General features: G+C 63.3%; 47 protein-coding genes (2 of these 47 running past the window's edge). 33 read left to right on the forward strand and 14 right to left on the reverse strand.

The annotated features are described in order from the left end of the window. The 5 genes from NKI21_RS15835 to NKI21_RS15855 all read left to right on the forward strand — a co-directional run. Positions 1 to 107, forward strand: the end of a protein-coding gene (locus NKI21_RS15835; RefSeq protein ID WP_023813236.1) for a sugar ABC transporter substrate-binding protein. 1,021 nt of this gene lie to the left of the window's left edge; only the last 107 of its 1,128 coding nucleotides appear in the window; its start codon lies off the left edge, out of view; its stop codon occupies positions 105 to 107. A gap of 79 nt (positions 108 to 186) precedes the next feature. After that, positions 187 to 1,734 (forward strand): sugar ABC transporter ATP-binding protein, encoded by a 1,548-nt coding sequence (locus NKI21_RS15840; RefSeq protein ID WP_023813235.1) that lies wholly within the window; start codon positions 187 to 189, stop codon positions 1,732 to 1,734. Further along, positions 1,731 to 2,711, forward strand: a complete 981-nt coding sequence (locus tag NKI21_RS15845) for an ABC transporter permease (protein ID WP_127295462.1) — start codon at positions 1,731 to 1,733, stop codon at positions 2,709 to 2,711. Before NKI21_RS15840 ends, NKI21_RS15845 begins: the two co-directional genes overlap by 4 nt. Further along, positions 2,708 to 3,694: an ABC transporter permease gene (locus tag NKI21_RS15850; protein ID WP_127295464.1), complete on the forward strand. Its 987-nt coding sequence runs from the start codon at positions 2,708 to 2,710 to the stop codon at positions 3,692 to 3,694. The genes NKI21_RS15845 and NKI21_RS15850 overlap by 4 nt, the downstream gene beginning before the upstream one ends. A 2-nt stretch (positions 3,695 to 3,696) precedes the next feature. After that, the gene (locus tag NKI21_RS15855; RefSeq protein ID WP_352866233.1) at positions 3,697 to 4,245 is read left to right on the forward strand and encodes a gluconokinase; all 549 of its coding nucleotides are present in this window, start codon (positions 3,697 to 3,699) and stop codon (positions 4,243 to 4,245) included. Here the strand turns inward: NKI21_RS15855 and NKI21_RS15860 are convergent. Further along, positions 4,240 to 4,470: a hypothetical protein gene (locus NKI21_RS15860; RefSeq protein WP_023813231.1), complete on the reverse strand. Its 231-nt coding sequence runs from the start codon at positions 4,468 to 4,470 to the stop codon at positions 4,240 to 4,242. The two genes, NKI21_RS15855 and NKI21_RS15860, sit on opposite strands and share 6 nt — an antisense overlap. Before the next feature lie 113 nt (positions 4,471 to 4,583). Continuing rightward, a complete protein-coding gene (locus NKI21_RS15865) occupies positions 4,584 to 5,489 on the reverse strand; it encodes a LysR family transcriptional regulator (RefSeq protein ID WP_352441166.1) in 906 nt (301 codons plus the stop codon). 118 nt (positions 5,490 to 5,607) lie between these two features. Here NKI21_RS15865 and NKI21_RS15870 point away from each other — a divergent pair, with 118 nt between their 5' ends. Together NKI21_RS15870 and NKI21_RS15875 are read left to right on the forward strand one after the other, a co-directional pair. Then, a complete protein-coding gene (locus NKI21_RS15870) occupies positions 5,608 to 6,030 on the forward strand; it encodes a DoxX family protein (RefSeq protein WP_127295470.1) in 423 nt (140 codons plus the stop codon). A gap of 73 nt (positions 6,031 to 6,103) precedes the next feature. Then, positions 6,104 to 6,841, forward strand: coding sequence for an NmrA family NAD(P)-binding protein (locus NKI21_RS15875; RefSeq protein WP_352441165.1), 738 nt, complete (start codon positions 6,104 to 6,106; stop codon positions 6,839 to 6,841). 221 nt (positions 6,842 to 7,062) lie between these two features. Here NKI21_RS15875 and NKI21_RS15880 read toward each other — a convergent pair whose 3' ends face one another. Further along, the gene (locus NKI21_RS15880; RefSeq protein ID WP_023813227.1) at positions 7,063 to 7,512 is read right to left on the reverse strand and encodes an RrF2 family transcriptional regulator; all 450 of its coding nucleotides are present in this window, start codon (positions 7,510 to 7,512) and stop codon (positions 7,063 to 7,065) included. 256 nt (positions 7,513 to 7,768) lie between these two features. Next, positions 7,769 to 8,755, reverse strand: a complete 987-nt coding sequence (locus NKI21_RS15885; protein WP_023813226.1) for a sulfate ABC transporter substrate-binding protein — start codon at positions 8,753 to 8,755, stop codon at positions 7,769 to 7,771. Positions 8,756 to 9,008: 253 nt separating this feature from the next. Between NKI21_RS15885 and NKI21_RS15890 the strand changes: the two genes are divergently transcribed. The 4 genes from NKI21_RS15890 (at position 9,009) to NKI21_RS15905 (ending at position 10,602) form a co-directional block, all read left to right on the forward strand. Continuing rightward, positions 9,009 to 9,290, forward strand: coding sequence for a type II toxin-antitoxin system TacA family antitoxin (locus NKI21_RS15890; protein ID WP_352441164.1), 282 nt, complete (start codon positions 9,009 to 9,011; stop codon positions 9,288 to 9,290). Then, positions 9,290 to 9,775 carry a GNAT family N-acetyltransferase gene (locus NKI21_RS15895; protein ID WP_128303536.1) on the forward strand — a complete coding sequence of 162 codons (486 nt, stop codon included), beginning with the start codon at positions 9,290 to 9,292 and terminating at the stop codon, positions 9,773 to 9,775. Before NKI21_RS15890 ends, NKI21_RS15895 begins: the two co-directional genes overlap by 1 nt. Before the next feature lie 155 nt (positions 9,776 to 9,930). Then, positions 9,931 to 10,203: an AbrB/MazE/SpoVT family DNA-binding domain-containing protein gene (locus tag NKI21_RS15900; protein WP_023813223.1), complete on the forward strand. Its 273-nt coding sequence runs from the start codon at positions 9,931 to 9,933 to the stop codon at positions 10,201 to 10,203. Continuing rightward, entirely contained in the window at positions 10,204 to 10,602 is a 399-nt protein-coding gene (locus tag NKI21_RS15905; protein WP_023813222.1) for a type II toxin-antitoxin system VapC family toxin, read from the forward strand. It begins immediately after the preceding gene. Between the two features lie 15 nt (positions 10,603 to 10,617). On the opposite strand, the gene NKI21_RS15910 is transcribed toward NKI21_RS15905, so the two are convergent. The 7 genes from NKI21_RS15910 to NKI21_RS15940 all read right to left on the reverse strand — a co-directional run bounded on the left by NKI21_RS15910 (position 10,618) and on the right by NKI21_RS15940 (position 23,387). Beyond that, the gene (locus tag NKI21_RS15910) at positions 10,618 to 11,658 is read right to left on the reverse strand and encodes a sulfate/molybdate ABC transporter ATP-binding protein (RefSeq protein ID WP_023813221.1); all 1,041 of its coding nucleotides are present in this window, start codon (positions 11,656 to 11,658) and stop codon (positions 10,618 to 10,620) included. Positions 11,659 to 11,671: 13 nt separating this feature from the next. Then, positions 11,672 to 12,556 carry a sulfate ABC transporter permease subunit CysW gene (cysW, locus tag NKI21_RS15915; RefSeq protein ID WP_127270916.1) on the reverse strand — a complete coding sequence of 295 codons (885 nt, stop codon included), beginning with the start codon at positions 12,554 to 12,556 and terminating at the stop codon, positions 11,672 to 11,674. Further along, a complete protein-coding gene (gene cysT / locus NKI21_RS15920; RefSeq protein WP_013530875.1) occupies positions 12,549 to 13,400 on the reverse strand; it encodes a sulfate ABC transporter permease subunit CysT in 852 nt (283 codons plus the stop codon). Before cysT ends, cysW begins: the two co-directional genes overlap by 8 nt. A gap of 21 nt (positions 13,401 to 13,421) precedes the next feature. Further along, the gene (locus tag NKI21_RS15925; protein WP_127271865.1) at positions 13,422 to 14,447 is read right to left on the reverse strand and encodes a sulfate ABC transporter substrate-binding protein; all 1,026 of its coding nucleotides are present in this window, start codon (positions 14,445 to 14,447) and stop codon (positions 13,422 to 13,424) included. A gap of 220 nt (positions 14,448 to 14,667) precedes the next feature. Next, positions 14,668 to 15,324 (reverse strand): M15 family metallopeptidase, encoded by a 657-nt coding sequence (locus NKI21_RS15930; RefSeq protein ID WP_502895930.1) that lies wholly within the window; start codon positions 15,322 to 15,324, stop codon positions 14,668 to 14,670. A 308-nt stretch (positions 15,325 to 15,632) separates the two neighbouring features. Beyond that, on the reverse strand, positions 15,633 to 17,714 hold the full coding sequence (pbpC, locus tag NKI21_RS15935) for a penicillin-binding protein 1C (protein WP_352441163.1): 2,082 nt from the start codon (positions 17,712 to 17,714) through the stop codon (positions 15,633 to 15,635). A gap of 174 nt (positions 17,715 to 17,888) precedes the next feature. Continuing rightward, complete coding sequence (locus NKI21_RS15940) at positions 17,889 to 23,387, reverse strand: alpha-2-macroglobulin family protein (RefSeq protein WP_352441162.1); 5,499 nt, start codon at positions 23,385 to 23,387, stop codon at positions 17,889 to 17,891. 272 nt (positions 23,388 to 23,659) lie between these two features. Here NKI21_RS15940 and NKI21_RS15945 point away from each other — a divergent pair, with 272 nt between their 5' ends. The 8 genes from NKI21_RS15945 to NKI21_RS15980 all read left to right on the forward strand — a co-directional run bounded on the left by NKI21_RS15945 (position 23,660) and on the right by NKI21_RS15980 (position 39,193). Continuing rightward, a complete protein-coding gene (locus NKI21_RS15945) occupies positions 23,660 to 25,588 on the forward strand; it encodes an autotransporter assembly complex protein TamA (RefSeq protein WP_352776006.1) in 1,929 nt (642 codons plus the stop codon). A gap of 3 nt (positions 25,589 to 25,591) precedes the next feature. Further along, positions 25,592 to 31,645, forward strand: a complete 6,054-nt coding sequence (locus tag NKI21_RS15950) for a translocation/assembly module TamB domain-containing protein (protein WP_352441160.1) — start codon at positions 25,592 to 25,594, stop codon at positions 31,643 to 31,645. A 266-nt stretch (positions 31,646 to 31,911) separates the two neighbouring features. Beyond that, positions 31,912 to 33,564 carry an ABC transporter substrate-binding protein gene (locus tag NKI21_RS15955; RefSeq protein WP_352441159.1) on the forward strand — a complete coding sequence of 551 codons (1,653 nt, stop codon included), beginning with the start codon at positions 31,912 to 31,914 and terminating at the stop codon, positions 33,562 to 33,564. A 228-nt stretch (positions 33,565 to 33,792) separates the two neighbouring features. Beyond that, the gene (locus NKI21_RS15960; protein WP_027035014.1) at positions 33,793 to 34,827 is read left to right on the forward strand and encodes an ABC transporter permease; all 1,035 of its coding nucleotides are present in this window, start codon (positions 33,793 to 33,795) and stop codon (positions 34,825 to 34,827) included. Between the two features lie 12 nt (positions 34,828 to 34,839). Further along, on the forward strand, positions 34,840 to 35,997 hold the full coding sequence (locus NKI21_RS15965; protein WP_023813215.1) for an ABC transporter permease: 1,158 nt from the start codon (positions 34,840 to 34,842) through the stop codon (positions 35,995 to 35,997). A 67-nt stretch (positions 35,998 to 36,064) separates the two neighbouring features. Next, positions 36,065 to 38,413, forward strand: coding sequence for a dipeptide ABC transporter ATP-binding protein (locus NKI21_RS15970; RefSeq protein WP_128303439.1), 2,349 nt, complete (start codon positions 36,065 to 36,067; stop codon positions 38,411 to 38,413). A 118-nt stretch (positions 38,414 to 38,531) separates the two neighbouring features. Then, a complete protein-coding gene (locus NKI21_RS15975) occupies positions 38,532 to 38,759 on the forward strand; it encodes a ribbon-helix-helix domain-containing protein (RefSeq protein ID WP_023813213.1) in 228 nt (75 codons plus the stop codon). Further along, positions 38,756 to 39,193 (forward strand): TA system VapC family ribonuclease toxin, encoded by a 438-nt coding sequence (locus NKI21_RS15980; RefSeq protein ID WP_023813212.1) that lies wholly within the window; start codon positions 38,756 to 38,758, stop codon positions 39,191 to 39,193. Before NKI21_RS15975 ends, NKI21_RS15980 begins: the two co-directional genes overlap by 4 nt. Before the next feature lie 87 nt (positions 39,194 to 39,280). On the opposite strand, the gene NKI21_RS15985 is transcribed toward NKI21_RS15980, so the two are convergent. Continuing rightward, positions 39,281 to 39,871, reverse strand: coding sequence for a transglycosylase SLT domain-containing protein (locus NKI21_RS15985; RefSeq protein ID WP_352441157.1), 591 nt, complete (start codon positions 39,869 to 39,871; stop codon positions 39,281 to 39,283). 215 nt (positions 39,872 to 40,086) lie between these two features. On the opposite strand from NKI21_RS15985, the gene NKI21_RS15990 reads away from it, so the two are divergent. Continuing rightward, a complete protein-coding gene (locus NKI21_RS15990; protein ID WP_352441156.1) occupies positions 40,087 to 41,625 on the forward strand; it encodes a trimethylamine methyltransferase family protein in 1,539 nt (512 codons plus the stop codon). Positions 41,626 to 41,682: 57 nt separating this feature from the next. Continuing rightward, a complete protein-coding gene (locus NKI21_RS15995) occupies positions 41,683 to 44,109 on the forward strand; it encodes a GcvT family protein (protein ID WP_352441155.1) in 2,427 nt (808 codons plus the stop codon). 112 nt (positions 44,110 to 44,221) lie between these two features. Here NKI21_RS15995 and NKI21_RS16000 read toward each other — a convergent pair whose 3' ends face one another. Next, positions 44,222 to 44,614 carry a DoxX family protein gene (locus tag NKI21_RS16000; RefSeq protein WP_352441154.1) on the reverse strand — a complete coding sequence of 131 codons (393 nt, stop codon included), beginning with the start codon at positions 44,612 to 44,614 and terminating at the stop codon, positions 44,222 to 44,224. 199 nt (positions 44,615 to 44,813) lie between these two features. Here NKI21_RS16000 and NKI21_RS16005 point away from each other — a divergent pair, with 199 nt between their 5' ends. After that, positions 44,814 to 45,302, forward strand: coding sequence for a hypothetical protein (locus NKI21_RS16005; RefSeq protein WP_023813207.1), 489 nt, complete (start codon positions 44,814 to 44,816; stop codon positions 45,300 to 45,302). 81 nt (positions 45,303 to 45,383) lie between these two features. On the opposite strand, the gene NKI21_RS16010 is transcribed toward NKI21_RS16005, so the two are convergent. Then, positions 45,384 to 46,160, reverse strand: coding sequence for a VOC family protein (locus tag NKI21_RS16010; protein ID WP_352441153.1), 777 nt, complete (start codon positions 46,158 to 46,160; stop codon positions 45,384 to 45,386). Positions 46,161 to 46,325: 165 nt separating this feature from the next. On the opposite strand from NKI21_RS16010, the gene NKI21_RS16015 reads away from it, so the two are divergent. The 11 genes from NKI21_RS16015 to NKI21_RS16065 all read left to right on the forward strand — a co-directional run. Further along, on the forward strand, positions 46,326 to 47,042 hold the full coding sequence (locus NKI21_RS16015) for a gamma-glutamylcyclotransferase (RefSeq protein ID WP_023813205.1): 717 nt from the start codon (positions 46,326 to 46,328) through the stop codon (positions 47,040 to 47,042). A gap of 142 nt (positions 47,043 to 47,184) precedes the next feature. Then, on the forward strand, positions 47,185 to 48,549 hold the full coding sequence (locus tag NKI21_RS16020) for an NAD(P)-dependent oxidoreductase (RefSeq protein ID WP_352866243.1): 1,365 nt from the start codon (positions 47,185 to 47,187) through the stop codon (positions 48,547 to 48,549). A gap of 2 nt (positions 48,550 to 48,551) precedes the next feature. Beyond that, positions 48,552 to 49,865: an NAD-dependent dihydropyrimidine dehydrogenase subunit PreA gene (gene preA, locus NKI21_RS16025; RefSeq protein ID WP_027035003.1), complete on the forward strand. Its 1,314-nt coding sequence runs from the start codon at positions 48,552 to 48,554 to the stop codon at positions 49,863 to 49,865. A gap of 110 nt (positions 49,866 to 49,975) precedes the next feature. Further along, positions 49,976 to 50,479 (forward strand): RrF2 family transcriptional regulator, encoded by a 504-nt coding sequence (locus NKI21_RS16030; RefSeq protein ID WP_023813203.1) that lies wholly within the window; start codon positions 49,976 to 49,978, stop codon positions 50,477 to 50,479. Between the two features lie 43 nt (positions 50,480 to 50,522). Continuing rightward, complete coding sequence (locus NKI21_RS16035; RefSeq protein ID WP_023813202.1) at positions 50,523 to 50,981, forward strand: carboxymuconolactone decarboxylase family protein; 459 nt, start codon at positions 50,523 to 50,525, stop codon at positions 50,979 to 50,981. Positions 50,982 to 51,043: 62 nt separating this feature from the next. After that, positions 51,044 to 51,421: a DoxX family protein gene (locus tag NKI21_RS16040; RefSeq protein WP_352443091.1), complete on the forward strand. Its 378-nt coding sequence runs from the start codon at positions 51,044 to 51,046 to the stop codon at positions 51,419 to 51,421. A 114-nt stretch (positions 51,422 to 51,535) separates the two neighbouring features. Continuing rightward, a complete protein-coding gene (locus NKI21_RS16045) occupies positions 51,536 to 52,597 on the forward strand; it encodes a glycosyltransferase family 4 protein (protein WP_352443090.1) in 1,062 nt (353 codons plus the stop codon). Between the two features lie 50 nt (positions 52,598 to 52,647). Next, complete coding sequence (locus NKI21_RS16050) at positions 52,648 to 54,810, forward strand: amylo-alpha-1,6-glucosidase (protein ID WP_352443089.1); 2,163 nt, start codon at positions 52,648 to 52,650, stop codon at positions 54,808 to 54,810. A gap of 141 nt (positions 54,811 to 54,951) precedes the next feature. Next, positions 54,952 to 56,730 (forward strand): alpha,alpha-trehalose-phosphate synthase (UDP-forming), encoded by a 1,779-nt coding sequence (locus NKI21_RS16055; RefSeq protein WP_352866247.1) that lies wholly within the window; start codon positions 54,952 to 54,954, stop codon positions 56,728 to 56,730. 17 nt (positions 56,731 to 56,747) lie between these two features. Beyond that, positions 56,748 to 57,509, forward strand: coding sequence for a trehalose-phosphatase (gene otsB, locus NKI21_RS16060; RefSeq protein WP_502895270.1), 762 nt, complete (start codon positions 56,748 to 56,750; stop codon positions 57,507 to 57,509). 59 nt (positions 57,510 to 57,568) lie between these two features. Further along, positions 57,569 to 57,671 carry the start of a hypothetical protein gene (locus NKI21_RS16065; protein ID WP_128303451.1) on the forward strand. It continues 146 nt past the right edge of the window, so the window shows 103 of its 249 coding nt (coding positions 1–103); the start codon lies at positions 57,569 to 57,571; the stop codon falls past the right edge of the window.

Raw genomic sequence — 57,671 nt, forward strand, 5'->3', positions numbered from 1 at the left:
ATTTCCCCAAGGAATCCGATAATTTCTTCGTCGGCAATTCCTTCCCGACCTGCGGCATCAATTTCAGCGCCCAGGAAATCATGGGTCAGACCAAGGAAAACCAGTAAATCATCGCTGGCTGTCACCTGGCGCCGCGGCTTTAGCCGCGGCGCTTGTCTCAATCCCACAATCGCCCTGGGAGGGCCGATGGACGGTGCGGCTCCGCTCTTTCGTATGGAAGGCATATCCAAGCGCTATGGCGGCGTACGGGCGCTGGAGAAGGCCGAGCTTGTCGTCGAAGCCGGCAGCATCCACGCCATTCTCGGTGAAAACGGCGCCGGCAAATCGACGCTGATCAAGGTTATGGCAGGTGTCGTGGCGCCCGATGAGGGCCGCATGACGCTGGACGGGCGCGAGGCGACCTTCGCTTCTCCGGGGGCCGCCAACAAGGCCGGCATCGTCTGCATCTTCCAGGAACTGTCGCTGGTCCCTGAGCTCAGCGTGGCCGACAACATCGTCATTTCCGATCCGCCCAAACGCTTCGGCATGATCGACCGCAAGGCGCAGCGCCGCATCGCCGAAGAAGCACTTGCTCGCGCCGGCGCCGCCGACATCCACCCGCTGGCGCTGGTCAAGGACCTGCCATTGTCGCGCCGCCAGATGGTCGAGATCGCCAAGGCATTGGCACGCAAGCCGCGCATCCTCATCCTCGACGAAGCCACCTCCGCGCTGACCGCCGCGGATGTCTCGAAGATCTTCGCGGTGCTCAAGCGGCTGCGCTCGGAAGGGCTGGCGCTGCTTTACATCTCGCACCGCATGAACGAGATCGCCGAACTGGCGGATCAGTGCACGGTGTTCCGCAACGGCCGCAATGTCGCCAGCTATGCAGCCGGCTCGAAGAGCGACAATGAGGTGGTCGAACTGATGATCGGCCGCGAATACAGCCATATCTTTCCGCCCAAGCCGGCGGCCGTGCCTGCCACCGCGGCCCCCAGGCTCGAGGCCCGCAAGCTCTCATGGGCCGACCGGCTGCACGATATCTCGCTGACCGTCAGGGCAGGTGAGGTGGTCGGCCTTGGCGGCCTCGACGGCCAGGGCCAGCGCGAATTGCTGCTCGCCTTCTTCGGCGTGCTGCGGGGCCTCAGCGGCCAGATCCTGATCGACGGCAAGTCTGTCTCGATCACCAGTCCATCCGTTGCGCGCGACGACGGCATCGGCATGGCGCTCATTCCCGAGGACCGCAAGACCGAAGGGCTGATGCTGCCGATGACGGTGCGCGAGAACCTGTCGTTCGCGGCGCTCGACCGGCTGTCGAAAGCCGGCATCATCGATCGCGCCGCCGAGCAGCGGCTGATCGACGACATGGTCGGCCTCTTGGCGATCAAGACGGCGGGCCTCGACATTCCGGTCGGCGCGCTTTCGGGCGGCAACCAGCAGAAAGTGGTCATCGCCAAATGGCTGATGCGCCAGCCGCGCATCATCCTGCTCAACGATCCGACGCGTGGCATCGACGTCGGCACCAAGCAGGAGTTGTACCAGCTGATGCGCAAATTGGCCGACGCGGGTGCGGCGATCCTGTTCTACTCGACCGATTATGACGAACTGATCGGCTGCTGCGACCGCGTGCTGGTGCTCTATGACGGGGCGGTCAAGCGCGAGTTGGTCGGTGCCGAGATCACCGAACGGGCGCTGATATCAAGCGCGCTCAACATCCATGGCGAGGAGAGCCCAGTGGGCCTGGGAGCAAGCGCGTGAAAGATTGGCGCTACTGGCTGGCCGAGCAGCGCGGAACGCTGCTGGCGTTCGGCATCTTCATCGTCATGTTCGTCATCTACACCTCGAACCATCCGGCGGGCTTCACCGCCAATGTCGTGCAGACGGCGTCGAACAAGGGTGTGCTGCTCGCCTTTGTCGCCATGGCGCAGACGCTGGTGGTGATCACCGCCGGCATCGACCTGTCCGTCGGCATGATCTTCCTTTTGACCAACTGCCTGGCCTCCTGGCTGGTGGTCGGCACGCCGATGCAGACGACGCTCGGTGTCATCGCCGTGCTGGCGGTAGGGCTGCTGTGCGGCGCGATCAACGGCGCCATCGTCATCTATGGCCGATTGCAGCCGATCGTCGCCACCATTGCCACGGGGGCCGTCTATTACGGCATCGGCCTTTTGCTGCGGCCATTCCCGGGCGGCTCGGTCAATGAGGATCTGGCCGATGCGCTGACCGGCCGTGTGTTTGGCGTGGTGCCGGCGAGCCTGGTCGTCCTGCTGGCCGTCGTGCTGGTGATCTGGGTGCCGTTCAGCCGCTCGGTGCTCGGCCGCGCCGCCTACGCGGCAGGCTCATCGGAGACGGCGGCCTACATGTCGGGTGTGCCGATCCGGCGCGGCAAGTTCGCCGCCTACACGCTGGCCGGCCTGCTGGCGGCGATCGGCGGACTGTTCCTGACCTTCTTCACCTATACGGGTGAAGCGGCCTATGCCAGCGGCAACTCCTACACGCTGTTTTCGATCGCCGCCGTGGTGCTCGGCGGCGTTTCGCTGTTCGGCGGCAAGGGCAGCGCGATCGGCGCCATCTTCGGCGCACTGGCCTTCCGCACCATCGGCGACCTGTTGTTCGTCTTCGATTTCGATCCGCTCTGGCAGCCGCTGTTCCAGGGCGTTATCCTGCTGGTCGCCGTCAGCCTCGGCGCCTTCGCCCTGTTTCGGGTCCGCAACCGGCTGGAGTGGTTCCTGTGAGCGAAACGACGCTTGGCGGCATTGCCGGCCGCATGCCCAGATTCATCCGCCGTGCCGATCCGGCGGTGCTGACGGCCTTTGCCTGCATCGTTCTCTTGCTGTTCCTGGGCAGCCTCTATTCCAGAAGCTTCCTGTCGCCTGAATATCTTCTGCAGCAGCTCAAGGTGGCTTCATTCCTCGGCGTCATCGCCACCGGGATGATGCTGGTCATCCTGCTCGGTCAGATCGACCTGTCGGTGCCGTGGGCGGTGGCGGCGGGCGCCATGATGGCCTGCGCTGCGGCGGCGTACGGCCCGGTCGGCGTGGCGCTGGCCATTCCGTTCGGTATTTTCTGCGGCATGCTGATCGGCGTCGTCAACGGCATCGGCGTCGCCTATCTGCGCATCCCCTCGATGATCATCACATTGGCCACCAACGCCGTCGCGCAAGGGCTGATGGTGGTCTACACCGGCGGCTTCTCGCCGCAGGATTCGGCGACGGGCGCGATGCGCTACCTGGCGACCGGCTTCGCCATTCCGGGCGTGCCCAACGCGGTCATCATCTGGGCGCTGATCGGAGCCGCGATGGTGTTCGTGCTGACCCGTACCAGCTTCGGCCGCACCGTCTACGGCATCGGCAACCGCGAGCGCGCGGCCTATCTCTCCGGCATCGATACGCGGCGCGTGGTGATGATCGCCTTCGCCGTCTCCGGCGGGCTCTCGGCTTTCGGCGGCGTGCTTCTGGCGGGCTATGCCTCCAAGGCGGCGCAGTCGATGGGCGACGCTTATCTGCTGCCGTCGATCGCCGCGGTGGTGCTTGGCGGCACCTCGATCCTGGGCGGACGCGGCTCTTATCTCGGCACTGTCGCCGGTGTCATCCTGATCACGCTGCTGCAGTCCATCCTCTCCGTCATGCAGATGCCGGAGGCGGGGCGGCAGATCATCTATGGCGTCGTCATTGTCGCCATGCTGTTGCTCTACGGCCGCGCGCCGGCAAGCCGCTGACAGTGGACGAAAAGGCAGCACAGGCGCCAGCGGGCGCTCCCGGCTCGGTGCCTCCGGCCATCGTGGTGATGGGCGTCGCCGGCTGCGGCAAGTCGGCCGTCGGTATTGCGCTGGCGGCCGCGCTGGGCGTTACCTTCATCGAGGGCGACAGGCTGCACCCGCCGGAAAACGTCGCACGCATGGCAAGCGGCGAACCGCTTACCGATCAACTGCGCGAAGGCTGGCTCAACGCGATCGGCGAGCGCATCGCGGAGTCGGTGGGCGGCGGACAGGGCGTGGTTGCCGCCTGCTCGGCACTGAAGCGCAGCTACCGCGAACGGTTGAGCGGCTTCTGCCCGGAAATCGTCTTCCTCTATCTGGAGATCGACCCTGCCACGGCCAGGCAGCGTGTCGGCAACCGCAAGGGCCATTTCATGCCGGCAAGCCTGGTCGACAGCCAGTTCGCCATCCTCGAGCCGCCGGCAGTGGAGGAGCGGGCCCTGACGCTCGATGCGACGCGCCCGGTCGGTGAGCTCGTCGCTGCCGCGGTCCGACTGATACGCCGGTCATGAACTTTCATCGTCAGTGCCGATGCCGGTGCTGTCCTGGGCCTCGGTCAGCCGCTGCCGGCGGGACCACGTCAGCATCTGCTCGGGGTAGAGCCTCAGCGCCTCCAGCAGGCGGTCACGCTTGAGCAGGATGTAGTGAGCCTGCACGGCCATGTTCTTGGCGCCATCCCTGGCGGTGTCCGTTGCCGGGGTGACAGACGCCTCCGGCGCCAGCGCGGGGCTGAGCACGGCCCGGTACTCATGTCCGTGCTTGAGCCGGCGCCCGCGACGCCGGACCGCCGATCGGCAGACACAACTTCAGAAATGTTGATTTCGAGGGTCGGACGAAGATATTCGTGTCGCTATTCCATATATGGCGTCAGCACATCTTCGATCCATTTCATGAATGCGCGGACTCGGCGCGACAGATTGCTCCGATGCGCAACGACGAGGGACACGGCGAGCGCCCGGCGACGAAAATCGGGTATGATCTCGACAAGCGCTCCACTCTCCAAGTATCGGCCAATGCCCAAGAGTGGCGCCTGAATCACACCAAGGCCGGCGAGGGCGGCGGCTTCGTAGGTCTGCGCGCTGTTGACGTGTAGCCCACCTGGCAACTGAAGCGTCGCGTAGCTGTCGCCGTCCGGATATTCCCATCCATAGGGTCTCGCGCCCAGCACCGTCGAAAAGTGAATTGTCCTATGTTCCTGACGCTGGAGATCTTCCAGCGACCGAGGGACGCCATGGCGCGCCAGATAGGCGGGGCTGGCAGCGTTGGCCATGCGCAACAGGCCCAGTGGGCGGGCAATCAGCGTCTCGTCCCGAATGGGTCCAAGCCGCAATACACAATCGAACCCCTCTTGAACCAGATCGACTTGCCGATCCGTACTCGACACCTCCAGCTCCAACTCGGGGTGCGCCGCCATGAAATCCGGCAAGGCCGGCACGATCGTTGTGCGCGCCACTTCGGTTGGAAGGTCGACCCGCAAACGCCCGCGAAGTGCCACGCGATCGCCGGCGAACATCGAGTGCAGATCATCGACTTCAGCAAGCAGATCGCGGGCACGGGCATGAAATGCGCGTCCGTCTTCCGTCAACCGCACGCTGCGCGTCGTCCGGTGCAGGAGCCTGACACCGAGATCTTCTTCCAGCTTCCGGACCGCCGTTGAGGCTCTCCCCTTTTGGATGCCCAGGCTGTCGGCTGCGCGGGTGAAGCTCCCCATTTCCGCTACCGTTATGAAAATGAGGATGGGTTCGAGATTTTGCATTTTCGTGCCCCGGTATTGTTTCCCGAAAAGAGAACAGTCGGTTCATTTCCTCGGTGTTTATCACGTCTTGGGGCACAGTAAGCTTGGAACATGGGATCTTCCCAATGGAGAATGACAAGTGTCGGAAACCGTGAACCTGCATCAGACACCTGAAACTATGACCTTGCATCGCGCCCTGTGGGCCGGCCGGATAATGAGCGCGTTTGTCGTTATCGCTTTGATGGCAGACGGCACTGTTCAGCTTTTCGCGCCGGCACGGATCGCGAGCATGTTGCAGGAAACCGGGTTCGCGATGGACCTGACCCGTGTCGTGGGTCCGATCATACTCGCCTGCGCCATCCTCTATGCCATCCCGGTCACCGCCGTCCTCGGCGCGATCCTGGTGACTGGCTTTCTGGGAGGTGCCATCTGCGCCCATCTCCGCATCGGTGAGTTGGGGTCGCCGCCGGAAATCATTTCCCTGCTTCTGGGCGCGATGACCTGGGGCGGCCTCTATCTGCGCGATCCCCGTATCCGGGCCATTCTGCCGCTCATCCATTGAACCAACAGGGGCAGCTCTGTCCCTAAACATCAGGAGAAAACACATGTTCTTAGTAATGGGAATCACGGGAAACGTGGGCGGCGCGACGGCAAGGCATTTGCTAGCGCAAGGCAAGAAGGTGCGCGCGCTGGTTCGCGACCGCGAGAAGGCGTTGAGCTGGGCGAACCGGGGCGTGGAGCTCGTTGACGGCGATTGGAACGATTCGGCAGCCATCGAGCGAGCGCTCGAAGGCGTCGAAGGCGCGTTCGTCATGCTGCCCCCTGTCTGGGCGCCTTCGCCCGATTACAAGGAAGCAAAGGGCGTGATTGCAAGCTATGTCGAGGCGCTCACCAAGACAGCGCCGCCGCGAGTGGTTGCGCTTTCGTCTATGGGGGCGAACAGAACCAGCGGGCACGGGGTAATCGCGGCCTTGTCCCTTCTGGAGCAAGGTTTTCGCGACCTGACATCGCCAGTTGCTTTTGTGCGCGCAGGCGGATTCTTCGAGAATTTTCTTTTCGGGTTGCAGGTCGCGCAGGGCGGAACGCTGCCGGCTTTCTACAATCCGACAAACCGGAAATCGACAATGGTCGCGACGAACGACATCGGCGCGGAATTCGCAACGCTTTTGACCGGGCCAATGTGGTCAGGGCAGCGCATCGTCGAGCTTGGTTCGATGGTCAGCGCGGACGACGTCGCCGAGCAATTGGGCGAAGTCCTGAATCTCGACGTGAAAGCCTTTGCAATCCCGCGTGCGGGTGGGCGGAAGCGCTCGAGCAATTCGGCATCCCGAAGGGCCACAGCGGACCTGCCGAAGAAATGTACGAGGCCGTGAATGCGGGATGGATGGACCTCGGTGTGGCGGGTACGGAGCACGTGGCGGGTACGACGTCCGCACGCGATGTATTCGAGGCTGCGTCCAATTTGAACGGGTAGGCCAAACTGTATGGGGTTCTCCTGTGATTTCAGGTCTTCGCAACCCGGGATTTGGAGAACTCCCTCTTCAATGGAAGAATCTCATGTCTGTCTGAGCGCGGTCAGCTTGCAGTCGGTGGTTTAGATCTGCGACGTCAGCTCGACCGGAAAATCGTCATTGTCCGCATCGCGCATGGCGGCGAGGCTGCGATTGTCCAGCACCTCGGCGATAGCCTGCCGCACCTCCAGCATCATGTGGCGGACCTGGCAGGTCGCCTCGTCGCAATCCTCGCAGCGCTGATACTGCGTGCGGCTGGCGCAAGGGATCGGCGCCAGCGGCCCGTCAAGCACGCGCACGACATGGCCGATCTTGATTTCGGAGGCCAACCGGGCAAGGCGGTAGCCGCCTTCCTTGCCTTTGCGGCTCTGGACGAAGCCGGCATTGCGCAACTCGCCCAGGATGGCATCGAGGAATTTCTTCGGGATATTGTTGGCCACAGCGATGTCATTGACGAAGGCCAATTGGCCGGCCGGCAGGCCAGACAGATGCACGAGGGCCTTGAGGCCGTATTTGCCTTTTTTTGTCAGCATGCCCAGATCAACCCATAAAAGCCCCAACCACTCGCATCTGCCGACTGTTTGTGTGCAAATAATGACGTCTTCGCCCTGCGATGATGTTTCGCAAACAGCCACCAAATTGCACGTTAGGCATAAACGCGTTGATTCTTTGTAACGTTTTGCACTGAGAAGGCGGATATTCTGCTGATAACCAGGTTTTCGGCGTTCAAAAACGAAAAAAGCCGGCAGGGCGCCGGCTTTTCCGTCTACTCCGCAGATATCGCGGCCTTCAGCGGCTGCCGTAGGTCTGGTCGAGCAGGCCGCCAGCGGCGAAATGCTCTTTCTGTACTTTGTCCCAGCCGCCGAAGACGTCTTCCACCGTCAGCAGCCGGATATCGGGGAAATCGGCCTTGTATTTTGCCGCCACAGCGGCGTCGCGGGCTCTGAGGCCGTTGCGGGCGGCGATGTCCTGGCCCTCCGGCGTGTAGAGGAAGTCGAGATAGGTCTTGGCCAGATCGCGCGTGCCGTGCTCGTCGGCAACCTTGTCGACGATCGCGACGGGGAATTCGGCCAGCAGGCTGACCGAAGGCGTGACCTGCTCGAACTTGCCGTCGCCATACTCCTTGCGAATACCGCGCGTCTCCGACTCGAAGGTGATCAGCACATCACCGATCTCGCGCTGCACGAAGGTGGTGGTCGCGGCGCGGCCGCCGGTGTCGAAAATCGGCACGTTGTTGAACAGCTTGGTGATGAACTCCTTCACCTTGGCGTCGTCGCCCTTGAAGGCCTCCTTGGCGTAGGCGGTGGCCGCCAGATAGGTGTAGCGCGCATTGCCGGAGGTTTTCGGATTGGGGAAGATCACCTGCACGTCGTCGCGCACGAGATCGTTCCAGTCCTTGATATGCTTGGGGTTGCCGGCGCGTACCAGGAAGGACGGCAGCGAATAGAAGGGCGAGGCGTTGTCGGGAAAGTTCTTCTGCCAGTCTGCCGACACGAGGTCCTTCTTGACCAGGAAGTCGATGTCGGTGACCTGGTTGAAGGTAACGACATCGGCGCCAAGGCCCTCGGCGATGGCGCGCGCCTGCGCCGAAGTGCCGGCATGCGACTGGTCGACGGTGACGCCCGGATGCTGAGCGATGAAAGCCTTGTTGACCTGCACGAACAGTTCGCGGCCGACATCATAGGATGCGTTGAGCAGTTTGTCAGCCGACCAGGCCGGGGAGGATGCGAGGAACAGGCCGGCGACGGTGGCAAGCCCGAGGAAAAATCGCTTCATGAAAACAGGCTCCGATGCAATGTGTTTATGGTCGGACCATAGCCGGGGTGCGTGGTGTGCGACGAGGCATGGGTCCGGGGATCAATGCATCGCTTCTAGAAAACCTATCCCCGGAATAGAAGGTTCGTAGTTTTTTCTTTCAAGTGCGACTTCGCCTCGGTGGACGCCGATCGTTCCAATTCGTTTGACTGTTCCGAAAAAAGATACACATTGTGTATGCAGGTGTGCTACGGGAGCGACAAGGAGCGCTGCCATGACAAAGACCACACCCGAGACCCACGCCAAGCCTGTCAATCTGCGCATCCGAGAGGATGTGCGCATATTGATCGACCGTGCTGCGAAAATACGCGGGAAGACCCGCTCCGACTTTATGGTCGATGCTGCATATCGTGCGGCCGAGGACACGCTGCTCGACCAGGCACTGATCAAGATGGATCCCGAGAGCTATCGGCACTATCTCGACATCCTCGATGAGACGCCAAGCGGTGAAGGTTTTGCACGCCTTATGAACGTGCCCAGGCCGTGGCAGGGATGATACTATCGGCGCCCGCGCCTCTGGCCGAAAATCACGATCTCGACCTTTTTCGAAGCGGGACGGAAAGTCTCGACCAATGGCTTCGCCTGAGGGCGCGAGCCAACCAGGTCAGCGGCGCGTCGCGTACCTATGTGGTGGCGGAAGACGCGCGCGTTGTCGGTTATTCCTGCCTCTCTTCGGGCGGGCTTGATCTCGCGCAGGCACCCGGCGCCATTCGTCGCAACATGCCTGATCCCATTCCGATGGTCGTGCTCGGGCGTCTTGCCGTCGACGCGGGCTGGCAAGGCAAGGGGCTGGGTGCCGCGCTGCTGCAAGACGCCGTTTTACGGGCAGGTCGCGCCGCGACGATCCTCGGGATTCGCGGGATATTTGTTCATGCCATATCGGATGAGGCGAAAGCCTTTTACGAACACTACGGTTTTGCGGCTTCGCCGAAAAACCCAATGACCTTGGTGCTGTCGCTGAAAGGCGTGACGAAAGGATAGTCGTGTCGCTCGAAGCATGAATTAAGCCGACCGCCATCAGACCGAAACGTTCCGGGGTGCGATGGCAGGCGATGTCTCCTGTGCCGAGTTTTCCCGGGCCTTGCACCGTGGCGCTGTTTGGCATATACAAATGGCATATACAAAAGAGCTGCAACATGCCCCAGAACCGTCATTCAACAACGCCGCCCAAGGAGGCGAAGCTGTTTCGCAACAACCGCAGCCAGGCGGTGCGCATTCCTGTCGAGTTCGAGCTTCCCGGCGAAAAAGTCCTGATCAGCCGGGAAGGCGATCGTCTTGTCATCGAGCCGGTTCGCAAACCTGGCCTCACCGCGTTGCTCGCCCAGTGGGCGAAAGAGCCGCCGCTCGATCCTGAAGACGACTTCCCCGAGATCGACGACACGCCAGTCAAATCCGAGGACATTTTCTAGATGCGGTTCATGCTGGATACGAACATCATCAGCGACATGATCCGAAACCCGGCTGGCAAGGCCGCGAGGGCAATGTCGCGCGAGGGAGATGACGCGGTTTGCACCAGCATCGTGGTCGCCTCGGAATTGCGATATGGCTGCGCCAGGAAGGGATCGGCCAAGCTGCTCAAGAAGGTTGAAGACTTGCTGGCCGAGATTCCTGTCTTGCCGCTCGATGTGCCGGTGGATGCCGAGTATGGCGGACTTCGCGCCGAGCTTGAAGCGGCAGGCCAGACCATTGGCCACAACGATCTTTTTATTGCCGCTCATGCCTGTGCATTGGGCGCCACGCTGGTGACCGCCAACACGGGCGAGTTCAACCGGATCAAAGGCCTGAAGGTCGAGAACTGGCTGGCGTAGCCCTCGACCAGAGGATCAAGCCGCCGGAAAAAGTTTCCAGCGTCCGGGGCGAAACGCCACCCGGCTTTTCTGCGCCGCGGGGTGGTCGACGGGCAGTTCGATTTCGACCCGCTGGCGCTCTCCGCCGATCTCAAGCTCGACCCGGCGCGTGCCGGCGACGCGGCGGCTGGCGGCGACCGTGCCGGCGATACAGCCGCTGCAGCCGTCCAGCAGTTCGACATCATGCGGGCGGAAATAGAGCGTCGCATCGCCCGAGGGCTCGTTGGGCGCGGCAATCCCGATCGGACGGTCGGCGAGCCAGATCTCGCCATTCTCGACCTTGACGGGAAGCGAGCTTGATTCACCGATGAAGCCATAGACGAAGGGCGAGTTCGGCGTGTCGTAGATATCGTCGGCGGTGCCGACCTGCTCGATGCGGCCCTGGCTCATCACCACGACGCGGTCGGCAAGCTCCAGCGCCTCTTCCTGGTCGTGGGTGACGAAGACGGTGGTATGGCCGGTGGCGTCATGGATTTCGCGCAGCCAGCGGCGCAATTCCCGGCGCACCTGCGCGTCAAGCGCGCCGAACGGCTCGTCGAGCAGCAGCACCTTGGGCTCGATCGCCATGGCGCGCGCCAGCGCCACGCGCTGCCTCTGGCCGCCGGAGAGCTGCGCCGGATAGCGCTTTTCGAGCCCTGAAAGCTGGACGAGGTCCAGAAGCTCGGAGGCGCGACGGCGGATCTCCTGCGCCGGCGGGCGCGACGGTCCGTGCCGGACCTTCAGGCCGAAGCCGATATTGTCCGCCACCGTCATATGCCGGAACAGCGCATAGTGCTGGAAGACAAAGCCGACATTGCGCTCCTGGATCGACTTGTGCGAGGCGTCCTCGTCGCCGAAGAATATCTTTCCCCGTGTCGGCCGCTCCAGCCCGGCAATCAGCCTGAGCAGCGTCGTCTTGCCGGAACCGGACGGTCCCAGCAACGCGATCAGTTCGCCCGACTTGATGTCGAGCGAGACGTCGTGAAGCGCCGGAAACCGGTCAAACTCCTTGCGCACGTTGGCAACGCGAACTTCCATAGTGGTCCCTTTGTCAGTGCCCGCGTGTTGCGGCGATCTCGGCGCCGTAGCGCATCTCGAGAAGTGTTTTCAAGACCAGCGTGACGAGCGCCAGGCCCGCAAGCAATGAAGCGACGGCGAAGGCACCGACGGCGTTGTACTCGTTGTAGAGGATTTCGACATGCAGCGGCATGGTGTTGGTCAGGCCGCGTATGTGACCCGACACCACCGATACCGCGCCGAACTCGCCCATGGCACGCGCATTGCACAGGAGCACGCCGTAGAGCAGCCCCCATTTGACGTTGGGCAAGGTCACGTACCAGAAGGTCTGCCAGCCATTGGCGCCGAGCGAAAGCGCTGCCTCCTCGTCGCCATTGCCTTGTTCCTGCATCAGCGGGATCAACTCGCGGGCGACGAAGGGGAAGGTGACGAAGATTGTGGCCAGCACGATGCCCGGCACGGCAAACAGGATGACGATGCCATGCGCTTTCAGCCAGGTGCCGAGCAGCCCTTGGGCGCCGAACAGAAGCACATAAACGAGGCCCGATATGACCGGCGAGACCGAGAAGGGGAGGTCGATCAGCGTGGTCAGGAAGGCCTTGCCCTTGAACTCGAACTTGGCGATCGCCCAGGCGGCGGAGATGCCGAAGACGATGTTGAGCGGCACCGAGATCGCCGCCACCAGCAGCGTCAGCCGGATCGCCGAGCGGGTGTCGGCACTGCCGAGCGCTTCGGTGTAGGCACCGATGCCCTTGGCGAAGGCTTCGTTGAAGACGATGATCAGCGGCAAGAGCAGGAAAATGCCGAGGAAGGCGAAGGCGACGGCCATCAGAGCCAGGCGCGCAGGGCGGCTTTCCGTGACCGCCGCCGACTGGCTTTCATGATGCGGTTCGTAGGATTTGATCTCCGGGTCAGCCATAGCGCTTGCGGCTCCATGACTGTGCGAGGTTGACGACCAAAAGCATGATGAACGACAAAGCGAGCATGATCGCCGCGATCGCGGTTGCCGCCGGATAATTGTATTCCTCCAACCGAATAACGATCAGCAGCGGTGCGATTTCTGATTTGTAGGGCAAGTTGCCGGCGATGAAGATGACCGAGCCATATTCGCCGACGCCACGCGCGAAGGCGAGCGCGAAGCCGGTGACGATGGCCGGCGCCAGGCCCGGAAACAGGATGCGGGTGATGATCTGGAAGCGATTGGCGCCAAGCGTGGCGGCGGCTTCCTCCACTTCCTTGTCGATCTCCTCCATGATCGGCTGCACGGTGCGCACGACGAAGGGCAGGCCAATGAAGATCAGCGCGATGACGATACCGAGCGGCGTATAGGCTACCTTGATGCCGAGCGGCATCAGCAATTTGCCGATCCAGCCGTTCGGCGCGTAGAGCGTGGTCAGCGCGATGCCGGCCACAGCCGTCGGCAGGGCGAAGGGCAGGTCGACCATGGCATCGACGATGCGGCGGCCGGGGAAGCGGTAGCGCACCAGCACCCATGCGACCAGCGTGCCGAAGACGACGTTGACCGCAGCTGCGACGAAGGCGGTGCCGAAGCTGATTCTCAGCGCATTGATGGTGCGGCGATCGGTGGCGATCGCCCAGAATTCAGGCCAGCCAAGGGCGGCCGAGCGCCAGAGCAGCCCGGATAGCGGGATGAGGATAATGAGGGTGAGGTAGGCAAGCGAGAAGCCGAGCGTCAATCCGAAACCCGGAATTACGCTCGGCTGCCTGAATCGCCACCCCGCCTGGGCGGGTGCTGTGGTCATGTCGTCCTGAATATCGACTGCTTACTGGGGCTTGTAGATCTGGTCGAATATACCACCATCGCCGAAATGATAAGGCTGTGCTTTTTTCCAGCCACCAAACTGTGGATCGTCGATGGTTACGAGCTTGATCGGCGGCAGCTTGGCGAGGTCTTCGGCCGGCACCAGATCGGGCTTGGCAGGACGATAATGGTTCTTGGCGATGATCGTCTGCGCTTCTTTGGAATAGAGCCAGCTCAGATAGGCTTCGGCGACCTTGCGCGTGCCCTTGGCATCGACATTGGCGTCGACCACCGCCACCGGCGGTTCTGCCAGGATCGAGGTCGGCGGGTAGACGATGTCGAAATTGTCGGCACCGAACTCGTCGAGCGCCAGATAGGCCTCGTTTTCCCAGGCGATAAGCACATCGCCCAAGCCCTTTTGCGCGAAGGTCACGGTCGAGCCGCGCGCGCCGGTGTCGAGCACCGGGGCATTGGCGTAGAGCTTGCCGACGAACTCCTTGGTCTTGGCCTCGTCGCCGCCGTCATTGGCGTTAGCGTAGGCCCAGGCGGCGAGATAGTTCCAGCGCGCGCCGCCGGAGGTTTTAGGATTAGGCGTAATCACCTGGACACCGTCCTTGACGAGGTCGCTCCAGTCGTGAATGCCTTTGGGATTGCCCTTGCGAACGAGGAAGATGATGGTCGAGGTGTAAGGCGCTGAATTGTTTTCGAATTTGGTGCGCCAGTCCGGATTGATCTTCTTCGCCTTCGAGACGATGGCATTGATGTCGCCTTCAAGTGCCAGCGTCACCACATCGGCGTCGAGGCCATCGATCACGGCGCGGGCCTGGGCGCCCGATCCGCCATGCGACTGCTGGACGGTGACCGTCTCTCCGGTCTCGGCCTTCCAATGCGCGACGAAAGCTTCGTCATAGGCCTTGTAGAGCTCGCGTGTCGGATCGTAGGACACGTTGAGAATGGTGGTATCGGCAAACGCGAAACCGAGCGTGCCGAACTGGACAGATGTGGCGACCAGTGCGCCGAGCAGTTTCCTGAAATGAGGTTTGGTCATTTCTGCCTCCGTTGAACCCGCGCCAAATCTACCGAATTGGTAGAAATTAGATGCATTCAATGTTGCCTTTTTTGCCCCTCTTGAGAAAATGTTCGACGCCATTTCGCCGTTAGGAGAAATATTTTCCTCTTGCGGCCAAAGGAAGAATCCATGGCCCGGCCACTCAGCCTATCTAGCAAGGGGCGGTGCCGAGGCAAGGTGTGGAATTTGGTCCGGTGCATCAATCGGCGGTGATGGGAAAGTCGAAACGCTGTCTGGCGAACGGTTCGCTTTTCAGCGTGAAGTGCCACCATTCCCTTGCATAGTTCTTGAAGCCGCCAGCGCGCATGGCGTCGACAAGCATCTTGCGGTTTGCCGCCGCTTCACTGGCAAGGCCGCGGTGGGCGGTTTCGCTCATCGGATCAAAGCAGTCGAAGCCGGTGCCGAAATCGAGCGTGTCGGCATCAACCGCGCCACAGGCCGGGTTGGGGCTGGACCTGCGGTCCGTCCGGGCGATGGCGACGTCGACGGTCGAGCCTCGTGAATGGGTCGACAGCTCTCCGACATAGCCGTTGGCGATCAGGTCGCTGCGCCTGACCTTCGGATACCATTGCGGATCGGGCGGCCCGCCCTCGCGCGTCCATTCATTCATGTCGGCGACGGCGCGGGCAGGGCGGTAGCAATCGAACAACACCAGGGTCAAGCCTTTGGCGGCGATCGCTTTCTGGACGGCGGACAGTGCCTTTGCCGCCTGCCCAGTGAGGATGCAGGCCGGGGCGTCATAGCCGTCCACCTTGCGATGCAGAAAATTATCCGATCCGGCGTAGCGTATGTCCTGGCGGATCGAGGGATCGACATCGGCGAGCCGGACAAAGCCGGCGGGCAGGGCATCGGCCAAAGCGGGGAGTGTGGTTGCCGCGATAAGGATTGTTGCTGCCAGTGCTGAGGCTGCTGACGATAGAAGATGGCGCGAGGCACCCCCCTCTGCCCTGCCGGGCATCTCCCCCGCAAGGGGGGAGATTGGCAGCTTTGCCGTTGCGTATTGTCTTTGACAGTTGGCGAAAGCGGAAAGGACATCCGATCTCCCTCCTTGCGGGGGAGATGGCCGGCAGGCCAGAGGGGGGTGCCTCGGAACAGGCATGGGGTGAGTATCCTGCTATCCGCTGAGCCTGTGGAAAGCCAATTCCATGAATCGCTTGGCGCGATCTATTCGACAAACACCTTCACACTCGCCGCACGCCCCGCGGCGTCGATGACGGTCAGTGTCGAATAGCCGGCGCCGTCGGGCTGCCAGGTCGCGGTGCGGCGACGGTCGATGCCAGTGAGCGGCTTGCCGTTGGCCAGCCAGCGGAACGGCGCGCGGCCGCCTTGCAGCTTCAGCACAAGCGGCGAGGCGTCGGCAGAGCTGGTGCCGAGATCGACGCGGGCGCCGTCGGGCGGGAAGATGATGGTCGGTGCGGGTTCGGTCACTGTCGCCTGCACCAGTCCGTCCGACCCGGCGCCGAAGCGGGCGAGCGTCACCGGGAGGTCCTCGCGCCTGGGGCTGAACATGCCGGGCGGTTTGCCCGGCAAGGGGACGGTGGCGATGCCCGAGCGGACAAAACCCTCGAACAGGATGGGAGCGGCCGAGACATAGCCGGAAAGGCCGGGCACCGCGCCGGCATCGGGGCGGCCGACCCAGACGCCCAGCACATAGCGGCCGTCGAAGCCGATCGACCAGGCGTCGCGGTATCCGTAGGACGTGCCGGTCTTGTAGGCGATGCCGCGCTGCAAGGCACCCTCGGGCGGCTTGACGCCCGACAATATGTCGATGATCTGCCAGTTGGCCTGACCGTCGAGGATGGTGGCGCTGGTGCGCTCGGCATTGGCAGGCTCGGTGCCATCATGCAGCGTGTGCGTCTTGCCGCCATTGGCGAGCCCTGTGTAGAGCTGGACGAGGTCGCGCAATGTCACCCCGACGCCGCCAAGACCGATGGCCAGGCCCGGGGCTTCGTTGACCGGCAGTATGGGGCTGACGCCGGCCTGGCGGAAGCGCGCCATCAGCCGCGTTGGCCCGACCGCGTCGAGCACGCGGATCGCCGGCACATTGAGCGACAATTGCAGCGCTTGCCGGATGCTGACATCGCCCTGGTAGCCCATATCGAAATTCTTCGGTCGGTAGCCGGAGAAATCGACGGGGCTGTCGTCGATCAGCGTTTCCTGCGCCACCAGGCCCTGTTCGAAGGCCAGACCGTAGATGAAGGGCTTCAGCGTCGAGCCGGGCGAGCGGACGATCTTTGTCATGTCGATCCAGCCGGAGCGGCTGGCGTCGAAGAAATTGGCCGAGCCGACTTCGCCAAGGATGTCGCCGGTGCGGGAGTCGGCCAGCACCATAGCGACCGACAGGCGAGGGCCGAGCTTGGTGGCCGCGTCCCTCGCCACCTGTTCCAGCCCCTCCTGGACGCTCTTGCGGATCGTCAGCTGCAAGGGCTGGCCGGGGACGGCCTTGGGCAACATCGCATAGGCGGCGTGCGCGGCGAGCGCCGGCAGCGTGCGGCGCAGGTCCGAGACATCGTCGAGGGCGGCCCGTGCGGCCTCGCGCTCGCCGAGCAGGCGGGAGGAGACCATTCGGGTCAGCACCCGGTCGCGGGTGGCGTGGGCGATCTTCAAATTGCGGTCGGGCCGGCGCTTTTCCGGCAGTTGCGGCAGAGCGACGAGCAGGGCGGATTCGGAAACGGTGAGCCGTTTCGGCTCCTTGCCGAAATAGGCGAGCGAGGCGGCGCGCACGCCTTCCAGATTGCCGCCATAAGGCGCCAGCGTCAGGTAGCGTTCGAGGATTTCGCGTTTCGACAATCGCCGCTCGATCTGGATGGCGCGCAGCATCTGCCTGACCTTGGAGCCGAGGCTGCGGCTTTCGCGCGGCTCGATCAGCCGGGCAAGCTGCATCGAAAGCGTCGAGCCGCCGGAGACGATGTGGCCGCTGGTGGCGAACTGGCCGGCGGCGCGGGCCAGCGCCAGCACGTCGACACCTCCATGGTCCCAGAAACGCTTGTCTTCATAGGTGACCAGCATGTCGACGAACTGCTTGTCGACCTGGTCGAGGCGGGTTTCGAGCCGCCAGTACCCGTCCGGCGTGGCAAAGGCGCGCAACAATTCGCCGTCGCGATCCTGGACTTCGGTGGAGACCGTGAGTTCGGCTGGAAGCGGGGGTGGGAAAGCACGGTCGAGTTCCCAGAGGCTGGCTGCGGAGAGCGCCAAAAGGCAGGCGCCCCCTGCGGCTCCAATAGCGAGTTTGCGAAGTATCTTCATGGCTGGAAAGACGCCCCCTCATCCGGCCGCTTCGCGGCCACCTTCTCCCCGATGGGGAGAAGAGACTGGCGCCGGCGCTGGTCGTCTCCTCTCCCCTCGGGGAGAGGTCGACCGAGCGAAGAGGAGGGCGGGTGAGGGGGCACTTTGCTTATCGCGTCCATCACCATCGGAGCCTTACGGCGCCTTGACCTCCATCATGCCGGTGGCGGTGCGGGCCGAATATTGCGGCCGGTACATGTCCTCCACCGTTGCCGCCGGGTGCGCATAGGTACCCGGCGTCACCGCGCGCACGACATAGGCGAGTGTCAGATTGTGGTCATGATCGCCATCGGCCGGGTTGAACGCCGCGACGAAACGGTCGTCGCGGAATTCGAGATGGGCCGCATCGGTCTGCGCCAGCCAGGAGAAGTTCGTCAGCTGGGCGCTGGAGACCAGGCCGGGATTGTCGATCTCGAAGCCGGCCGGCAACAGGTCGGTGACCAGCAGGCGCGACGGCCATTTGTTCTGCTCGTTGACCTTGAGCACGACGACATAGCGTTCGTTCTGCGTCGCCTCGGTGACATTGGCCTCGGTGCCGTCGAGCTTGTAGTAGGTGCGGCTGATGGTGAAGCCGTCGCCGCCGGCCGGCAAGGGCTGGACCGGCGACGCCACGGTGGTAACGACTGCCTGCAGCGGGGTCTTGCCGGTGTTGGCGATGGTCAGCGGGCTGTCGGCCAGGTCAGAGCCTTCCACCTGGTTGGAGTAGCCGCCGGAATGCGCCGCGCCATTGACGGCCAGCGTGATCGAATCATTGCCTTCCTTCAGCGCGCGGGCCGCAAGCAGCATCCAGGATTCGTCCTGGGTGCTGGTCCAGCGGGCTTCGGCGCGTTCCCTGGTCACCAGCTTGATCAGTTCCGGCACGATTGTCGGCACCGGCTTGGATTCCGCCGCCAGCGCCAGCATCGCCGCGCCATCACGCAGCCGCGAGCCGTAGTCGGAGCGGTAGTAGTCGTAGTCGGTGGTGGACTTTGCCAACTGCAAGGCAGTCTTGAAGGTGGCTTCGGCGCGCGGTGTATCGCCGTAGAGCGCCAGGCTTGCCGCCAGCTGGGCAACGGCCATCGGGCTTGAGAAAGCTTCGAGCTGGGTGTCCGCATAGTAGCGCAGGTCGCCGATCGAGGCCTTCTTGTTGCGGGCCAGAACGTAGAGGGCGTAGGCGATCTCGCTGCCACGGTCCTGGACGCTCTGGTCGTAGCCGAGCGAGTTCTGCAGATTGCTCAGCGCCTGGTTCATGGCCAGGCTCGGCACGTCGTATTTCTGCTCGCGCGCCCTGGTCAGGAAGTCCGTGACATAGGCATCGAGCCACAGATCGCCGGAGCCCGGACCCCACAGGCCGAAGCTGCCGCCCGAGGCCTGATAGCTCAGAACCTTGTAGATGGCGTCCTGGATGCGGCCATGGATATCGGGATCGCTGGCCATGCCGATGCCGGATGCCAACTCATTGACGTAGAGAAGCGGCATGGCGCGGCTGGTGGTCTGCTCGGCGCAACCATAGGGGTAGCGGTCGAGTGTCATCAGCAGCGACGGCACGTCGAAGGCTGCCGCCTGCGAAACGCCGACGCTGACGGAGGCGCCGTCAAGCAGGCTTGCCGCCAGCAGTTCCTTGTCGACGCGCAGCGCGCCGCCATTGCCCTTGAGGTCGACCACCAGCCGGGTGGTGACCGGCAATTGCGCCGGACGCACCGGTACATAGAGCGTCTGCTCGACCTTGGTGCCGTCGGCATGGGCGAGCTTGATGGTAAGCGAGGCATTGCCGGCCGTCTGTGCGATCAGCGGCACGGTCAGCGTCTGGCGCTTGCCCTGGGCGAGCGTCAGCTTCTGGGGCAGGGGCTTGTCGCCCGTCGACAGGTCGCCCGTCGTTTCGATCGAGAAGGCGTAGTCGCCGGCCGGACCATCGGTGTCGGCGACATCGATGCGCATGACGGCGGCGTCACCGGGCGCCAGGAAGCGCGGCAGTCCGGCGGTGATGACGACGGGATCGCGCACGATCACGTCGGACTGGGCGTGGCCGACCGCTTCCTTGGTCCAGGCGACGGCCATGACGCGCACGGTGCCGTTGAACTGTGGGATGTCGAAGTCGATCCGCGCCTTGCCGTCGGCGTCGAGCTCGACAGGACCGGAGAAGAAAGCGACCAGCTTTTCGGTCGGCGGGCTGCCTTGCGCCTGCATGTTGGCGCCGTCGCCGCCGGTCCTGAGCTTGCCGGTGTTGCCAAGCGAGCCGTCGATCAGGCGGCCGTATATGTCGCGGATTTCCATGCCCAGCATGCGCTGGCCGAAGAACCAGTTCTCCGGGTCCGGTACCTTGTAGTTGGTCAGGTTGAGGATGCCGACATCGACGGCGGCAACCATGACATAGGCATTGCTGCCCGGCTGCACGCCGGCGACCGAAACCGGGATCGACAGCTGTTGGCGCGGCATGGTCTTGTCCGGCGGCGTCAAGGTGACGGCCAGCTTCTTCGAGCCCGGATCGACCTTCAGCCATTTCACGCCGATGGCGCGCGCCGGCATGCGCGTTTCCTGCGCCTCGCCCGGCCGGAACAGGGTTGCCGTGACATAGGCGCCGGCACCCCAGTCGTCGCCGACCGGGATGTCGACCGTGCTGCCGCCGGCCGGCACGGATGCCGTGACGGTCTTCAACAGCTTGTCGGAACCGATGTTGATGAGAAGTTCGCCGGCAAAGTGCGGCGAGACTTTCAGCCTGGCCACTTCGCCGGCGGCATAATTGTCCTTGTCGAGGGCGATTTCGAGGCCGTCAGGCGTTTCGGTGGTGGTCGAGGAGACATACCAGCCGGCATCGAACTCGTAGCTTGTCGCCGGTCCCTCGGGATCCGATGTCTCGACTTCGAGGCGGTACTGACCCCAGTCGACCGGCACGGAGACCGTTGCGTCGCCGTCGGCGCTGAGGTCGACCTGGCCGTTGGCGATCGACTTGGTGAAGTTGACCGGCTCGTAGTTCCAGGAATTGTTGGAGCGGTACCACTGGTAATTGCGTTCGACCTTGACCAGCGTCCACTGCGCGCCTTTCAGCGCCTCGCGCTTGCCGTCGGGATCGACGGCGATCAGGCTGAACTTGGCGGTGCCACCCTGCGGCACTTCATTGTCGGCGAAATCCGGACGGATGCCGATCATATGGCCTTGCGGGCGGATGCCGATGTTGAGCGAGCGCTCTATGGCGCGGCCGCCGGATTCGCGCATCCTCACCGTCACCTTGGCGTCGACCAGCTTGGTGGTCGAGGGCAGTTGGTCGACGGAGACCGGGAAGGTCACCTTGCCGTCATCGCCGACCACCGGCAGATCGGCGAGGGGGGTGACCGTGGGTTCGGCCGACTGCTCGTCGGCGAGACCGAAGGAAAAGCCCTGGAAGCGGTCCCAGTCGCGCGACGTCGACAGCGTCAGCTCGCCTTCCAGCGCCAGGCCGGCCGCCGGAGCGCCATAGAGGAAGCGGCCGTCAATGTCGATATTGGCGGTTTCGCCCAGGGCGATTTCCTGCTTGTCGGCCTTCATGTCGAATTCGATGCGATCCGGTACGAAATCCTCGACCAGGAACATGTGGCTGGCCACCGCCGGCTGCTTGGGATCGGTGTAGATCGACACCGACCAGGTACCGCGCATGGCGTTGGGTTCGAGCGGCAGGTCGACGGCATGGCCGCCCGCGGATGCGCCGTCACTGACGATACGGCGGTTTTCGACACCGTCGGGGCGCGAGAAGATGAAGGTCAGCGGCAGGTTCTCGACTGCCTTGGCGGCGCCGTCGCGAGCAAGGGCCGCGACATGAACATCCTCGCCGGCGCGGTAGATACCGCGTTCGGTCCAGGCATAGACGTCAAGCGCACCGGGCGCCGCGCGCCCGGTGACGCCGCGGTCGGACAGATCGAAGCCGGCCCGGCCCATGTCGAGGAAGACGAAATCATTGTCGCCCTGCTTGGCCATCAGCACGGCCGGCACCATGCCGCCGTCGCCGCGCGTCAGGCCGGGGTTGAAGACGGCATGGCCGTCAGCATCCGATGTCGCCGTGCCGAGAACCTCATTGTTCCTGGCAACCAGGGTCAGTTCGGCGCCTGCTATCGGCTTGGCACTGCCCAGCGAACGGGCAAAGACATTGAGCCCGTCCTGGCCGGTATAAGTCGACAGGCCGATGTCGGAGACGACGAACCATTGCGTGGCCATCGAATTGTAGTCGTCGCTCTTGTCGTTGACGGCCTGGGCGGTCAGCACGTAAACGCCGGGCTTGCGCTGCGGCACCGCCTCGTCGACCGGGAAGGAGGTGGTGACCTCCTTGTTGAGATCATCGGCGATGTCGAGCTGGCCTTGCCAGACCGGCGCGCCCATCTGCTCGGAAATGTTGGAGATGTCATAGCCGTCGAGCTGGTGCAGGAACTGGTAGCCCGACAGAAGCTGGGCGAGCGAACGATCGCCGATGCGATAGAGCTTCATCTCGGCGGCGTTCATGTTGACGGTGACGATCGGAATGCCACGGCGCGCGCCAGCCGGCAGCACGAAGCTGTCACCGGTGAAGCGGGCGGACGGTGCGCGGTCCTGCACATAGATCGACAGCACCACGGGGGCCGCGGTCACTTCGCCGATTGCCGCCGGCAGGCCGGCGCGGAAGGTGACGTCGTAGTGCTGGCCATGCTCCAGTCCTTCGACGCAGATTTGCTTGTCCTTGGCCTCGACGCCCTTGGGCGGTGCATTGTCCACGGTGACGAACTGCGCGTAGTCGACGCCGGTCTTGACCAGATCCTCGGAGAATTGCACGCAGATGCGCGGCGCGCTGGTGTCAGCGTCGACGGTATGGTCGATGACGCGAAAACCCTTGCGGGCCTTGAGATCGGCATAGTCGGCCTGGACCGCCGGCGAAGGGTTCAGGGCAAGGCTGGCCTCATAGGCCTGCAGCGCCGGCCGGTAGAGATCGCGCTTGTCGAGCCCGTTGCCGAGCAGCGCCAGCACTTCGGCGCGCGTCTTGGCGGTGCGCAGCAATTTATAGGCATTGAAAGCGGCCGACGTGCCGTTCGCCGGCAAAGTGGATGCTTCGGAGGTGCTTGCGGCGGGCTGAACGGCCAGCGTTTCACGCGCCAGGTTGAGCCAGAGCTGGCCATCATCGGGCAGCACCGAGACCGCGGCCTCGTATTTCAGCATGGCGGAGCGGTGATCGCCGGTCAGCACGGCCTGTTCGGCGGCGTTATGCAAGGCAGCCATGCCTTCTGTAGGTCTGTCATAGGCCGGGCCGAGCAGCTTGTTGCGGTATTGCTGGGCCTGATCGGCCATCCAGTTGGGGAAGAAAGCGAGTTCCGGCGGCGCGCCGATATCAGGATCGCCATCGATGTTGACGACCTTGCCCGCGACCGCGCCGTTGAAGGTTTTCAGCTGGTTGTAGTCGGATTTGAGGAAGCACCATTTGGCTTTTTTGTTGTAGGTGAAGGCGCGGCAGGCCGGGTCTCCCAGGCACGTCGTCTTGCACTGGTCGATTGTCACATTCTGGTCGGACCTGAGATCAAAGCCGAAATAGTCGGAATTGTCCGTTGTCGCTATTCGCCGGGCCTCGGCCGCTTGCGCGGCGCTGCTCCAGGCCAGGACATTGGCCCAGGCGAAAAACAGAAGAATCAGGATAGACAGACCACGAGCCGCGCGCATTGCCATAACACCCCTCCAGACACAGCTGACGTCCGGGCATGATCAAGCTTCAGTCAGGCTTGTCAACACAAGGACGCGGCAGGGTTCCGCCTGCCAGCGGTTTCCTTTCCGGCCGATGACCGGTAGTACCTCCATAGGACAGGGGATCACGCATTCTTGCGGCGACGCAAAAGGTGTGAATTCCAAGCCCGCCCTATTTCAGACAATTGGATTGTGGCCCCTTTACGAGCGCTTCAGAACTTCATTCCAATTTTAGTTTTGTAATCTAGGTTGTCTTAATGCCGGCGCATGAAGAGCAGATGTCAGGAGGTCGCGCGCCAGGGCGTGCGCTTCCGCGCGCCCTGCTGCTGGCCATGATGTGCTCGACCGTGCTCGTCGCCGAATCGCGCCCGGCGGCCGCTTTCGAGCTTTTCGGCATCAAGCTGTGGGGATCGTCCAGCGACGAGGATGCCGATATCGTCGATCCCCTGCGCTACGCCGTGACCATCAATGCCCCCGACGCCGACAAGGATCTGGTCAAGAAGCTCGAAAATGCCTCGGCGCTGAAGAGTGACGAGGAGCGTCCGGTTTCAGGCTCGCTCGGGCTGATGGCCAAGGCGCGCAGCGACCGCGAACAGCTTGTCGCCGCGCTTTATGCCGATGCCCGTTACGAAGGCGTCGTCACCGTCACCATAGACGGCAAGCCGCTCGACGATTTGCCGCCGGATGCCGAATTCAAGGGGCCGCAGCCGGTTCCCGTGGTCATTGACATTGCCACCGGGCCGAAATTCACCTTGGGCAATATCCACCTTGAGGGCGATGCGGCAGGACTGATGAGCGCCGATTATGGCCTGATATCAGGCGGCGACGCCGGATCCGGCGCGGTGCTCAAGGCCGAGGCGCTGATCGTGCGGACGCTGAAGGAGCAAGGCAGACCGCTGGCCAAGGTGACAAACCGCCAGATCGTCGCCGACCATGCGACCTCGACGCTCGACGTGACGCTGACGGTCGCCGCCGGACCGGTCGCCGGCTACGGCCCGACCACGGTGGAAGGCACCGAGAAGGTCGACCGTGACTTCACCGAATACATGACCGGCCTCAAGCGCGGCCGGCAATATTCGCCGCAAGAAATCGACGACGCGCGCGACCGGCTGCTGGCGCTCGAGGTCTTCAACAGCGTGACGTTCAAGGAAGCCGACACGCTCGATGCCGACCGCAACATTCCGATCGGCGTCCAGGTAAGCGAGCGCAAGCCACGCTATTTCGGCGTCGGCGGCACTTTTTCCAACACCGAGGGGCTGGGCCTTGAGGGCTATTGGGGCCACCGCAATTTGTTCGGCCGGGCCGAGAAGCTGCGCATCGAGGGCAAGATCAGCGGCATCGGCAGCAACGATCTCGGCGAGCTCAACTACAATGCCGGCATCATGTTCGAAAAGCCGGGCGTGATCGGGCCGGCATCGAAGTTCTTCGCCAGCGTCAAGACGGTGCTCGAACATCCTGACGCCTACGACCATTTCTCGGTCAAGGGCAGTACCGGGCTGTCCTACGAACTGACGAAGAAGCAGACGGTTTCGGCGGAAGTGGCGCTCGACTATTCTCGCATCCACGACGCTTTCGGCAAACACAAATACCTGATCGCCAGCATTCCGCTGCAATATGTCTACGACAACCGGGACAACCGGCTGAACCCGACAAGCGGCTTCCGGGTGCTGGCCTATGCCGAGCCCAGCTACGACATTTTGAGCGGTGCGGCGTTCCTGAAGCTGAGGGGCGAAGGGTCGGCCTATCAGTCGCTGGATTCGGCTTCGAAGTTCGTCCTGGCCGAACGTGTCGCTATCGGTTCGATCGTCGGCACCAGCCTCGAACATGTGCCAGCCGACCGGCGCTTCTATTCCGGCGGCGGCGGTTCGGTGCGCGGCTATGCCTATCAGGGCATCGGACCCAAGGACTTCACCGGCCAGCCGATCGGCGGCCTGTCATTCTTCGAAACCTCGGTCGAGATGCGCATCGCCATCACGGACACGATCGGCATCGTGCCGTTCGTCGACGCCGGCACCGTATCGACCAAATCGGCTCCCGATTTCTCCGATGTCAAGGTCGGCGCCGGCGTCGGCCTGCGCTATGTCACGCCGTTCGGGCCACTGCGCATCGATGCCGCCGTGCCGCTCAACCGCGATCCGGGTGACCCGCATTTCGGCATCTATGCCGGCATCGGACAGGCATTCTGAGCGATGAAAACAGTCTGGCGCATCCTCCGCATTGTTCTCTACACGCTGCTGATCGTGGTTGCGGGAGCGATCGGCGCGCTGGTGATGCTGACCAAGACCGAGCGCGGCCGCGACAATCTCGCCGGCATCATTTCGCGGCTGGCCTCGAACGACGACCGCAAGATCACGGTCAGCGGCATAGACGGCATCTGGTCCGGGGCGCTCAGCGTCGATCATGTCGTGCTGGAGGATCGCGAGGGCGCCTGGCTGGTGGCGCGCAAGGTGGCCGTCGACTGGTCGCCGCTGGCGCTGCTGTCGAAAAGCTTCAGCGCCGACCGTATCGCTGCCGAGCGCATCGAACTGGCCCGCCTGCCGGTGGCCGGCACGCAACAGCCGGCGCCGAGCGGCACGACGACGCTGCCGGTTTCCATCGACATCAAGCAGATCGATCTGCCCGAGATCGCGCTTGGCCAGCAACTGGCCGGCAGCGGCATCGCAGAGCTTGCGGCCAAGGGATCGGTCAAGGCCGATGCCGCGCCACTGGCGGTCGAGACGGTGCTCTACATCACCCGCCATGACGGCAAGCAAGGTAATGTCGACGCCAAGATCCACTTTGCGCCGGCGGACAACAGGCTCGATCTCGACCTCAAGGCCTCGGAGCCGGCAGGCGGTATCATCGCCAACCTGCTCAAGCTGCCCGACACGCCGCCGGTCGACATAAATGTCTCGGGCACCGGGCCGCTCGCCAATTGGAACGGCATCGGCACGTTCTCGGTCGACGGCAAGATCGTCACCCAGCTGACGGGTCGCCACCAACTGACCGACAAGGGCAATCATATCGAGGCCAAGGGCGATGGCGATTTCGCTCGCTTCCTGCCTGAGAATCTCAAGCCGCTGTTTGCCGGCAAGACCAGTTTCGACATTGCCGGCACCGCCACATCGGCCGGTGGCGTCAGTGTCGACCGCGCCAACATCGACAGCGATGCGGTGCACGGCACCGCGACCGGCATTGTCGATCCTGCCGGCGCCAGCGACCTCTCGGTCGAACTCGCCGCCAAGGGGCCGCCCGTGGTGATCAGCGTCGGCAGCAAGGCGCAGCCGATCACGCTGGCGATCAGCAATGCCACCGCCCGCGCCTTCGGCGACGGCAAGGCGCCGATCATCGACGTCGGCGCCTCCTTCGTCTCCATCGTCGCCGGCGGCACGCGGCTGGATGATCTGGCGGCCCAGATCCATTCTGACGGTTTTGACATCCAGAACCGCGCCGGGCCGGTCACCGTCAAGCTGGAGGCGGGCGGCCTCAACACCGACGTGGCGACGCTGGCGCCGCTGATCACCGGCAAGATCGATGTCGACCTGGCCGGGTCGGTCAGCAAGGACGCCATTGCCATCGACCAGGGCACGCTGCGTTCCGACGCGCTCAACGCTTCGCTGACCGCGACGGTGGCGCTTGCCGACCTGTCGATGCAGCTCAAGATGAACGCGGATGCCGTGGCGACGGCCTTTCCGCCGCAGATCGCCTCGGTGCTCGGCGCTAGGGTGAAATTCTCGGCGAGCGCGGCCCGCGACCCGCAAGGGTCTTTCGCCGCCAACTCGATCGAGTTCACGTCCGGCACGCTCAGCGCCGCCGGCACGGCCAGCATGCAAGGCACCGACATCCAGGCCGACATCAAGGGCAAATTGGGCGACGTTTCCGTGCTGTCGCCGACAGTCGGCGTGCCGGTTGCCGGTGGCGTCGATTTCGCGCTGTCGGCAAGTGGCGCCATGACGGCGCCGGATTTCACCGTTACCGCCGACAGCGACAGCCTGACGGCATCGGGCCGCACGGTGAAGAGCATCAAGCTGACGGCAAGCGGCAAGGCCGATATCACCAGTCCCGCCGCCAACGTATCGCTGACCGGCTCCGTCAACGACCAGCCGCTCGACATCAAGGCAGCGCTGGTGACGAGCGAAGGCAAGCGTTCGATCAACGGATTCCTGGTCTCGCTGGGCGACAACAAGGTCTCGGGCGATCTCGCGCTCGACGACAAATTCATGCCGCTCGGCACGCTGACGCTCGATGCACCCGCTATCGACCAGCTGGCCGCACTTGCCGGCCAGGCAGTGACGGGCGACATCGACGGCACCATCCGCTTTGCCAAGGAGGGCGACGCACCCTCGGTCGCGATCGATGCGAAGAGCACGTCGATCGCGCGCGGTGAGGTGACGGCCAAGGCCATCACTGTCAATGCGCTGATCGCCAATTATCTCAAGGCGCCTGCGATCGCCGGTTCGATCAAGGCCGGCAGCGTCACCTCGGGAACCTCCGAAATCGGCGATATCGGCGTCGACCTGAAGCGCGATGGCGACTGGACCAATTTCACCGGCGGCGCCACCATAGCGGGCATTCCGGCAACCGCTGCCGGCCGGGTGAAGATCGCCGACGGCACGACCAGCGTCGAGATTGCCTCGGGCGAAGCCACTGTTCGCGGCATCAAGGCGGCAATCGCTCAGGCGTCGACAATGAGCATCGCCAACGGCACGACCAGCATCGAGAAACTGGCTCTCGATGTCGGCGGCGGTTCGGTGACGCTGTCGGGCACTGCCGGTCAGACGCTCGACCTCGCGGCGCAATTTTCGGCACTGCCCGCGGCGCTCGCCAATGAATTTTCGCCCGGCCTCGATGCTGTGGGCACGCTCAGCGGCACGGCTGGTGTGACCGGACCGCCAGCCGCTCCCGATGTCCGCTTCAATGCGCAACTGACCGGAATCGAAACCAGCCAGACCCGGCAGGCCGGGCTCGGGCTGCTCGCCGTCGATGCGGCCGGCAGCTACACCTTGGCCGGCGGCGTGATGCTCGATCAGGCGACGCTGACCGGCGACAAGATTTCCGGCAAGGCCGCCGGCACCCTCAACCCGAACGGCGCTAGCGATTTTGCGCTGGATCTCATATCATCCGGCCCCAGCCTGCCCCTGACTGTCGGCAGCGCCGAGAGTCCGGTCAAGATCGAGATCCAGTCGCTGTCGGCAAAGGTGGCGGGCGAGAGCACGCGGGCCCGCCTGGATATCTCCGCGATCCTGCCCTCGATCGTCACCAGTCCGGCGAGGGTGGAGGGGCTTGCCCTGGCGTTGCACTCGGATGCGTTCGATCTCAAGAACCGTGCAGGGCCGGTTTCCGGCACAGTGTCGGTGGACGAGGTCGGTCTCGACAATCCGGTGATCGCGCCGCTGATCGCCGGCAAGGTCACGGCAGCCGTCAGCGGCCGCCTGACGGCCGACCTGTTTGCCATCGACAGCGGCTCGCTCAAGAGCGATGCGTTGAACAGCCAGGTCGCCGGCCAGGTATCGCTGCGAGACGGTGCCATCGACCTCAATCTGAAGGCGGATGCCCCATCGTCGGCCTTGCCGGCGGCGGCGCGCGGCATGCTTGGCGAACGCGCTGAGATCAGCGCCACGCTGAAGCGCGATCCCAAGGGCAGCATCAACATAGGCGGATTGAAGTTGACCTCGGGTGCGCTGACTGCCGACGGGCAAGCCAGCCTTGCCGACAACAAGGTGGCCGCCGACATCAAGGGCGCGCTGAGCGACATCTCTCTGCTGTCGAAGGATGCCAAGGGCGCCATCGCCTTTGCGTTGAAGGCACAGGGGCCGGCCACCGCGCCGGACCTGTCACTGACGGTCGACAGCGACAGGCTGCTGGTGGCGGCGCGAGAGATCACCGGGTTGAAGCTGACCGCCACCGGCAAGGCCGATGCCGCCAATCCGGCAGCCAACGTGCAACTGACCGGCAATGTCGCCGGCCAGGCGCTGCAAGGCAGCGCGGTGCTGGCGACGGCTGACGGCAAGAGCGCCATCAACGGGCTGCTGCTGTCGCTCGGCAAGAACAGGATTTCAGGCGATCTGGCACTGGACGAGAAGTTCGTGCCGGTCGGCACCATCGCGCTCGACCTGCCTGATATCGGACCGCTGGCGGCACTGGCGCTGGAAAAGGCCGAAGGCGACGTACGCGGCACGATTGCCTTCTCGAAGAATGGCGCAGCACCCCAGGTCGCCATCAAGGCGGCGACAGCGTCGATTACGCGCGGCGACCTGCAGGCGAAAGCCGTCTCGATCGATGCGCTGGTCGCCAACTATCTGGCGGCGCCCGTGATCTCCGGAAAGATCCGCGCCGACACCGTCACGTCGGGCGGCACCGTGATCAGCGGCATCGATGTCGATTTGAAGCGCGACGGCGACTGGACCGGTTTTTCCGGCGGCGCCACAGTCAAGGGCATTCCGGCACAGGCTGCTGGCCGCGTGAAAGTGGCCAACGGCACGACGACCATCGAGCTTGCCTCCGGCCAGGCGACCGTCCAGGGCATCAAGGCGGCCATTGCCCAAGCCTCGACCGTCAGCATCGCCAATGGCACGACGACGCTGGACAGGCTGGTGCTCAACCTTGGCGGTGGTACGGCGACGGTAACCGGCAAGGTCGGCACGGCGCTCGACATCAACGCGACGCTGGCGCGGGTGCCGATGTCGCTTGCGAACAGTTTCTCGGCCGGCCTCGACGCCGCCGGCTCGATTTCGGGCACGGTGAAGGTGACGGGTGCGCCGGCCAGCCCTGCGGTCGCCTTCAATATCGATGCGGCCGGCGTGCAAACATCGCAGACCCGAGGCGCTGGTGTCGGGGCGGTGAGTGTTTCCTCGTCCGGCACCTTTGCCGCCAACAAGCTGGCCTTCACCGCCAATGTCAGCGATGGCGCCGGCCTTGGCCTCAAGGGCGGCGGCACCGTGACGACGGCCGGCACGCCGGCGCTGGTGCTCGACTTCAATGGCGCCGTGCCGTTCGGCCTGCTGAGCCAGAAGCTCGCCGCGCAAGGCATGTCGCTGACGGGCACGGCCAATGTCAACGTGCAGGTGCGCGGTCCCGCGACATCGCCCGTCATCGGCGGCAGCGTCAGCACCTCCGGTGCGCGCCTTGTCGATGCGCGCTCCGGCCTCGCCGTCAACGATCTCGCCGCCGATGTCACGATTGCCGGCGGCGTCGCCAGGATCAACCGGCTGACCGGAACGCTGTCGACGCGCGGCAGCCTGTCGGCCAGCGGCACGGTCGGCATCAACCCGGCGCAGGGTTTTCCGGCCGATTTGTCGATCAAGCTGGTCGACGGCCGCTATACGGACGGAAGGGTGGTGACCGCCAATCTCGGGGGCGACCTGACGATCAAGGGACCGCTGACCTCCGCACCGGTCATTGCCGGCACCGTGAATCTCGCCAAGACGGTGATCACGGTTCCGGACAAATTGCCGGGCTCGCTGGCGGCGCTCGACGTCAAGCACAAGAACGCGCCAGCTGCGGTCAAGGCACAGGACACGGCGCTGCGGCCGCCGACGACCAGCGGCAAGGGCGGCGGTAGCGGCCTTGCGCTCGATGTCACGGTCAACGCCCCGAACCAGATCTTCATCCAGGGCAGGGGCGTCGATGCCGAACTTGGCGGCTCGCTCAGGCTGACCGGCCCGGCCTCGTCGCCGCAAGCGGTCGGCACCTTCACCTTGCAGCGCGGACGGCTGTCGATCCTCGGCAAGCGGCTGACCTTCACCGAAGGCACGGTCGGGTTTTCCGGCTCGCTGGTGCCCTATCTCAATTTGACGGCGACCACGACGACGACCAGCGCCACCGTCACCATCGTGGTGTCGGGCGAAGCGACCAATCCGAAGTTCACCTTCTCCTCGGTGCCGGCGCTGCCCGAGGACGAGGTGCTGGCGCAATTGATCTTCGGCCGCTCGATGTCGAACCTGTCGCCGCTGCAGATCGCCCAGTTAGCCGAGGCCGCCGGGCAACTGGCCGGCGTCGGCGGCTCGACGTCGCTTCTGGAAAACCTGCGCAGCGCCATTGGCGTCGACGATCTCGACGTCACCACCGACGACCAGGGCGGCACGGCGGTTTCGGCGGGCAAATACCTCAACGACCGCACCTATGTCACGATCCAGAAGGGCGACAAGCCGGGCTCGGGCAAGGCTACGATCGACCTCAATGTCGGGCGCGGCGTCAAGCTGCGCGGCGAGGCCAACGATGCCGGCGAAGCCAAGGGCGGCATCTTCTACGAGAAGGAATACTGATAATTCGGCAGGGCTTTTGGCCTCATGATGGATCGATTCTGGCGCTGTTCGGGCTGGAGTAAATGTCTCAGTTTAATCGACTATCGAGATTCCAGAAGAATCCATCGGACAGTAGCAAATTTGCGCCAAGACTGTCGTTATCACGCGAACCGCTCCCCTTTCAAAGTTGCACATTCCCTAACATGTTCTCAATCCACGCCGTCTTTGACATCATGGCCTGGATGCGGAATGTTAAAAGGCGGAAAGCCAACAATGGGAGTTAAGTCATGACAATTTATAAGAGTAATGGCGATCGCGTTCCGGATCACATCCTGGCCATGGCCGAAGAAGCCAAGGCAGGCAAGGTGGACCGCCGCGAATTCCTGGCCATGGCCAGCGTCTTCGGCGCATCGACGGCAATGGCTTACGGCTTGCTCGGGCTCGCCGATCCGACGCCGGCGAAGGCCGAAGAGGTAAAGGGCAAGAAGGGCGGCACGCTGAAGATCGCCCAGTGGATCAAGGATCCCAAGGACCCGCGCAAGGCCGACTGGTCGGAAATCGCCAATGCCGAGCGCCAGGCGCTCGAGCCGTTGGTCAAGTACACGTCCGAATACACGTTCCGCCCCTATCTGCTGGAAAGCTGGGACGTCAACGACGATGCCACGCAGTACACGCTGCATGTGCGCAAGGGCGTCACCTGGTCGAATGGCGATGCCTTCACCGCCGCCGACGTCGTCTTCAACCTGAAGCGTTGGGCCGACAAGAAAGCCGAAGGCAATTCCATGCCAGGCCGTCTTGGCTCGCTGGTCAAGGACGACAAGCTCGACGAAAGCGCCGTGACCATGCCGGACGACCACACGGTCGTGCTGAAGCTCACCAAGCCGGACATCGCGCTGATTCCGAACATGTGCGACTATCCCGGCCTCATCGTCCACAAGACCTTCGACGAGAAGGGCGGCGACTTCAAGGCCTGCCCGATCGGCACCGGTCCGTTCGAACTCGTCTCCTACGATGTCGGTCAGAAGGTGGTCTACAAGCGCCGCACCGACGACAAGTGGTGGGATGGCGAAGTGTTCCTCGATGGCCTGGAATTCATCGACTACGGCACCGATCCGGCAGCCATGGTCAGCGCTTTCGAAGCCGGCGAAGTGCACACCAATTTCGAGACTTCGGCCGACTATGTGTCGATCCTCGACGGCATGGACCTGGTGAAGTCGGAGATCGTCACCGCGTCGACCATCGTCTGCCGCACCAACGTCAACAACAAGCCCTATGGCGACCAGAAGGTGCGCAACGCGCTGCAGCTTGCGGTCGACAACAATGTCGTCTTGCAGCTCGGCTACGGCAATGCCGGTTCGGTCGCCGAAAACCACCATGTCTGCTCGATCCATCCGGAATATTACGAGCTGCCCAAGGTTGCCCGTGATCCGGCCAAGGCGAAGGCGCTGATGGCGGAAGCCGGCCAGGCCGACTTCGAACACGAGCTGATCACCGTCGATGAGGACTGGCACAAGAACACCGGCGATGCGATCGCCGCCCAGCTGCGCGACGCCGGCATCAAGGTGAAGCGCACCGTTCTGCCGGGTTCGACGTTCTGGAACGACTGGACGAAGTATCCGCTGTCGATGACCAACTGGAACATGCGCCCGCTCGGCGTCCAGGTTCTGGCCATCGCCTATCGCACCGGCGAGGCCTGGAACGAGGCCGGCTGGTCGAATCCGGACTGGGATGCCAAGCTCAATGCGGCGCTCGCCGTTGCCGACGCCGCCAAGCGCAAGGAGATGATGAAGGAAATCGAGCAGATCCTGCAGGATTCCGGCATCATGATCCAGCCGTACTGGCGCAAGCTCTACAGCCACTCGGTCAAGGCGGTGCAGAACTACAAGATGCACCCGACCTTCGAGCGCGACTACGGCAAGATCTGGCTCGACCAGGCTTGATCGCACCGGCATTGGGGGAAGAGGCTCGCTCCCTTCCCCCGCTCTTTGCATCGTCCGTCCCTGCTGGTCCGCACTTTCTCAAAAAAGTTGCGGACTCGCGGGCAAGGCCATGCAACAAAAACAGGGTTGATCGCATCCGAAGGCCTGTTTGACAGCCAGCCCCGCCGGTCACGGTAGGGTTGGCTTTCATAGCCGGCTCAAACCCCAACCCATCGGCAGGGGGCCGCCATGCTTTCCTTCGTTATCAGGCGTCTTGGCACCATGGCATTGACGATGCTGTGCCTGACCATGGTCGTCTTCTTCCTGATCAACCTCGAACCCAATCTGAAGAAGCTGGCGATCAGTCAGACCGAAATGCATACGTCGGCCGAGCAGCTCGAGAGCTGGCTGGTCAATCATGGCTATCGGCAGAACTTCTTCGTCCGCTATGGGCAGTGGTTGGGCGTGGTGCCCAAGCAACCTGTGACAGACCCGGCGACCGGCAAGCCGGCGCAGCGTTTCTCCTTCTGCAACGATCCACTCGTGCCGACCTTCGCCGGCGTTTTCCAGGGCGATTTCGGCTGCTCGACCAAGTTCAAGGCGACCGTCGCCTCAAAACTGTTTCCGGCACTTGGCGCTACGGGCATCCTGATGTTCTGGGTGCTGGTGGTGATGGTGCCGATCTCGCTGCTGATCGGCATTCTGGCCGGCATGCGCGAGGGGTCGCGAACCGACCGCGTGCTGTCGGTGGCATCGATCGCCTCGACGGCGACGCCTGAATATGTGTCGGGCGTCATCTTCACCGTCATCTTCGCCTCATGGCTAGGCTGGCTGAACGGCTCGGCGGCTTCGGCCAGCCAGGGCATCACCTTCTATAATTTCACTTTGCCGGTGATGACGCTGGCGATTTACGGCATCGGCTACATCGCCCGCATGACGCGTGCCTCGATGGTCGAAGTGATGACGCAGCAATATATCCGCACTGCCAGGTTGAAGGGTCTTTCCTTCGGCAGCGTCGTGGTCAAACATGCCTTGCGCAACGCGCTGATCGCACCGTTCACCGTCATCATGCTGCAGTTTCCCTGGCTGCTCACCGGCGTCGTCATCGTCGAGGTGATGTTTCGTTACCAGGGCTTCGGCTACACGCTGGTCGAGGCGGCCGGCAACAACGACATCGACCTTTTGCTCGGCTGCTCGCTGGTCTCGGTGTTCATCGTCTTGATCACGCAGCTCATTTCCGATGTCGGCTACGCATTTCTCAATCCGCGTATCAGAGTTCAGTAGGGAGCGAAGCGGATGCCGGTTCAATACATCAGTGGCTTCACCGTCGTTCTCGAAGTGCTGTCGCGCTTCTGGCCGGTCTGGATCGCGCTCGTCATCGTCATGGGCGCGAGCTTCGCCTACAAGAAGAAGCTGGCGCTCTACGGCCAGCTGTTCGACAGCGGTGTCGGCATCGTCGGCGTCGGCATCTGCCTGTTCTGGCTGTTCACGGCAATCTTCGCCGCGACCGTTTCTCCCTTCGATCCGCTGGCCCAGATTCCCATCATGAAGGATGTGCTGCCGGGCGCCGTCGAACCGAAATCGGGGCTGACCTATCTGTTCGGCGGCGACAAGCTGGCGCGCGACGTGTTTTCGCGCATGGTCTATGGCAGCCAGATCGTGCTGATCATCGCGCCTGCGGCAACCGGCTTCGCGCTGATGGTCGGCATCACGCTCGGCCTGCCCGCCGGCTACTACGGCGGCAAGATCGACACCGTGCTGTCGTTCCTGGCCAATCTCGTGCTGGCCTTCCCTGTGATCCTGCTGTTCTACCTTTTGGTGACGCCGGGCATCATGGACACGCCGATCCCTTATGGCATGGCCGGCGTCTTCTTCCTGTTCCCGATCATCTTCTTCAGCGTGCTGTTCTGGACCCGCTACAAAAACCGGCCCGACCGGCTCTACATCCTGCTCGGCATCACCCTGATCCTCGGCGGCTGGATCTATGCCGGCCTGGTCTTCGACGCCGATCCGCTGAAGATCGTGCATATCGACCCCAACCAGCTCAATATCTTCGTGGCGGTGGTGTTCGCGTCCAGCCCCGGCGTGTTCCGCATCGTGCGTGGCTTGGTGATGGACATCAAGACGCGTGACTATGTGGCGGCGGCGCAGACGCGCGGTGAATCGCCCTGGTACATCATGCTATGGGAGATCCTGCCCAATGCGCGCGGGCCACTGATCGTCGACGCCTGCCTGCGCATCGGCTACACCACGATCCTGCTCGGCACGCTCGGTTATTTCGGCCTTGGCCTGGCGCCGGAAAGTCCGGACTGGGGCACTGCGATCAAGGACGCCAGCCGCCTGCTGCGCTCCTTCATCCACCCGGCGTTGCCGCCGACGATCGCACTGATGTCGTTCGTGCTGGGCTTGAACCTGCTCGCCGACTCGCTGCGCGAACAATCGATGAAAGACTGATCTCGCGGGTTTCGACCCGATGCGCCTGATAGAAACAGGCCTAGAAGAACCAGGATTGGAGCGACCCATGAACGAGGCAGTTCGAAATCCCGCGACGCCAACCAATGGGCCGGCCAACGCGCCGATCATCGAGATCGAGAACCTGTCGATCTCCTTCTTCACCCGCAAGGGCGAGATCCCGGCGGTCATGGATTTTTCCTGCACCGTCATGCCCGGCGAGGCGATGGGCATCGTCGGCGAATCCGGCTGCGGCAAGTCGACCGTGTCGCTCGGCATCATGCGCGACCTCTCCAACATCGGGAAGATCGTCGGCGGCAAGATCAAGTTCCAGGGCAAGGACATGGGCGAGCTCTCCGACGAGGAGTTGCGCTCCATTCGCGGCAACAAGATCGCGATGATCTACCAGGAGCCGATGGCGAGCCTGAACCCGGCGATGAAGGTCGGCCAGCAATTGATGGAAGTGCCGCTGATCCACGACAAGGTGTCGAAGGAAGAGGCCCATAAACGCGCGCTTGACATGGTGCGCGCGGTCAAGCTGCCTGATCCCGAGCGCATGATGCGCTCCTATCCGCACCAGCTCTCGGGCGGCCAGCAGCAACGCATCGTCATTGCCATGGCGCTGCTGTCGAAGCCGGCGCTGCTTTTGCTCGACGAACCGACGACGGCGCTCGACGTGACGGTGGAGGCCGGCATTGTCGACCTGGTCAAGGGGCTCGGCGAGAAGTTCGGCACGTCGATGATTTTCGTGTCGCACAATCTCGGCCTGATCCTGGAAACCTGCGACCGCATCACGGTTATGTATTCGGGCGAAGCGGTCGAAACGGGCAAGATCAAGGACGTGTTCGACCGGATGCGCCACCCTTATACGCAAGGGCTGTTCCGCTCGATCCCGCTGCCCGGCGCAGACAAGAATTCGCGGCCGCTAATTTCGATCCCCGGCCAGCTACCGCTGCCGCACGAGCGGCCCAAGGGCTGCAATTTCGGCCCTCGCTGCCACCATTTCGTCGAGGGCGTCTGCAACGCCGCCGAAATCCCGATGATCGAGGTCGCGGGCCACGAAGGCCATTTCTCGCGCTGCGTGCGCTTCAACGAGATCGACTGGGAGGCGCTGCCGCCCGGCGCCAAGAAGGTCAATGAGCGCGTCGTGCCCGGCGCTCCGGTGCTCAAGATCGAGGATCTCAGAAAATACTACAGGGTCGGCGGCAGCGAGGTGTTCGGCTCGAGCGAGGGCCGCGTCGTCAAGGCCAACGAGACGATCTCGTTCATGGCGCGGGAATCCGAGACGGTTGCCATCGTCGGCGAATCCGGCTGCGGAAAGTCGACGCTGGCCAAGGTGCTGCTTGGGCTGGAGACGGCAAGTGCCGGCACGGTGACGCTGGGCAACAAGGAAATCCAGTCGACGGGCATCGAGAAGCGGAGCGTCGACACGGTGTCGTCGATCCAGATGGTGTTCCAGAATCCGTTCGACACGCTCAATCCCAGCCATTCGGTCGGTTCGCAGATCATCCGCACGCTGGAGAAGTTCAATGTCGGCAAGACGGTTGCCGATCGCCGCAAGCGCATGCTGGAACTGCTCGACCTGGTGAAGCTGCCGCGGGCATTCGAAACCCGCAAGCCGCGCCAGCTATCGGGCGGCCAGAAGCAGCGCATCGGCGTGGCGCGCGCCTTTGCCGGCGACGCCAAGGTGGTGGTGGCCGACGAGCCGGTCTCGGCATTGGACGTGTCGGTGCAGGCGGCGGTGACCGAACTGCTGATGGACATCCAGCGCAAGAACAAGACGACAATGCTGTTCATCAGCCATGATCTGTCGGTCGTGCGCTACATCGCCGACCGCGTCGTGGTCATGTATCTCGGCTATATTGTCGAGCAAGGCACGACCGACCAGATCTTCGCGCCGCCCTACCATCCCTATACCGAGGCGCTGCTGTCGGCGATCCCGATCGCTGACACCAGCGTGGTCAAGCGGCACATCGTGCTGGAGGGCGACATTCCCTCGGCGATGAACCCACCGTCCGGCTGCCCGTTCCAGACCCGCTGCGGCTACAAGAAGCTGGTGCCTGACAATCTGTGCGAGACCAAGGTGCCACCGGTCAAGCATCTCGGCGGCGGCCATATGAGCCTGTGCTGGCTCTCCGACGACGTGCTGGCAACGATGGAGCCGGTGATCAAGTTCGACAAGGAGCACGCCGCGCACGAAGGCGTGCCGGATGACGCGCCGCATGGCGATGGCCCCGGTTTTGCCGGCACGCCACCGAAGCGTCCGCGCGGCAAGACGGGCAGCGCGGAAGCCGATGCAGCGAGGCAGGCCGGCGAGGAGACGGAAGCCGTTTCGAAAGCCCGCCGTCACGAGGTCCGCGACGAGGTTTCGGAAACCGGCGATACCCCAAAGCCGGGCGTTTCTAGGAAACCGAACTGACCGGCATCAGGCAATGCCATCAATTTCATATGCTGCGCAAAACATGCGTCCCTTGAGAATCTCAGTCTGTTGCTCTATGTGATGCGTGATGTTTGATGCTTGGAAAGGAGGACGAATTGTGAGAACGACACTTGCAATCGATGATGATGTCCTTCTTGCCGCCAAGGCTATGGCGCGGCAGCAGGATCGCAGCGTGGGAGAAGTCATTTCCGATCTGGTTCGCCGTTCGCTGCGTCGGCCGCAGGCGGGCGGTGAGCGCAACGGCATTCCCTTGCTTTCGTCGCGGCCCGGCGGGCCGATGGTCGATCTCGAAACGGTCAATGCGCTTCGCGACGAGCTGCCGTGACCTTCCTGCTCGACGTCAATGTGTTGATTGCGCTGATCGATCCGGCTCATGTCGCGCATGACGATGCCCATCGGTGGTTCGAATCCACCGGGCATCACTCATGGGCCACATGCCCCATCACCGAGAATGGCGTTATCAGGATCGTGGGCAACCCCAAATACCCCAACTCTCCTGGCTCCCCTGCCGTCGTCGCGCCGATCGTCGGCAAATTGCACGCACTTGCCGGACACCAGTTCTGGCCCGATGACATTAGCCTTGTCAGTTCCAGAGAGATCGACGCGGGCAAGATCCTGACTTCGACGCAAGTAACCGACAGTTATCTGCTGGCGCTGGCCAAGTCGCATGACGGCGAGTTGGCGACGTTCGACCGAAAGCTATCGACGACGGCGGTAAAATCAGGGAAGGCAATCCTTCATCTGATCCCAAGCAAGTGAATCGCTGAGATCTTTTCTGCTCGAGGGGCGACATCGCTTTTCGCAGCGCCAAGTGATTTCACTTGGCTGCGTAATGCTCCGGCAAAGTCAGTTGCCGCACTCGCTCAGTTGCTGCGCATAGTCCCGCGCCATCTTGTCGGTGGCCCGGGCATAGCCCTGGACGCCGGCATCGCCCCGGTTGCCGCGGCCATAGGCGGTCCAGCCGAGATAGTAGGCAAGATAGAGGTTGTAGGTATCGTTGCGGGCAACGCCATACCTGTCTGCGGTCTTGGAATGATACCAGCCGACAAAGTCGACGGCGTCGGCGAATTTCGTCCGCCGTGCCGCCCAGTTGCCGGTCTCGCGCTGATATTGCGACCAGGTGCCGTCCAGCGCCTGCGAGAAGCCGGTGGCCGACGAGACATGCTTCCACGGAATGAAGCCGAGCAGCTTGGTGCGTGGCGGCCGTGCATTGCTCTTGAAACCGGATTCTTTGCGCACCGTCGCCATCAGCACGGGAACGGGGATGCCGTATTTCTGCTGGGCGCGCTCGGCGGCCGACTGCCAGTTGTCGAACCAGCCGTCATTCTGGTCGAAGACGGCACAGACATTGTTGATGTGGCTGGGCGGCGTGGCGCAGGCCGAAAGCGCCAGCAGCACGCAAACCGCACCAATTTTACTAAAACTCGAACTACGCATGGGCAGAGCAATAGGCCGAAATCATAAAGGGAATCTTGCGGCGTCCGTTAACGCTTCGCCGGCGCAGTCTCTAAGGAAATCCAGTATCGATAATCCGACGCACTTCGTCGCTTTTTCTAAACAGACATTGCAGAAATGCCGCCGTGGCTAAAATCGCGCCCGCAGACGACGTATTTCTGACAGCTTGCCCGGTTTGCCGGGGCTTTGATACCGGCATGAACGAACCAAGACGCAAACGCGGCGCCGAGCGCACCAGCAACAGAGGGCCATCGGCCATCCCGCAACTGTCGCTCAGGCGGGTGACAAATCCCTATCCGCCAATGGCGATGCTGTCGCCCGACCAGATCGAGCAGATCCATCAGGCGTCGATGCACATATTGGAGAATTTCGGCATCGAGGTGATGAGCCCGCGGGCGCTGTCGCTGTTCGAGAAGGCCGGCGCCAAAGTCGATCATGCCTCGGCGAATGTCCGCATCGATCGCGGCCTGGTCGAAGACGTGCTGAAGACCACGCAGTCCAGCTATGTGTTGACGCCGCGCAACCCGGCCAACGCGGTTCATCTCGGCGGCAACACCATCAATTTCACGCTGGTTGCCGGACCGCCCAATGTGCACGATATGGAGCGCGGCCGCCGCGCCGGCAATTTGCGCGACTATGCGGATCTGACCCGGTTGGCGCAGCATTTCAACTGCATCCACATGCTGGGCAACCAGGTCTGCGCACCGGTGGAACTGCCGGCCAATTCCCGCCATCTCGACACCTATTTCACCAATCTGACGCTGACCGACAAGAGTTTCCATGTCTCGGCGATCGGGAGGGGCAGGGCGCTTGACGGCATCGAGATGATGGCGATTTCGCGCGGGCTGACGCTCGATCAGATGCGCGACGATCCCGGCATCACCACGATCATCTCGGTCAACTCGCCGCGCCGCTTCGACGAGATGATGGCCGAAGGACTGATGACCATGGCCGAGTTCGGCCAGTCGGTGGCGGTGACGCCGTTCACGCTGATGGGGGCGATGAGCCCGGTGACGCTGGCTGGCGCGCTGGCGCAGCAGAACGCCGAGGCGCTGTTCGGCGTCGTGCTGACGCAGCTTGTCCGTCCAGGCGCGCCGGTCATGTATGGCGCCTTCACCTCCAATGTCGACATGAAGTCCGGCGCGCCGGCCTTCGGCACGCCTGAGAACACCAAGGCCAACATTGCGTCGGGGCAACTGGCGCGGCGCTACGGGCTTCCGTACCGCACGACGCCGGGCTCGGCTTCCAACGCTGCCGATGCGCAGGGCGCCTATGAGACGCTGATGGCGCTGTGGGGCGCGGTGCTCGGCCACGGCAACCTCGTCTACCACGCCGCCGGCTGGCAGGAGGGCGGGCTGACGGCGTCGTTCGAAAAATTCATCATCGATGTCGAGATGATCCAGCACATGATGGAGTTCTTGCGCCCGATCGAGGTCAATGAGGCCGAGCTCGCCGTCGAGGCGTTGGGCGCGGTGCCGACCGGCGGCCATTTCTTCGGCGAACCGCACACGCTGGAGCGCTACGCCACCGCCTTCTACCAGCCGATGCTGTCCAACTGGCAGAATTACGAGGCGTGGCAGGAGGCTGGCGGGCTCGACGCGACGGCGCGCGCGACGCGGCTGTGGAAGAAGGCGCTGGAAGACTATGTCGAGCCGGTGATGGATATCGCCGTGCGCGAGGCGCTGGAGGCTTACATGGCCAGGCGCAAGGAAGCGATCGGGCAGGGCGAGCCGTGATCGTTCCCAGCTTGAATCCACTCACCCATCCAACTCACTGATAACAGAGCAAAACTCATGAAATCGCATGCAAAGGTCGTGGTCATTGGCGGTGGCGTCGTCGGGTGCTCCGTGCTGTTCCATCTCGCCCGCCACGGCTGGACCGATGTTGTCCTGCTGGAACGCGACGAATTGACGTCCGGCTCGACCTGGCACGCGGCCGGCGGCATGCACACCATCAATGGCGACCCTAACGTCGCCAAGCTGCAGAAATACACGATCAACCTCTACAAGGAGATCGAGGAGCTTTCCGGCCAGGCGACCGGCGTGCATCTGACCGGCGGCGTGCTTCTGGCGGCAACCGAGGCGCGGCTGGACTGGCTGCGCGGCGTCGTCGCCAAGGGCCGCTATCTCGGCATCGAGCTGGAGGAGATCTCGCCCAACGAGGCGGCCGAACTGATGCCGCTTCTCGACCCCAGGCAGTTCGTCGGCGCCGTCAGGAACAAGGAGGACGGCCATCTCGACCCCTCGGGCGTCACCCATGCCTATGCCAAGGCCGCGCGGAAACTTGGGGCGGAAGTGGAGCGTTTCACCAAGGTCGAGGACATCGTGCGGCGTCCTGACGGGCTGTGGCGCGTCATCACCAACAAGGGCGAGGTGGTGGCCGAGCATGTCGTCAATGCCGGCGGCCTGTGGGCGCGCGAGGTCGGCCGCATGGTTGGTCTCGAACTGCCGGTGCTGGCCATGGAGCACATGTACCTGATCACCGAGGATATGCCGGAGGTCGCCGCCTGGAACGCCAAGACCGGCACCGAGATCATCCACGCGGTCGACTTCGATGGCGAGCTTTACCTGCGCCAGGAGCGCGGCGGCATGCTGATGGGCACCTATGAGAAGGCCAACAAGCCGTGGTCCGAGTACCAGACGCCATGGAATTTCGGCCATGAATTGCTGGCGCCCGACATCGACCGCATCGCGCCATCGCTGGAGGTCGGCTTCCGCCATTTCCCGGCCTTCCAGAACACCGGCATCAAGCAGATCATCAACGGCCCCTTCACCTTCGCGCCGGACGGCAACCCGCTGGTCGGGCCGGTGCGCGGCCTGCCGGGCTTCTGGGTCGCTTGCGGCGTCATGGCCGGTTTTTCGCAAGGCGGCGGCGTCGGCCTCGCTTTGTCGAACTGGATGATCGAGGGCGATCCCGGCGCCGATATCTGGGCGATGGATGTCGCGCGCTACGGCGACTGGGCGACGATGGCCTATACCAACGCCAAGGTGCGCGAGAATTATTCCAGGCGCTTTTCGATCCGCTTCCCCAATGAGGAGTTGCCCGCCGGGCGGCCGCTGAAGACGACGCCGATCTATGATCTGCTGTCTGCTGGGGGTGCGCAATGGGGCGTTGCCTATGGGCTGGAAGTGCCGCTGTGGTACGCGCCGGAAGGCGTCAAGGACGAATTCTCGTGGCGCCGCTCGAGCGACTTCACGCAGGTCGCCAGGGAGGTCGCGACGGTTCGTGACGGTGTCGGCCTGTCCGAGATTTCGAGCTTCGCCAAATACAAGGTGACGGGTGAGGGGGCGGCCGCCTGGCTCGACCGGATGCTTGCCTGCAAACTGCCGAAACCCGGCCGCATGACGCTGGCGCCGATGCTGAAGCAGGACGGCAGGCTGATCGGCGACTTCACGCTGGCCAATCTGGGGGAAGACGGCTGGTTCCTCGCCGGCTCCGGCATCGCCGAGCAATACCACATGCGCTGGTTCGAGCAGCACCTGCCAGACGACGGCTCGGTCCGCATCGAGGCGCTGGGCCAGAAGCTCAGCGGCTTGTCGATCGCGGGGCCGAAGGCGCGGGATGTGCTGGCAAAGGCCACGCGTTCGGATGTCTCCAATGCGGCATTTTCCTTCATGGCCATTGGCCGGATGGATATCGGCATGGCGCCATGCCTTGTCGGCCGTGTGAGCTATACCGGCGATCTCGGCTACGAAATCTGGGTGGCGCCGGAATACCAGCGCGCCGCCTATCAAGCGCTGATGGCGGCGGGCGAGGAATTCGGCATCGGCCTGTTTGGCTCGCGCGCGCTCAATGCGCTGCGGCTGGACAAGAATTACGGCTCATGGGGGCGCGAGTACCGGCCGATCTACGGACCGCTGGAAGCGGGGCTCGACCGCTTCGTTGCTTACGGCAAGGACGCCGATTTCATCGGCAAGGCCGCGGCGCTGGCCGAGCGCAAGCTGGGCGGCAAATTGCGCCTGCGCGCCTTTATCGTCGATGCCGACGATGCCGATGTCATTGGCGACGAGCCGATCTGGTTCGATGGTGCGGTGCGCGGCTGGGTGACGTCGGGCGGCTATGCGCATCATTCGAAGAAATCCGTTGCCGTCGGCTATGTGCCGAAGGAGATCGCCGATGAGAGCGACGGCTTCGAAATCGAGCTGCTGGGCAAGCGCCATGCGGCGCGCATTCAGGTGGTGCCGCTTTTCGACGCCAATTTCGAACGGATGCGTGCCTGAAGCGCATCGGCAAAGCCGAAGCGCTTCAGATTCCTGTTTTGTACATGTCGTTGTCCCAAAACCGCGGGCACTTTTGGGCGACGTGCACTAGGCCCGCATCCTCTTTCTGGCGTCAGGCGCTGCGGCGGTTGTCCAGCACGAAGGCGCCGGCGCCGGCAAACACCAGATAGAGGAAGATGAAGCAGAATGAGATCGCCGAATCGCCGCCATTGTTGACCGGGAAGAAGTCGCGCGGCGCGTGCGCCATGAAATAGGCGATCGCCATTTCGCCGGCCAGAAGGAACGCGACCGGCCGGGTGAACAGGCCCAGCGCCAGCAGGATGCCGCCGGCGAATTCGAGGATGCCGGCGGTGAGTGACAGCCCGCTCAAAGCACCGGCGTGGTCGCTGACCGGGAAATTGAACAGCTTCTGGGTGCCGTGTTCGATGAACTGCAGCGCGGTCACAATGCGCAGAATGCCGAGTGCCTGCGGCTGATATCTGGCAAGGCCGTCGAAAGGCTTCATCTAAAACTCCTTTAGCTTCCGGGATCGGCCATAGTTTATCGCCCGGCATTGGACCATTCATTTCCCCTGGTTTGCCATCAACAATCAGTGATTGGGAATGTTCCCAATTCCCTTCAAATGCTTCTCGCCAGGGTTGCATTAATACCTCTACGGTTGTATTAATGCGTGTACAACAATCTGAATGTGTGGGGGTCTTGCCATGAAAAAAGTCGTCATCAGCCTGTTCGCGATCGTCGCAGGCACCAGCTTCGCCATGGCCGAGGACGCCGGCTGTGAGGCCTTCAAATGGCCGGTGACGCGGGAGCAGACCCTGTTTGCCGCGGCACCGGCAACGCCGCCCGGAGCGGCGCTGGCGGTTGGTGCGGCTGCGGACCTGGCGCTGGTGCCGGTAGAGAAAGCCGGTTTTGCGGTGGCGCCCGAACGTGCGCCGGCATCAGACACGTTTGGGGCCGTCGCCAGCGTGGAAGTGCCGTCCGAGGGAGCCATTCAGATAAGTCTCTCGGGGGAGGCCTGGATCGATGTCATCCAGGATGGCCAGGCCATCAAGTCGGCGGGCTATAGTGGCGTGAAAACATGCCCTGGCATCCGCAAGAGCGTGCGCTTCAAGCTTGCGCCCGGCCCGGCCACCGTCCAGTTCAGCGGCGCGAAAAAAGCTGAGTTGAAGGTTGCGGTGCTGGCGCCGGAATGAGACGGCGCCAGGCAGGGGTAGAGGCCTTCATCGGTGGTCTGATGAAAACCCGCGCTTTGTGTCACCGGTTTTCGATCGCGGTCAGCGGACTGGCGCCATCAAGGCGAAGTGCGCGTCTTGCGGGTCCTGGCATTGGACGATCCAACTGCCGCCGGGGACCTCCATCGGGCCCATCAGGATCTTGCCGCCATTGTCGGTGACCCGTTTTGCGGCCGCGTCGATGGCCGCAACGTTGAAGTAGAATTGCCAGACCGGCACCGGGATCTGCTCCGGCTTGTTCATGATGCCGCCGCCGGATTCGGCGCCAGCCGTAAAAGTCTGGTAAGTGCCCATCGGACCCATGTCGAAATCGCCGGCGTCGATCCAGCCGAACTGCTCGGAATAGAAATCGAACGCGGCTTTCCAGTCGCTCGTATAAAGCTCGTGCCAGCCGATGTGGCCCGGCGTGCCGGCCGGCACGACAGGCTGGTCGGGACCGTTCGGCTGCAGGAACATGAAGGTCGTGCCTTGCGGATCGGCGACGACGGCAAAGCGGCCGACACCCAGAATGTCGTCGGGCTGGCGGTGAACGGTGCCGCCGGCTTTCTCCAGCGATGCCGTGGCGGCGTCGACATCCTTGGTGTGAATATAGCCAAGCCAGGCAGGCGGCATGCCCATCTTGGCGGCATCCTCGGGCAAGGTCATCAGTCCGCCGACGCCACGTTCGCCGACATTCATCACGATATAGCGCGGCATGCCGGGTGCCTTATCGAAGGGCTGCGCCGTCCAGCCGACCACTTGGGTGTAGAACGCCTCGGCGGCGTCGAGATCTGATGTCATCAATTCGTACCAGAAGAAGGGCATCGGGGTTTTCGGCATTTTCGGTCTCCTCACCTTTCATGGATCGATCGTCGTCCATCTTAGGACGATCCTCACGACGGAAATCCGACACGCCCAGACAACAATGGGTGTGTGTGCCAAGCGTTCCCTGGTTGCGCGAGCTCTGGTTTTCGATTTCTCTGCGGTGATGAGGGGTTGTCGTCCATGCGCTTGATGTCGCTCACGCCCGAGCTTGTCGCACTGTGCCATCGGGAAGAGGCCGATCCCGGCCCGGACCCGAGTTGGACAGACATGAACGACGAGGATTTCCGCACCCTTGCCTTGCGGCTGTCCAATGAAGCCGATGAGGGACCACTATGGGTGTTCGCTTACGGGTCCCTGATCTGGAAGCCGGAATTCGAGTCGGTCGAGCAACAGCTCGCCACGGCCTTTGGCTGGCACCGCTCTTTTTGCCTCGACATGGTGCGTTGGCGGGGCAGCGCCGAGCAGCCGGGGTTGATGATGGCGCTCGAACGGGGCGGACGCTGCAACGGGGTGATCTATCGCTTGCCGGAGGGCGAGAAACCGGCGCAGATCGAAAGGCTGCTGCGGCGCGAGATCAGCGACCACGAAAGCATCGAGACGGTCCGGTGGCTGCCGGTGCATACGCCGCAAGGTACGCTGCGCGCGCTTGGCTTCTGGGTCGGCGTGAAGGGCAGGGGAACGTCGCTGAACCAGCCGCTGGACAGAGTGGCGAGCGTGCTGGCCAGAGCCTGCGGGCATATTGGATCCGGCGCCGAATATCTCTACAACACGGTCAGCCATCTCGAGGAATTCGGCATCCATGACCGCAATCTGTGGCGGCTGCAGCAACTGGTAGCCGACGAGGTCAAGACCATTCATGGCTGTAAGCTTGAACCCGGCCATTCGCGCGCACTGTAAAAGTGGCCCTCGCCTCCAATAACATGACTAAAAAAATCATGTTATTGTCGAGCCTTTTCAGGGGCTTGCGCCGAAAATTGACCAATTGATAAAAAAATAAAACGTGCTAGCCTTCCTCAAAAGAAAACATGGGGAACTGACGATGCCAGAAGGCCAATTCAGGGAAGGCATTGCGGGCGGCAGGCTCTCGGCCGACCAGTATGCGGACAATTTTTCCGACCTGCGTCCGCCGCTCGATCACCACGAGGCGCTGGTCGAATCCGATCGCTGCTATTTCTGCTACGACGCGCCGTGCATGAATGCGTGCCCGACCTCGATCGATATTCCACTGTTCATCCGCCAGATCTCGACCGGCAATCCGATCGGTTCGGCCAAGACCATCTTCGACCAGAACATATTGGGCGGCATGTGCGCCCGCGTCTGCCCGACCGAAACGCTGTGCGAAGAAGTCTGCGTGCGCGAAGTGGCGGAAGGCAAGCCGGTGCAGATCGGCCGCCTGCAGCGCTACGCCACCGATGTCGCCATGGGCGAGAACAAGCAGTTTTATCCGCGCGCCGAGCCGACCGGCAAGACGGTCGCCGTGGTCGGCGCCGGGCCGGCCGGCCTTGCCGCCGCGCACCGGCTCGCCCGCCACGGCCATGACGTGACCATCCTGGAGGCGCGCGCGAAGGCCGGCGGCCTCAACGAATACGGCATCGCCGCCTACAAGAGTGTCGACGATTTCGCCCAGGCCGAGGTCGATTACGTGACCGCGATCGGCGGCATCGACATCCAGAACGGCAAGGCGCTCGGCCGCGACTATCAGCTGTCGGATCTGATCCGCAATTACGATGCGGTGTTTCTCGGCATGGGGCTTGGCGGCGTCAACGCGCTGCGTGCCGATGGCGAGGAGGCCGACGGCGTCATCAACGCGGTCGAGTTCATTGCCGAGCTGCGCCAGGCCAGCGACCTTTCCGGCCTGCCGGTTGGCCGCCGTGTCGTCGTCATCGGTGGAGGCATGACGGCCATCGACGCCGCGGTACAGTCGAAGCTGCTCGGCGCCGAGGAGGTGACGATCTGCTACCGGCGCGGCCAGGAGCACATGAACGCTTCCGAATTCGAACAGGATCTGGCGGCAGCCAACGGCGTCAGCATCCGCCACTGGCTGCAGCCGAAGCGGGTGATCGCCGAAGGCGGCAAGGTCACCGCCGTCGAACTCGAATACACGGCGCTGAACGGCGACAGGCTTGCCGGCACCGGCGAGACACTGACGCTCGTTGCCGACCAGGTGTTCAAGGCGATTGGACAGAGTTTTGTGCCGGTCGCCCTTAACGGCAGCGGTGCGTCGATCGATCTTGAAGCCGGCCGCATCAAGGTCGATGCGGAAGGGCGCACGTCGCTCGACAGGGTCTGGGCCGGTGGCGACTGCATCTTCGGTGGCGACGACCTGACCGTCTCGGCGGTCGCGCAAGGCCGCGACGCTGCGGAGAGCATCAATCGGGCACTGACCTCGAACGGGAGGGCATGAGCATGGCAGATATCAGAAACAATTTCGTCGGCATCAAATCGCCAAATCCGTTCTGGCTGGCCTCGGCGCCGCCGACCGACAAGGCCTACAACGTCATCCGCGCCTTCAAGGCCGGCTGGGGCGGCGTGGTGTGGAAGACGCTGGGCGAGGAAGGCCCACCGGTGGTCAACGTCAACGGCCCGCGCTACGGCGCGATCTGGGGCGCCGACCGCCGCCTGCTCGGCCTCAACAACATCGAGCTGATCACCGACCGCGACCTGCAGGTCAATTTGCGCGAGATCAAGCAGGTCAAGAAGGACTGGCCCGACCGCGCCATCGTCGTCTCGCTGATGGTGCCATGCGTCGAGGAGGCCTGGAAGGCGATCCTGCCGGTGGTCGAGGAGACGGAGGCCGACGGCATCGAGCTCAATTTCGGCTGCCCGCACGGCATGTCGGAACGCGGCATGGGTGCCGCCGTCGGCCAGGTGCCGGAATATATCGAAATGGTGGTGCGCTGGTGCAAGCAGAACACCCGCATGCCCGTCATCACCAAGCTGACGCCCAACATCACCGATGTGCGCAAGCCCGCACGGGCGGCACATGCCGGCGGCACTGACGCGGTGTCGCTGATCAACACCATCAATTCAATCACCGGTGTCGACCTCGACAGCTTCGCGCCGCAGCCGACAATCGACGGCAAGGGCTCGCATGGCGGCTATTGCGGCCCGGCGGTGAAGCCGATCGCCATGAACATGGTGGCCGAGATCGCGCGCGATCCCGAAACCCGCGGCCTGCCGATCTCCGGTATCGGCGGCATCACCACCTGGCGCGATGCTGCCGAATTCATGGCGCTCGGCGCCGGCAATGTGCAGGTCTGCACGGCGGCAATGACCTATGGCTTCAAGATCGTGCAGGAAATGATCGCGGGCCTCGAAAACTGGATGGACGAGAAGGGGCACGCCTCGCTCAACGACATCGTCGGCCGCGCCACGCCCAATGTCACCGATTGGCAGTATCTCAATCTGAACTACGTCGCCAAGGCGCGTATCGACCAGGATGCCTGCATCAAATGCGGCCGCTGCCACATCGCCTGCGAGGACACTTCGCACCAGGCGATCACCAGCATGGTCGACGGCGTCAGGCACTTCGAGGTGATCGAGGCCGAATGCGTCGGCTGCAATCTGTGCGTTAATGTCTGCCCGGTCGAGAACTGCATCACCATGGAACCGCTGGCGGCAGGCGTGATGGACCAGCGCACCGGCAGGCCGGTATCGCCGGTCTATGCCAACTGGACGACGCACCCGAACAATCCGATGGCCAAGGTGGCTGCGGAATAGGGACTTACCCCAACAAAAGAGCGGCGCTTTCGAGCGCCGTTTTTTAATTTTCCTATTGCAGATAATAATTATCCACGATAGTATATATCCATGATAAAGGAGCCGATCCAATGAAGCTGGGCGAGGGCGTTGAGGCAGCTATCCATTGCGCTGCCACGCTGGCCAGTGTGGAGGGGAACAGCACCATGCCTGGCGCCGCTCTGGCCGAGTCCTTTGGCCTGTCGCCTAGCTATCTGCTGAAGCATCTCAACATGCTGAGCGCGGCGCGCATCCTGGAATCGGTGCCCGGGCCTGCCGGTGGCTATCGGCTGGCGCGGCCGGCCGAGCGCATCACGCTGCTCGACATCGTGCTGGCCATCGAAGGGCGCGAGCCGGCTTTCCGTTGCGGCGAGATCCGCCAGCGCGGTCCGGTGAAGCTCGATGCTTCGGCCTATGTCAAACCCTGCGGCATCAACGCCGCGATGCTGAAGGCCGAGCGTGCCTATCGCGCCGCGCTCGCCGAGACCAAGCTGTCCGATATCGTGGCCACCTATGCGGCAGAAGGCGATCCCAGGTCGCTTGCTGCGAGCTGCGCCTTCGTCGAGCGCCACCAGCGGCCGCAGAAATCCAGTTAACCCCGTAGACCCAAACCCAAAGCAGATTTGAAAGGACAGGAAGATGAAACAGAGGCTGCAATTTTTCGCCAAGGCGCCGGAGATCATGAAGGCTGTGTCGGCGCTCAACAAGGCGGTGGACGAATGCGGGCTCGAGGTGAGCCTGCTGCACCTGATCAAGCTCAGGGCATCGCAGATCAATGGCTGCTCGTTCTGCGTCGAGATGCACAGCCGCGAGGCGAGGCGCGACGGCGAGACCGAGCAGCGGCTCTATCTGGTTTCAGCCTGGAAGGAATCGCCGCTGTTTTCCCTGCGCGAACGCGCTGCCCTGGCCTGGACCGAAGCCGTCACCTTGATCGCCAGCAATGGCGTGCCGGACGAACTCTATGCAAAGACGCTCGAGCATTTCTCGGAAGAGGAACTGGTCAAGCTTTCCGTTGCGCTCGGCATGATCAACACCTGGAACCGGCTGTGCATCCCGTTCCAGGCCATTCACCCGGTGCCGGCGGCCAAGGCCGCCTGATTGTCCGGTTATGTTGGGAGCGCCGTCGAAAGGCGGCGCTCCACTTTCAAAGGGAGCGTTTGATGCCTGCCGATTTGCCTTCGACCTTGTTGTTTCTCGCTCGCCTGTTGCTCGGCGGCGCCTTCGTCTTCGCCGGCCTGCGCAACATCCAGAACGCGGCCTTCCTGACCCAGCTGATGGCCGCGCGCGGTGTGCCGCAGGCAGGATTGGCGCTGTGGCTCGGCATCGTGCTTCAGATCGCCGCCGGCGTGCTGGTCATCGCAGGATTGTGGACGGCACTCGCGGCCGCGGTGCTGCTGCTGTTCCTCATCGTCGCCACGCCGATGTTTCACAATTTCTGGGACCATCAGGGTCCGGACCGTGCGTCCCGCATCAACGGCTTCGTCGGCAATGTCGCGCTGAGCGGTGGCTTTCTGACCCTGATCGCGCAATCTGTTTGACGCACAGTTCCATGCCGACTGCGGCCTCTGGTGCCCAGGGCTCGATCATAAAATCGGAACCAATCGAGCCGTTGACGCATTTCACACCTGCATGCCCAGCATCCAGGATGGAATATGAAAATCGCCCATGTCGCGCCGCTTTATGAATCGGTGCCGCCAAGGCTCTATGGCGGCACCGAGCGCATCGTCTCGTATCTGACCGAAGCGCTGGTCGATCTGGGCCATGAGGTGACGCTGTTCGCCAGTGGCGACAGCCAGACTTCCGCGACGCTGGTACCCAGCCGGGAACGCGCGCTGCGCCTCGATCCGCGTCCGCTTAAATCCGAGATCGCGGCGCATCTTTCGATGCTTGCGCAGGTGAGGGAACGGGCGTCGGAGTTCGACGTCATCCACTTCCATCTCAGCCATTTCCTGCACTTTTCCTTCTTCGAGGATCTCGCCGACCGCACGGTGACGACACCGCATGGCAGGCTGGATTATGTCGACCTGGCGCCGGCCTATGAACGGTTTCCGCGTTTTCCCCTGATTTCCATTTCGCACAGCCAGAAGGCGGGCTTTGCCAACGCCAACTGGTTGGCGACGATCCATCACGGATTGCCGACCACTCTCTACGAACCGACTTTTGAGACGACGGCGGAAGAACCCTACCTTGCCTTCCTCGGCCGGTTCTCACGCGACAAGCGCCCGGACCGCGCCATCGAGATCGCCTTGCGTTGGGGGCTCAAGCTCAAGCTCGCGGCAAAGATCGGCGACGACGACCGCGCCTATTTCCACGAGGTGGTCGAACCGTTGATCGACGGCGATCGCATCGTCTATGTCGGCGAGATCGAGGAGGACCAGAAGGCGGAATTTCTCGGCAAGGCGGCCGGCCTGCTGTTCCCGATCGACTGGCCGGAGCCGTTCGGCCTTGTCGCCATCGAGGCCATGGCCTGCGGCACGCCGGTCATCGGCTGGAATTGCGGCGCGCTGCCCGAAATCATCGATCAAGGCGTCACGGGTTTCATCGCTGACACGGTGGACGGCGCGGTCGCCGCGGTGCCCGACTTGCTGCAACTCGACAGGCGAAAGGTGAGGGCCGTTTTCGAAAAGCGGTTCTCCGCTCGAAGAATGGCTGGCGATTATCTGGCCGCCTATGCGGGCCTGATCGGCGTCCCGAGCGCGGCGAAGGCGTCTTGAGCAACGACGTGCTCGAGCCACGACAACGAAACAACAGGGATCTTTGACGAATGGCCCAACTCGATGAGCGCCAGCTCGATCCCGCGGTTGCGCTTGCATCGCTCGACGCCACCGCCCCTCGCGAGCCGCATCGGTTGTTTGCCCTCAAGCAGGGCGATTGCTTCGCGGTTGCCGACGCCTATGGCGACATACGCGGAGCCGGCGACGGTTTCTTTCGCGACGACACACGGGTTCTTTCCGAGTTCCGGCTGACCGTCGGCGGCAGGCAGACATCGCTGCTCGGCGCCTCGCTCAGCCAGGACAATGTGCTGTTCACCACCAATTTGACCAATCTGCCGATACAGAGCGCCGGTGGACGCGACATCCCGCAGGGAGCCATTCACATCGAACGCGTCAGGCTGCTTTGGCAGGACAGGCTGTTCGAACGCATCACGCTTTCCAATTACAGCCGAGAACACTCGACGATCAGCGTTTCCCTGCACTATTCCGCCGATTTCCGCGACATGTTCGAAGTGCGCGGCTCGACACGGCTGAAGCGCGGGCTGGCCCATGCCGCCGAAACAGACGCGACGTCCGTCCTGCTGCGCTATGACGGGCTCGACGGCCTGGCCCGCCTCTCTGCGATATCGTTCTCGCAGGCGCCGGACCAACTGACAGCCACCCGTGCCGATTTCCTGATCGCCGTGACCAAGCGCAGCAGGAAGGTGCTTTATGTCGAGGTCGGTCCCGAGGTGGCCGATAAGCCCGACCGCGACCGGTTTCGCGCCGCTGCTGCCCGCGCCCGCTTTGGCATGCGGGCCAAACGTCGCCATGGCGCGACGGTGCGCAGCTCGGGCCGCGTCTTCAACGACTGGGTCGAGCGCGCCCGCGCCGATGTCGCGCTGCTGACCACCGAACTGGCGACCGGCCCCTATCCCTATGCCGGCATCCCCTGGTTCTCGACGGCGTTCGGTCGTGACGGCGTCATCTCGGCACTGCAGATGCTGTGGCTCAATCCGGGCCTGGCGCGGGGCGTGTTGGCCTTTCTGGCCCAGCACCAGGCGACCGAGACATCGCCGTTCAGCGATTCGCAGCCGGGCAAGATCATGCACGAGACCCGCAAGGGCGAAATGGTGGCGCTGCGGGAGCTCCCCTTCGGCCGCTACTACGGTGGCGTCGATACGACACCGCTCTACATCTATCTTGCTTGCGCCTACGCCGATCGTACCGGTGACATGGCGTTCATCGACGGCCTGTGGCCGTCACTGTGCGCCGCGGCCGAATGGACGGAGGAGGCAGGCCGGGAGACCGGATTCGTGACTTACCAGCGAGCGGCCGAGTCCGGCCTCGCCAACCAGGGATGGAAGGACAGTTTCGATTCGGTCTTCCATGCCGATGGCCGCATTCCCAAGGGCCCGATCGCGCTGGTCGAAGTGCAAGGCTATGTCTTTGCCGCTTTCCGGGGGCTGGCCAAGCTTGCCCGCCGCCGTGGCGAAGACGACAAAGCCGATCACTGGGAGGACCGCGCCGAGGCGATGCGGGTGGCGGTGGAACGCGATTTCTGGCTTGACGATCTCGGCTTCTACGCCCTCGCGATCGACGGTGCCGGCGAGCCCTGCAAGGTGCGGACCTCGAATGCTGGGCATCTGCTCTTTGTCGGATTGCCTGAGCCGGCGCGGGCGCAGATGGTCGCCGACCAGCTGCTTTCCGCCTCCTTCCATTCCGGCTGGGGGCTGAGGACGCTTGCCGACGATGCGGTGTTCTTCAACCCGATGTCGTACCACAATGGCTCGATCTGGCCGCACGACACCGCCATCTGCGGTGCCGGCCTGGCACGCTATGGCGAGCGTGAAAGCGTGGTTCGCCTGATGAGCGGCACATTCGAATCCGCGGTCCATTTCAACATGCGGCTGCCCGAACTGTTCTGCGGTTTTACACGCGCGCCGGGCGAAGCACCCATCGCCTATCCTGTCGCCTGCCTGCCGCAAGCGTGGTCGGCGGGCTCGGCCTTCATGCTGATGCAGGCCTGCCTTGGCCTGGAGATCGACGGCTGGGATGGCGAAATCCGCGTCACCCGCCCGAGGCTGCCGATCGGCATCGACACGCTGACACTGCGGCACCTGGGCGTCGGCGACCGGGTCGTCGATCTCACCTTCCAGCGCGTCGGCGATCGGGTCGTCGCTTTCCTTGCCGACCGCCATGAAGGGCTGGTGCCGCTCATCGTAAGGACATGATCCGAACAAAATTGGCGGAACCGATCCGAGCTTTGTGCGTTGCAAAAATACGGGTCCGAACGCCGACCACGTGGTCGGCGGACCTTTTCAAACGGGAAACACGAAAAAACGGTCGCCGACGGCCGGGTGAGTTGACATTCAATGACAAACTACGGTGCGGAACTGCTCTGGGTTCTGATCTTCGCGAGCCTCGGTTTTTCCGCTCTTGCCGTATTCCTCTCCCTATCGCGGCAGCGCCGCAGCCACCCTCCGGCGGTTGCCCATACAGCGGGCGAAGACGTGGCCGCGGAGGCGGCGCGCAAGGTGATACGTGAGTTCGAAAAGAACGGCCAATCGGCCGATGCGGCGCTGGTGACGTGGTCGCCCGAGACATTGCGCAAGATCCTCGCCGACGATCTGCCCGATGCGCAGGTCATCGTGGTGTCCAACCGGGAACCCTATATCCACAACATCAGGGATGATGGCGTCGAATTGCTGGTGCCGGCCAGCGGGCTGGTGTCGGCGCTCGAGCCGATCACCCGCGCCTGTGGCGGCACCTGGATCGCCTATGGCGGCGGAACGGCGGACCGCCTCACCGTCGACGACCACGACCGGGTACAGGTGCCTCCCGGCCATCCGTCCTACACGCTGCGCCGGGTCTGGCTGACGGAGCAAGAGCATCAGGGCTACTATCTCGGCTTCGCCAATGAGGGCCTCTGGCCGCTTTGCCATATCGCCTTCACCCGGCCGATTTTTCGCGCCTCGGACTGGGGGGCCTACGAGGCCGTCAACCGGAAGTTCGCCGACACGGTGGTTGCCGAAGCGCGCAACGAGCGGCCTATCGTGCTGGTCCAGGATTACCACTTCGCGCTGCTGCCGCGCATGATCCGCGAGCGCCTGCCGGAGGCGATCGTCATCACTTTCTGGCATATCCCGTGGCCGAATTCGGAAGTGTACAGCATCTGTCCCTGGCGTGAACGCATCCTCGAGGGGCTGCTCGGCAGTTCGATCATCGGCTTCCACACCCAGTTCCACGCCAACAATTTCACCGAAAGCGTCGATCGCTTCCTGGAAAGCCGCATCGAGCGGGCCGATGCGGCGATCTCCTACGGTGGCCAGACGACGCTGGTGCACGCCTATCCCATCTCGATAGAATGGCCGGCCGACCTGTTGGCAAAATTGCCTGACGTCGATGACTGCCGGGCCCGCCTGCGCAATAGGTTCGGACTGAAGGCGGATGTGAAGCTGGCCGTGGGCGTCGAGCGTCTCGACTACACGAAGGGCATTCTGGATCGATTTCAGGCGCTGGACGAATTGTTCAAGCGATACCCTGAATGGATCGGAAAGCTGGTTTTCCTGCAGGTCGCGGCCCCCAGCCGCGGCACGCTGCCGGCTTACAAGCTGCTCCACGACGAATGCCACCGCTATGCCCAGGAGCTCAACCAACGCTATGGCAGCGAGGGTTACAGGCCGGTGGTCATGGTGGCCGAGCATCACTCACAGGAACAAGTCTACGAGATTTATCGCGCCGCCGACATATGCATGGTCACCAGCCTGCATGACGGCATGAACCTGGTCGCCAAGGAATTCGTCGCGGCGCGCGACGACGAACAGGGCGTCTTGATGCTCAGCACCTTCGCCGGCGCCTCGCGCGAATTGCTGGAGGCGCTGATCGTCAACCCTTACGACGCCGCCATGATGAGCGAAGCGCTGTTGCAGGCGCTGATCATGACTTCAGACGAACAGCGCGAGCGCATGCGGCCCATGCGCGAGACGATCCGCAACAACAATGTCTATCGCTGGGCCGGCAGCATGCTTCTGGATGCAGCGCGTTTGCGCAAGCGCGGTGACCTCGACCGGGTAACCGGTGTCGGTGAGCGGCCGCCTAGCGTCGACAATGTCGTGTCCATGTTCGAGCGCAAACGGGTAGTCATGTCATGAACGAGGTCCTGCAAAAGATGATCAGCGAAAGCCCGCAAAAGCCGCAGGCCGTCATGCCGAAACCGCAGACTGTGCTGACCGGCGAATGGGCGTTGTTCCTCGACATCGACGGCACCCTGCTGGAACATGCCGAACACCCGGACGCCGTCTCGGTCAGCGACGAGCTTCGCTCCTTGCTGCAAGGCCTGGACCGCAAGCTGGACGGGGCGTTGGCGTTCATCACGGGCCGGTCCGTTGCGGCTGTCGACCATCTGTTTCAGCCTTTGAAACTGCGCGCGGCCGGGCTGTATGGATTGGAGCACCGGCTTCTCCCGGACGACGACGTCGAAGTCGCGGACGAGCCGGCGGATATCGCGGCCCTTGCCGACGAGATCGAGGCCGAGCTCGGTCGTGGGGCCTATATCGAGCGTAAGGGAAGGGTGCTGGCCATCCACACGCGCGCCGCCCCCCATCTGCTTCCCCGCGCGACGCAGCTTGTCGAGCAGGCGCTGGCCACGCTGCCAAAGGGCTACCGGGTGGTTGCCGGCAACGCCGGCGTGGAATTGCTGCCGCTGGAGGCCGCCAAGGGCGCCGCGATCCGGCGTTTCATGGAGATCGCGCCATTCACGGGCCGTCGCCCGGTCTTCCTGGGCGACGACACGTCGGACGAAAACGGCTTCGAAACCGTCAATGATGCGGGCGGCATATCGATACGGGTCAAGCCACCGGCGCACACCACCGCGCAGTACGGGCTGGTCGGCGTTGCCGAGACGCTAGCCTGGCTGAGAGGTCAACTTTAGGTCCAGCTGACGCACCGCGATCGCGCCTCCTGGAAAAGACAAGGAAAGGAACGGTTTCGATGGGACGCTTTGCACAATTGGTCCGAGAGATCACCCCGAACTGGCTGCACTCTCGCTCCTCCCGCCATGAGATTGCCGACGTTTCACCGTCGGACGCGGATT

The organism is Mesorhizobium sp. M0715, from assembly GCF_040320355.1.
Lineage (GTDB): Bacteria > Pseudomonadota > Alphaproteobacteria > Rhizobiales > Rhizobiaceae > Mesorhizobium.

Coding starts and splice junctions, on each gene's coding strand:
- NKI21_RS16010 (WP_352441153.1), bottom strand. CDS start 46,160: ATGCCGAAAACCCCGATGCCCTTCTTCTGGTACGAATTGATGACATCA.
- NKI21_RS16000 (WP_352441154.1), bottom strand. CDS start 44,614: ATGAAGCCTTTCGACGGCCTTGCCAGATATCAGCCGCAGGCACTCGGC.
- NKI21_RS15880 (WP_023813227.1), bottom strand. CDS start 7,512: ATGCTGACAAAAAAAGGCAAATACGGCCTCAAGGCCCTCGTGCATCTG.
- NKI21_RS15950 (WP_352441160.1), top strand. CDS start 25,592: ATGAAAACAGTCTGGCGCATCCTCCGCATTGTTCTCTACACGCTGCTG.
- cysT (WP_013530875.1), bottom strand. CDS start 13,400: ATGACCACAGCACCCGCCCAGGCGGGGTGGCGATTCAGGCAGCCGAGC.
- NKI21_RS15970 (WP_128303439.1), top strand. CDS start 36,065: ATGAACGAGGCAGTTCGAAATCCCGCGACGCCAACCAATGGGCCGGCC.
- NKI21_RS16005 (WP_023813207.1), top strand. CDS start 44,814: ATGAAAAAAGTCGTCATCAGCCTGTTCGCGATCGTCGCAGGCACCAGC.
- NKI21_RS16020 (WP_352866243.1), top strand. CDS start 47,185: ATGCCAGAAGGCCAATTCAGGGAAGGCATTGCGGGCGGCAGGCTCTCG.
- NKI21_RS15925 (WP_127271865.1), bottom strand. CDS start 14,447: ATGACCAAACCTCATTTCAGGAAACTGCTCGGCGCACTGGTCGCCACA.
- NKI21_RS15985 (WP_352441157.1), bottom strand. CDS start 39,871: ATGCGTAGTTCGAGTTTTAGTAAAATTGGTGCGGTTTGCGTGCTGCTG.
- NKI21_RS15945 (WP_352776006.1), top strand. CDS start 23,660: ATGCCGGCGCATGAAGAGCAGATGTCAGGAGGTCGCGCGCCAGGGCGT.
- NKI21_RS15965 (WP_023813215.1), top strand. CDS start 34,840: ATGCCGGTTCAATACATCAGTGGCTTCACCGTCGTTCTCGAAGTGCTG.
- NKI21_RS15840 (WP_023813235.1), top strand. CDS start 187: ATGGACGGTGCGGCTCCGCTCTTTCGTATGGAAGGCATATCCAAGCGC.
- NKI21_RS15885 (WP_023813226.1), bottom strand. CDS start 8,755: ATGAAGCGATTTTTCCTCGGGCTTGCCACCGTCGCCGGCCTGTTCCTC.
- NKI21_RS15990 (WP_352441156.1), top strand. CDS start 40,087: ATGAACGAACCAAGACGCAAACGCGGCGCCGAGCGCACCAGCAACAGA.
- NKI21_RS16055 (WP_352866247.1), top strand. CDS start 54,952: ATGACAAACTACGGTGCGGAACTGCTCTGGGTTCTGATCTTCGCGAGC.
- NKI21_RS15910 (WP_023813221.1), bottom strand. CDS start 11,658: ATGGAAGTTCGCGTTGCCAACGTGCGCAAGGAGTTTGACCGGTTTCCG.
- otsB (WP_502895270.1), top strand. CDS start 56,748: ATGATCAGCGAAAGCCCGCAAAAGCCGCAGGCCGTCATGCCGAAACCG.
- NKI21_RS15890 (WP_352441164.1), top strand. CDS start 9,009: ATGACAAAGACCACACCCGAGACCCACGCCAAGCCTGTCAATCTGCGC.
- NKI21_RS15865 (WP_352441166.1), bottom strand. CDS start 5,489: ATGCAAAATCTCGAACCCATCCTCATTTTCATAACGGTAGCGGAAATG.
- NKI21_RS15900 (WP_023813223.1), top strand. CDS start 9,931: ATGCCCCAGAACCGTCATTCAACAACGCCGCCCAAGGAGGCGAAGCTG.
- NKI21_RS16035 (WP_023813202.1), top strand. CDS start 50,523: ATGAAACAGAGGCTGCAATTTTTCGCCAAGGCGCCGGAGATCATGAAG.
- NKI21_RS16030 (WP_023813203.1), top strand. CDS start 49,976: ATGAAGCTGGGCGAGGGCGTTGAGGCAGCTATCCATTGCGCTGCCACG.
- NKI21_RS16040 (WP_352443091.1), top strand. CDS start 51,044: ATGCCTGCCGATTTGCCTTCGACCTTGTTGTTTCTCGCTCGCCTGTTG.
- preA (WP_027035003.1), top strand. CDS start 48,552: ATGGCAGATATCAGAAACAATTTCGTCGGCATCAAATCGCCAAATCCG.
- NKI21_RS16015 (WP_023813205.1), top strand. CDS start 46,326: ATGCGCTTGATGTCGCTCACGCCCGAGCTTGTCGCACTGTGCCATCGG.
- NKI21_RS16045 (WP_352443090.1), top strand. CDS start 51,536: ATGAAAATCGCCCATGTCGCGCCGCTTTATGAATCGGTGCCGCCAAGG.
- NKI21_RS15955 (WP_352441159.1), top strand. CDS start 31,912: ATGACAATTTATAAGAGTAATGGCGATCGCGTTCCGGATCACATCCTG.
- NKI21_RS15940 (WP_352441162.1), bottom strand. CDS start 23,387: ATGGCAATGCGCGCGGCTCGTGGTCTGTCTATCCTGATTCTTCTGTTT.
- NKI21_RS15995 (WP_352441155.1), top strand. CDS start 41,683: ATGAAATCGCATGCAAAGGTCGTGGTCATTGGCGGTGGCGTCGTCGGG.
- NKI21_RS15960 (WP_027035014.1), top strand. CDS start 33,793: ATGCTTTCCTTCGTTATCAGGCGTCTTGGCACCATGGCATTGACGATG.
- cysW (WP_127270916.1), bottom strand. CDS start 12,556: ATGGCTGACCCGGAGATCAAATCCTACGAACCGCATCATGAAAGCCAG.
- NKI21_RS15905 (WP_023813222.1), top strand. CDS start 10,204: ATGCGGTTCATGCTGGATACGAACATCATCAGCGACATGATCCGAAAC.
- pbpC (WP_352441163.1), bottom strand. CDS start 17,714: ATGAAGATACTTCGCAAACTCGCTATTGGAGCCGCAGGGGGCGCCTGC.
- NKI21_RS16050 (WP_352443089.1), top strand. CDS start 52,648: ATGGCCCAACTCGATGAGCGCCAGCTCGATCCCGCGGTTGCGCTTGCA.